The 57,671-nt window shown below is 69.3% G+C and carries 43 protein-coding genes (2 of these 43 running past the window's edge); 23 read left to right on the forward strand and 20 right to left on the reverse strand.

Going from position 1 to position 57,671, the window contains the following annotated elements:
* On the reverse strand, positions 1–784 hold the 5' portion of the coding sequence (locus AB0H32_RS01790; RefSeq protein ID WP_361112576.1) for a site-2 protease family protein. 17 nt of this gene lie to the left of the window's left edge; the window shows 784 of its 801 coding nt (coding positions 1–784); it begins with the start codon at positions 782–784; the stop codon falls past the left edge of the window.
* A 109-nt stretch (positions 785–893) separates the two neighbouring features.
* Between AB0H32_RS01790 and AB0H32_RS01795 the strand changes: the two genes are divergently transcribed.
* Both AB0H32_RS01795 and AB0H32_RS01800 read left to right on the forward strand, forming a co-directional pair.
* Positions 894–1,037 carry a hypothetical protein gene (locus AB0H32_RS01795; protein WP_361112579.1) on the forward strand — a complete coding sequence of 48 codons (144 nt, stop codon included), beginning with the start codon at positions 894–896 and terminating at the stop codon, positions 1,035–1,037.
* 14 nt (positions 1,038–1,051) lie between these two features.
* On the forward strand, positions 1,052–4,327 hold the full coding sequence (locus AB0H32_RS01800; protein ID WP_361112582.1) for a BTAD domain-containing putative transcriptional regulator: 3,276 nt from the start codon (positions 1,052–1,054) through the stop codon (positions 4,325–4,327).
* Between the two features lie 11 nt (positions 4,328–4,338).
* On the opposite strand, the gene AB0H32_RS01805 is transcribed toward AB0H32_RS01800, so the two are convergent.
* The 3 genes from AB0H32_RS01805 to panB all read right to left on the reverse strand — a co-directional run bounded on the left by AB0H32_RS01805 (position 4,339) and on the right by panB (position 7,261).
* On the reverse strand, positions 4,339–5,163 hold the full coding sequence (locus tag AB0H32_RS01805; protein ID WP_361112585.1) for an ABC transporter permease: 825 nt from the start codon (positions 5,161–5,163) through the stop codon (positions 4,339–4,341).
* On the reverse strand, positions 5,160–6,185 hold the full coding sequence (locus tag AB0H32_RS01810) for an ATP-binding cassette domain-containing protein (RefSeq protein WP_361112588.1): 1,026 nt from the start codon (positions 6,183–6,185) through the stop codon (positions 5,160–5,162). Before AB0H32_RS01810 ends, AB0H32_RS01805 begins: the two co-directional genes overlap by 4 nt.
* A gap of 209 nt (positions 6,186–6,394) precedes the next feature.
* Entirely contained in the window at positions 6,395–7,261 is an 867-nt protein-coding gene (gene panB, locus AB0H32_RS01815; protein ID WP_361112591.1) for a 3-methyl-2-oxobutanoate hydroxymethyltransferase, read from the reverse strand.
* A 196-nt stretch (positions 7,262–7,457) separates the two neighbouring features.
* Here panB and AB0H32_RS01820 point away from each other — a divergent pair, with 196 nt between their 5' ends.
* The 4 genes from AB0H32_RS01820 to AB0H32_RS01835 all read left to right on the forward strand — a co-directional run bounded on the left by AB0H32_RS01820 (position 7,458) and on the right by AB0H32_RS01835 (position 12,304).
* On the forward strand, positions 7,458–9,044 hold the full coding sequence (locus tag AB0H32_RS01820; RefSeq protein ID WP_361112594.1) for an MFS transporter: 1,587 nt from the start codon (positions 7,458–7,460) through the stop codon (positions 9,042–9,044).
* Positions 9,045–9,120: 76 nt separating this feature from the next.
* The gene (locus AB0H32_RS01825; protein WP_361112597.1) at positions 9,121–9,750 is read left to right on the forward strand and encodes a TetR/AcrR family transcriptional regulator; all 630 of its coding nucleotides are present in this window, start codon (positions 9,121–9,123) and stop codon (positions 9,748–9,750) included.
* Between the two features lie 187 nt (positions 9,751–9,937).
* Entirely contained in the window at positions 9,938–10,987 is a 1,050-nt protein-coding gene (locus AB0H32_RS01830) for an endonuclease/exonuclease/phosphatase family protein (RefSeq protein ID WP_361112600.1), read from the forward strand.
* A 96-nt stretch (positions 10,988–11,083) separates the two neighbouring features.
* On the forward strand, positions 11,084–12,304 hold the full coding sequence (locus AB0H32_RS01835; RefSeq protein ID WP_361112603.1) for an MFS transporter: 1,221 nt from the start codon (positions 11,084–11,086) through the stop codon (positions 12,302–12,304).
* A 199-nt stretch (positions 12,305–12,503) separates the two neighbouring features.
* Here the strand turns inward: AB0H32_RS01835 and AB0H32_RS01840 are convergent, their stop codons facing one another.
* Entirely contained in the window at positions 12,504–13,547 is a 1,044-nt protein-coding gene (locus tag AB0H32_RS01840; RefSeq protein ID WP_361112606.1) for an FAD-dependent monooxygenase, read from the reverse strand.
* 106 nt (positions 13,548–13,653) lie between these two features.
* A complete protein-coding gene (locus AB0H32_RS01845) occupies positions 13,654–14,097 on the reverse strand; it encodes an Rrf2 family transcriptional regulator (RefSeq protein WP_361112609.1) in 444 nt (147 codons plus the stop codon).
* A gap of 137 nt (positions 14,098–14,234) precedes the next feature.
* On the opposite strand from AB0H32_RS01845, the gene AB0H32_RS01850 reads away from it, so the two are divergent.
* From AB0H32_RS01850 to AB0H32_RS01860, 3 genes are all read left to right on the forward strand, one after another.
* Positions 14,235–14,912 carry a DUF3105 domain-containing protein gene (locus AB0H32_RS01850; RefSeq protein ID WP_361112612.1) on the forward strand — a complete coding sequence of 226 codons (678 nt, stop codon included), beginning with the start codon at positions 14,235–14,237 and terminating at the stop codon, positions 14,910–14,912.
* A gap of 20 nt (positions 14,913–14,932) precedes the next feature.
* On the forward strand, positions 14,933–15,541 hold the full coding sequence (locus tag AB0H32_RS01855; protein WP_361112730.1) for a DUF305 domain-containing protein: 609 nt from the start codon (positions 14,933–14,935) through the stop codon (positions 15,539–15,541).
* 210 nt (positions 15,542–15,751) lie between these two features.
* Positions 15,752–17,695, forward strand: coding sequence for a S53 family peptidase (locus tag AB0H32_RS01860; protein WP_361112615.1), 1,944 nt, complete (start codon positions 15,752–15,754; stop codon positions 17,693–17,695).
* 129 nt (positions 17,696–17,824) lie between these two features.
* On the opposite strand, the gene AB0H32_RS01865 is transcribed toward AB0H32_RS01860, so the two are convergent.
* Both AB0H32_RS01865 and AB0H32_RS01870 read right to left on the reverse strand, forming a co-directional pair.
* On the reverse strand, positions 17,825–18,628 hold the full coding sequence (locus tag AB0H32_RS01865) for a HEAT repeat domain-containing protein (RefSeq protein WP_361112618.1): 804 nt from the start codon (positions 18,626–18,628) through the stop codon (positions 17,825–17,827).
* A gap of 45 nt (positions 18,629–18,673) precedes the next feature.
* Positions 18,674–19,858, reverse strand: coding sequence for a globin domain-containing protein (locus AB0H32_RS01870; protein WP_361112621.1), 1,185 nt, complete (start codon positions 19,856–19,858; stop codon positions 18,674–18,676).
* Positions 19,859–20,164: 306 nt separating this feature from the next.
* Here AB0H32_RS01870 and AB0H32_RS01875 point away from each other — a divergent pair, with 306 nt between their 5' ends.
* From AB0H32_RS01875 to AB0H32_RS01885, 3 genes are all read left to right on the forward strand, one after another.
* Positions 20,165–21,526, forward strand: coding sequence for a glutamine synthetase family protein (locus tag AB0H32_RS01875; protein ID WP_361112624.1), 1,362 nt, complete (start codon positions 20,165–20,167; stop codon positions 21,524–21,526).
* A 1,378-nt stretch (positions 21,527–22,904) separates the two neighbouring features.
* Complete coding sequence (locus tag AB0H32_RS01880) at positions 22,905–23,120, forward strand: hypothetical protein (protein ID WP_361112627.1); 216 nt, start codon at positions 22,905–22,907, stop codon at positions 23,118–23,120.
* An 873-nt stretch (positions 23,121–23,993) separates the two neighbouring features.
* Positions 23,994–24,470, forward strand: a complete 477-nt coding sequence (locus AB0H32_RS01885) for a hypothetical protein (RefSeq protein ID WP_361112630.1) — start codon at positions 23,994–23,996, stop codon at positions 24,468–24,470.
* A 4-nt stretch (positions 24,471–24,474) separates the two neighbouring features.
* Here AB0H32_RS01885 and AB0H32_RS01890 read toward each other — a convergent pair whose 3' ends face one another.
* The 6 genes from AB0H32_RS01890 to AB0H32_RS01915 all read right to left on the reverse strand — a co-directional run bounded on the left by AB0H32_RS01890 (position 24,475) and on the right by AB0H32_RS01915 (position 31,780).
* Positions 24,475–26,358, reverse strand: a complete 1,884-nt coding sequence (locus AB0H32_RS01890; RefSeq protein ID WP_361112633.1) for an amidohydrolase — start codon at positions 26,356–26,358, stop codon at positions 24,475–24,477.
* Positions 26,359–26,731: 373 nt separating this feature from the next.
* Complete coding sequence (locus tag AB0H32_RS01895; RefSeq protein WP_361112636.1) at positions 26,732–27,142, reverse strand: hypothetical protein; 411 nt, start codon at positions 27,140–27,142, stop codon at positions 26,732–26,734.
* Between the two features lie 581 nt (positions 27,143–27,723).
* Entirely contained in the window at positions 27,724–27,933 is a 210-nt protein-coding gene (locus tag AB0H32_RS01900) for a hypothetical protein (RefSeq protein ID WP_361112639.1), read from the reverse strand.
* A gap of 371 nt (positions 27,934–28,304) precedes the next feature.
* Positions 28,305–28,640, reverse strand: a complete 336-nt coding sequence (locus AB0H32_RS01905; RefSeq protein ID WP_361112733.1) for a DUF2000 domain-containing protein — start codon at positions 28,638–28,640, stop codon at positions 28,305–28,307.
* 108 nt (positions 28,641–28,748) lie between these two features.
* On the reverse strand, positions 28,749–29,147 hold the full coding sequence (locus AB0H32_RS01910; protein ID WP_361112642.1) for a hypothetical protein: 399 nt from the start codon (positions 29,145–29,147) through the stop codon (positions 28,749–28,751).
* A gap of 380 nt (positions 29,148–29,527) precedes the next feature.
* Positions 29,528–31,780, reverse strand: a complete 2,253-nt coding sequence (locus AB0H32_RS01915; RefSeq protein ID WP_361112645.1) for a hypothetical protein — start codon at positions 31,778–31,780, stop codon at positions 29,528–29,530.
* A 365-nt stretch (positions 31,781–32,145) separates the two neighbouring features.
* Here AB0H32_RS01915 and AB0H32_RS01920 point away from each other — a divergent pair, with 365 nt between their 5' ends.
* Positions 32,146–32,250: a glutamine synthetase gene (locus AB0H32_RS01920; RefSeq protein WP_361112648.1), complete on the forward strand. Its 105-nt coding sequence runs from the start codon at positions 32,146–32,148 to the stop codon at positions 32,248–32,250.
* Between the two features lie 245 nt (positions 32,251–32,495).
* Here the strand turns inward: AB0H32_RS01920 and AB0H32_RS01925 are convergent, their stop codons facing one another.
* Complete coding sequence (locus AB0H32_RS01925) at positions 32,496–32,735, reverse strand: hypothetical protein (RefSeq protein WP_361112651.1); 240 nt, start codon at positions 32,733–32,735, stop codon at positions 32,496–32,498.
* Positions 32,736–33,243: 508 nt separating this feature from the next.
* On the opposite strand from AB0H32_RS01925, the gene AB0H32_RS01930 reads away from it, so the two are divergent.
* The 3 genes from AB0H32_RS01930 to AB0H32_RS01940 are packed head-to-tail and all read left to right on the forward strand — an operon-like array spanning position 33,244 to position 37,765.
* On the forward strand, positions 33,244–34,071 hold the full coding sequence (locus AB0H32_RS01930) for an FAD binding domain-containing protein (protein WP_361112736.1): 828 nt from the start codon (positions 33,244–33,246) through the stop codon (positions 34,069–34,071).
* Positions 34,068–36,785, forward strand: a complete 2,718-nt coding sequence (locus AB0H32_RS01935; protein ID WP_361112654.1) for a molybdopterin cofactor-binding domain-containing protein — start codon at positions 34,068–34,070, stop codon at positions 36,783–36,785. The genes AB0H32_RS01930 and AB0H32_RS01935 overlap by 4 nt, the downstream gene beginning before the upstream one ends.
* A gap of 5 nt (positions 36,786–36,790) precedes the next feature.
* Entirely contained in the window at positions 36,791–37,765 is a 975-nt protein-coding gene (locus AB0H32_RS01940) for an antibiotic biosynthesis monooxygenase (protein WP_361112657.1), read from the forward strand.
* 19 nt (positions 37,766–37,784) lie between these two features.
* Here the strand turns inward: AB0H32_RS01940 and AB0H32_RS01945 are convergent, their stop codons facing one another.
* From AB0H32_RS01945 to AB0H32_RS01955, 3 genes are read right to left on the reverse strand one after another with little or no spacing between them, the layout of a single operon-like run.
* Entirely contained in the window at positions 37,785–38,804 is a 1,020-nt protein-coding gene (locus tag AB0H32_RS01945; RefSeq protein ID WP_361112660.1) for a TolB-like translocation protein, read from the reverse strand.
* Positions 38,801–40,198 (reverse strand): MFS transporter, encoded by a 1,398-nt coding sequence (locus AB0H32_RS01950; protein WP_361112663.1) that lies wholly within the window; start codon positions 40,196–40,198, stop codon positions 38,801–38,803. Before AB0H32_RS01950 ends, AB0H32_RS01945 begins: the two co-directional genes overlap by 4 nt.
* Position 40,199: 1 nt before the next feature.
* On the reverse strand, positions 40,200–41,087 hold the full coding sequence (locus AB0H32_RS01955) for an alkaline phosphatase family protein (protein WP_361112666.1): 888 nt from the start codon (positions 41,085–41,087) through the stop codon (positions 40,200–40,202).
* 693 nt (positions 41,088–41,780) lie between these two features.
* On the opposite strand from AB0H32_RS01955, the gene AB0H32_RS01960 reads away from it, so the two are divergent.
* Positions 41,781–44,783 (forward strand): bifunctional [glutamine synthetase] adenylyltransferase/[glutamine synthetase]-adenylyl-L-tyrosine phosphorylase, encoded by a 3,003-nt coding sequence (locus tag AB0H32_RS01960; RefSeq protein WP_361112668.1) that lies wholly within the window; start codon positions 41,781–41,783, stop codon positions 44,781–44,783.
* Here AB0H32_RS01960 and AB0H32_RS01965 read toward each other — a convergent pair.
* Together AB0H32_RS01965 and AB0H32_RS01970 are read right to left on the reverse strand one after the other, a co-directional pair.
* A complete protein-coding gene (locus AB0H32_RS01965) occupies positions 44,765–45,637 on the reverse strand; it encodes a phosphatase PAP2 family protein (protein WP_361112671.1) in 873 nt (290 codons plus the stop codon). The two genes, AB0H32_RS01960 and AB0H32_RS01965, sit on opposite strands and share 19 nt — an antisense overlap.
* A 152-nt stretch (positions 45,638–45,789) precedes the next feature.
* On the reverse strand, positions 45,790–46,836 hold the full coding sequence (locus tag AB0H32_RS01970; RefSeq protein ID WP_361112674.1) for a LacI family DNA-binding transcriptional regulator: 1,047 nt from the start codon (positions 46,834–46,836) through the stop codon (positions 45,790–45,792).
* Between the two features lie 393 nt (positions 46,837–47,229).
* Here AB0H32_RS01970 and AB0H32_RS01975 point away from each other — a divergent pair, with 393 nt between their 5' ends.
* From AB0H32_RS01975 to pulA, 6 genes are all read left to right on the forward strand, one after another.
* On the forward strand, positions 47,230–48,501 hold the full coding sequence (locus tag AB0H32_RS01975) for an extracellular solute-binding protein (RefSeq protein WP_361112677.1): 1,272 nt from the start codon (positions 47,230–47,232) through the stop codon (positions 48,499–48,501).
* 99 nt (positions 48,502–48,600) lie between these two features.
* Positions 48,601–49,605, forward strand: coding sequence for a sugar ABC transporter permease (locus AB0H32_RS01980; protein WP_361112680.1), 1,005 nt, complete (start codon positions 48,601–48,603; stop codon positions 49,603–49,605).
* Positions 49,606–49,624: 19 nt separating this feature from the next.
* Entirely contained in the window at positions 49,625–50,530 is a 906-nt protein-coding gene (locus tag AB0H32_RS01985) for an ABC transporter permease subunit (RefSeq protein WP_361112683.1), read from the forward strand.
* A gap of 167 nt (positions 50,531–50,697) precedes the next feature.
* The gene (locus AB0H32_RS01990; protein WP_361112686.1) at positions 50,698–52,434 is read left to right on the forward strand and encodes a glycoside hydrolase family 13 protein; all 1,737 of its coding nucleotides are present in this window, start codon (positions 50,698–50,700) and stop codon (positions 52,432–52,434) included.
* 134 nt (positions 52,435–52,568) lie between these two features.
* Positions 52,569–53,945: an alpha-amylase family protein gene (locus AB0H32_RS01995; RefSeq protein WP_361112689.1), complete on the forward strand. Its 1,377-nt coding sequence runs from the start codon at positions 52,569–52,571 to the stop codon at positions 53,943–53,945.
* 529 nt (positions 53,946–54,474) lie between these two features.
* Positions 54,475–57,671: the 5' portion of a pullulanase-type alpha-1,6-glucosidase gene (pulA, locus tag AB0H32_RS02000; RefSeq protein WP_361112692.1), read on the forward strand. Its footprint extends 2,209 nt past the window's final position; the window shows 3,197 of its 5,406 coding nt (coding positions 1–3,197); it begins with the start codon at positions 54,475–54,477; the stop codon falls past the right edge of the window.

Below are 57,671 nucleotides of genomic sequence, written 5' to 3' on the forward strand. Positions count from 1 at the left end.
AGACCTCCGGGGTGCCGCGCCAGAAGCGGTACAGCTCGTAGCCGCAGGCCCGGGAGAAGTCGTCGACGCCCAGGCCGCGCAGGATCGCGTCGATCGCGTCGAAGAACACGTTGTTGACCGACGGCACCCACAGCAGCGCGAACACGAACAGCAGCCCGAACGGCGCGAACGGCTCGACCTGCCGCTTCACGTTGTACGACAGCCACGGCTCGATCACGCCGTAGCCGTCCAGGCCCGGCACCGGCAGGAAGTTCAGGATCGCCGCCGTCACCTGGAGCAGTGCGAGGAACGCCAGCGCATACCGGAAGTGGAGCGGCACGCCGTCCAGGGCGTGCAGCCAGAAGGGCGCGGTGCACACCGCCGCGAACAGCACGTTCGTCAGCGGGCCCGCCGCCGAGATCAGGCTGTGCCGCCAGCGGCCCCGGATGCGGCTGCGCTCGATGAACACCGCGCCGCCCGGCAGACCGATCCCGCCCATGATCACGAACAGCACCGGCAGCACGATGCTCAGCAGCGCGTGCGTGTACTTCAGCGGGTTGAGCGTGAGGTAGCCCTTCGCGCCGACCGTGATGTCGCCGCTGTGCAGGGCGGTGCGCGCGTGCGCGTACTCGTGCAGGCACAGGGAGACGACCCAGGCCGCCGTGACGAACAGGAACACCGCGATGCCGGGCTGCGCGGCGAACCCCGTCCAGGTGGCCCAGCCGGTCACCGCCGTCACGGCGAGGATCCCGGCGAAGACGGGACTGACCCGGCGTTCGCCGCGGCGGGTTGTGGCGGTGGTCATGGGGCGGGCTCCTGTGGGGCGTGGACGGCCGGGGAGCCCGACCGTACCCGGCGCGGGCCCGCCGGGAAAACGTCTCGCGGTCGGCGGGTGGTTCCCGGAAGCTGGGGGGATGCCGATGACGACGGTGTTCCACCAGAACCGGCGGACGGAGTGCTGCCGCAGGCCCGTCCCGGTGCACGACGAGGCCGGCGGTCCCCCGGCGGCCCCGCAGGTCCCCGGCGGCACACCGCGCGAACCCGGTGACCGGTCCTGACGGCTCCAGGGACAATGGACCCCGTGCGCTATCGCCTCCTCGGCCCCACCCAGGCGTTCCGCCCCGACGGCACGGCCGTTCCGGTCGGCGGAGCGCGGCTGCGTGCCCTGCTCACCGTCCTCGCACTGCGTGCCGGGCGGACCGTGCCCGCGGGCGTGCTGGTGGACGAGGTGTGGGGCGCCGACCCGCCCGCCGACGCGGCCGGTGCCCTGCAGGCACTGGTCGGCCGGCTGCGCCGGGCCCTCGGCGCCGACACCGTCGCCTCCGCCGAGGGCGGCTACCGGCTCACGGCCACCTCGGACGACATCGACGTGCACCGGTTCGACCGGCTGACCGGCGGGGGCCTGAGCGCCCTGCGCGACGGTGACCCGGACAAGGCGGCCGCCGTCCTGGACGACGCGCTCGCGCTGTGGCACGGACCCGCCCTCGCCGATCTGCCCGACCGCACCGCCGAGGTGGCCCGCTGGGAGACCCGCCGGCTGGACGCGCTGCGCGCCCGGCACACCGCCGCCCTCGCCCTCGGCCACGCCGAGCAGTCCCTGCCCGAGCTGACCGCCCTGTGCGACGGCCACCCCCTGGACGAACCGCTCCAGGCCCTGCGGCTGCGGGCCCTGCGCGACGCCGGCCGGCCCGCCGAGGCGCTGGCCGCCTACGAGGACGTACGACAGCTCCTCGCGGACCGGCTCGGCTCCGACCCGGGACCCGAACTGCGCGCGCTGCACACCGGGTTGCTGACCGATACCGCCGGGCCGCCGGCACCCGCCGCCCCGGCGGTGCCCGGCAACCTGCCCGCCCGGCTCACCTCCTTCGTCGGCCGTGAGGCCGACATCACGGCCATCGGTGCCGACCTCGCGGCGGCCCGGCTCGTCACCCTGCTCGGGCCCGGCGGAGCCGGCAAGACCCGGCTGTCCCAGGAGGCCGCCGAGGCCGTACGGCACACCGTCCGGGACGGGGTGTGGCTGGCGGAGCTGGCCCCCGTGGACGACCCGGACGCCGTACCGCAGGCCGTGCTGACCGCCATCGGCGCCCGCGAGACCGTGCTGCACGGTGCCGGCGTCGAGACCATCCGCGCCGCCGCCGACCGCGTCGGAGACCCGGTCGAGCGGCTCGTGGAGCACTGCGGCCGGCGCCGGATGCTGATCGTCCTCGACAACTGCGAGCACGTCGTCGAGGCCGCCGCCCGGCTGGCACAGCGCCTGCTGGCCCGCTGCCCGGAGCTGACCGTGCTGGCCACCAGCCGCGAACCCCTCGGGGTGCCCGGAGAACTGGTGCGGCCCGTGGATCCGCTGCCCGAGCCGGTCGCGCTGCGGCTGCTCACCGACCGCGGCGCCGCGGCCCGCCCCGGATTCCGGGTCGCGGACGACCCCGAGGCGTGTGCCGAGATCTGCCGCCGGCTCGACGGACTGCCCCTCGCGATCGAGCTGGCGGCCGCCCGGCTGCGTGTGCTCACGCCCCGCCAGATAGCCGACCGGCTCGACGACCGCTTCCGGCTGCTGCGGGGCGGCAGCCGCACCGTGCTGCCCCGCCAGCAGACCCTGCGCGCCGTCGTGGACTGGTCCTGGGACCTGCTGGACGAGGAGGAACGGGAGGTCCTCTCACGCCTGTCGGTCTTCGCGGGCGGCTGCGACCTGGCCGCCGCCGAGGCCGTGTGCGGCCCGGCCGCCCTGGACGCGCTCGCCTCCCTGGTCGACAAGTCCCTGGTCGTGGCCGCGCCGCCACCAGGCACAGGGGCCGAGGGCGGCATGCGCTACCGGCTGCTGGAGACCGTCGCCGAGTACGCGGCCGAACGGCTGGCCGAGACCGGGCGCCGGGCCGACGCCGAGCGCGCCCACCTGACGTACTACCGCGAACTCGCGCGCACCACGGACCCGTTGCTGCGCGGCCAGGCACAGCGCACCGCCATCGACCGGCTTCAGCTGGAGTACGAGAACCTGCGCACCGCCTTCCGGCATGCCGTGGCCGTCGGCGACGAGCAGGAGGGGCTCAGCCTGGTGCTGTCCCTGATCTGGTTCTGGCAGATGCGCGACCAGCGCATCGAGGCCCGTACCTGGTGCCAGGAGGTCATGGCGCTCGGCCCCGACCCGTTCACCGAGCCGGTGCGCCACGCCCGCCCGGTGTGGCAGCGCTGCACCGACGTCCCGCCCCCGTTCACCGGCGAATTCCTCGCCGAGGCCCGGCGCGGTGTCCACCTCGCCCATCTCGCCTGCATGGACACCGAGATGGAGGCCTGGCAGACCCCCGAGGCGCAGGCCAAGCTACGGGTCGTCACCCAGGTCTACGAGCCCGGCATGCCGCAGACCTGCCGGGCCCCGGGCATGCTCTGGTTCTACGCCGAGATGCTGACCGGCGGTGTGGAGCGCCTGAACTCGGTCGTCGACGCCACCGTCCGGACCTGCCGGGACACCCCCGGCTACGACTGGGAGCTGGCCGGCGCCCTGCAGACGCGCGCCAACCTCCTCGCCAACCGCACCGTCTGGGCGGGGGACGCCGTCCGCGACGCCGAGGAGGCGCTGGAGATCTACCGCCGTCTCGGTGACGAGTGGGGCATCGCCGAGGCGCTGTCCGCCCGCGGTGAGGCCCACGAACGCAAGGGCGCCTACGAGCAGGCCGCCACCGACTACTCGGCGGCCGTCGAGCACGCCGAACGGCTCGGGGCCCGCGCCCAGACGGCCGTGCTCAACGCCCGGCTGGGCAGCGTGCTCATGGAGGCGGGCGACATGGAACGCGGCGAGCGGCTGCTGCGCGACGTCATCGCGGGCCAGGACGGCTCCCACAACGAGGCGATGCCCGCCGCCCGGCTCTTCCTCGCCTGCTGGCTCGGCCTGACCGACCGCATCGCCGAGGCGCGCGACCAGCTCCGGCTGCTGCGCGAGGAGTTCAGGATCGCGCATTTCGTCGTCTTCGACGCCATGATCCTCGGCCAGGAGGCCTGGCTGGACGCTCTCGACCGCCGTGGCGAGGAGGCCCTGGCCGCCGTCCGGCGGGCCCTGCGGCTCGCCGCCGACCCGCTGTCCAGGGTCATCACCCCGCATCTGCACTCCATCTGCCTCACCGTGGCGGCGATGGCCCTGGCCGGCCGCGACGGCGAGACCGGCGCCGCGGACGCCGCCCGCTGTCTGGCCGCGGCCGACGCCCTGCTGCCGGCCGGGCACGTCTCCTCCAGCGTCGAGCGGCGGGTGCACGACCTGACCGAGGCCCGGATCCGGGAGACGCTCGACGGACCCGCGTACGAGGCCGCGTACGCCGAGGGCGGTGGCCTCTCCCTCGAGGAGGCCACCGCCCTGGTCTGAGCCGCCGGACCTCAGGCCTTGGTGCGGAACTTGTGGATCGCGACCGGTGCCATCACCGCGGTGATCGCGACCGACCAGCCCGCCGTCACCCACAGGTCGTGTGCGACCGGGCCGCCGGTCATCAGGCCGCGCGCCGCGTCCGCGAGCGTGGACAGCGGGTTGTAGTCGGTGAAGTGCTGCAGCCAGTGCGGCATCGACTTGGTCGGGGCGAAGATCGACGAGCCGAACTGGAGCGGGAACAGCACCAGGAAGCCCATCGCCTGCACCGACTGGGCGTTCTTCAGGACGACGCCCAGGGTGAGGAACACCCACATGATCGACGAGGCGAACAGCGTGGACAGGCCCACGGCCGCGAGCAGGCCGGGCCAGCTGGTGATGTGGAAACCGACCAGGACGGCGACGACCATCAGGATGGCCGTGGCGAACAGCATCCGGGCCAGCTCCACCGCGATCTTCGCGAACAGCACCGAGCCGCGCCCGATCGGCAGGGACCGGAAGCGGTCCATGACACCGCTGTTGAAGTCCTGGCTGAAGCCGGTGCCGACGCCCTGCGACATCGTCATGCTCATCATCGCCAGCATGCCGGGGATGACGTACTGCACGTACCGGTCCTGACCGCCGCCCAGGGCCTGCCCGATCGAGCCGCCGAAGACGTACACGAACAGCAGCGTGAAGACGACCGGCATCAGCAGGGCGTCGAACATCGACTCGGGGTCCTGGCGGATCCACAGCAGGTTGCGGCGGATGAGCGCGCCGGTGTGCCGCAGATGCCCGCGCAGCGGGATGCGGACGTCGGCGGCGCCGGCGGTGGGGGCAGTGGCGGTGGCGACGCTCATGCGGCGACCTCCTCGCGGGACTCGACGGGCGTGGTGTCCTGTCCGGCACTGGCGCGGTGGCCGGTGAGGGACAGGAACACCTCGTCCAGGCTGGGCAGTTCGGTGGTGATGGAGGAGATCGTGATGCCACGCGCGGTGACGGCGCCGACCACGGCGGTCAGCTGCTCGTCGCTGAGGATCGGCACCAGCAGGGTGCCGCTCTCGCGGTCGACCGTGGTGGTCGCGAGCCCGGTGATGCCCAGCTCGTCGAGCATCTGGGCGAGCGGGGACAGCTGGAGCGCATCCACCGGACGGACCCGCAGCGTGCGCCCGCCGACCTTGGCCTTCAGCTCCTCGATGGCGCCGTTCGCGATGACCTTGCCGCGGTCCACGACGGTCAGCTCGGAGGCGAGCTGCTCGGCCTCCTCCATGTACTGGGTGGTGAGCAGCACGGTGACCCCCTCGCCGACCATCGTCTTGACCTCGTCCCACACCTCGTTGCGGGTGCGCGGGTCGAGTCCGGTGGTCGGCTCGTCGAGGTACAGGACCGCCGGGCGGCCGATCATCGAGGCGGCGAGGTCGAGGCGGCGCCGCATACCGCCGGAGTAGGTGCTCGCCGGGCGCCGGGCGGCCTCCGTCAGCGAGAACCGCTCCAGCAGTTCGTCGGCGCGGGTGCGGGCGTCCTTGCGGGACAGGTCCAGCAGCCGCCCGATCATGTACAGGTTCTCCCAGCCGGGCAGCTTCTCGTCCACCGAGGCGTACTGCCCGGTGAGGCCTATCACCCGGCGCAGCTGCCGGGGCTGGCGCACCACGTCGTATCCGGCCACGGTGGCCTGCCCGGCGTCCGGAGTGATCAAGGTGGACAGGATCCGTACGAGAGTGGTCTTTCCGGCGCCGTTGGGCCCGAGCACCCCCATCACGGTGCCCTCCCGCACGTCGAGGTCGACACCGTCCAGCGCCTTGGTCTCGCCGTAGTGCTTGACCAGTCCCCGTACCGTCACGGCGTGGCTTCCGCCGACGGGGTCGTGTTCGATTCGCGTCATGCGGAAGACAGTGTCAGGGCCCACCGACAAACCACCGACAGGGCGCCTACAGCCACCGACAACTTGCCGACGGCCACCGCAACCGTCGACCGGGCAACCACGACGGCGAGCAATCACCTCCGCGAGAGCGGCGCCGGTGCAGGCGCAGAAAGGGGACAGCCCGCCGATGGGGGACGATCGGCGGGCTGCCCGGGTGTTGCCGCTGTGGACTAGTGGACGGAGTGCTCCTCCAGCGGGAACGTCCCGCCGACGACGTCCTCCGCGAACTCCCTCACCGCGTTCCCCATGACCTCACGCAGGTTCGCGTACTTCTTGACGAACTTCGGCACCCGGCCGGAGGTCAGCCCCAGCATGTCCGTCCAGACCAGGACCTGCGCGTCGGTCTCCGGCCCCGCGCCGATACCGACGGTGGGGATGTGCAGCACGCGCGTCACCTCGGCCGCCAGCTCCGCAGGGACCAGCTCCAGGACGACCGCGAACGCGCCCGCGTCCTGCACCGCCTTCGCGTCCCGCAGCAGCTGCTGCGCCGCCTCCTCGCCGCGCCCCTGCACGCGGTAGCCCATCGCGTTGACGGACTGCGGGGTCAGCCCGATGTGGGCCATGACCGGGATGCCGGACTCCACCAGCAGCCGGATCTGCTCGTGCGACCGCTCGCCGCCCTCCAGCTTGACCGCGCCGACCCCGGCCTCCTTCACCAGCCGGGTCGCCGAGCGCAGCGCCTGCACCGGACCCTCCTGGTAGGAGCCGAAGGGCAGGTCGCCGACGATCAGGGAGCGCTGCGTGCCGCGTACGACCGCCGCGGACAGCATGGTCATCTCGTCGAGGGTGACGGGCACGGTCGTCTCGTACCCGAGGTGGCAGTTGCCCGCCGAGTCGCCGACCAGGATGACCGGGATCCCGGCCTCGTCGAAGACGGACGCGGTCATCGCGTCGTAGGCGGTGAGCATGGGCCACTTCTCGCCCCGCTCCTTGGCGAGGGCGATCTCGCGGACGGTGATGCGGCGGGTGCCCTTCCCCCCGTACAGCGCCTTGCTGCCGTCGGAAGGCTTGTTCTGGGCAGCCGAAAGCTGCGTCATGGCAACGGCTCCTTCAGTCATCTCGAGGCGCCCTGACGGCGTCCCCGGATCGTCTCCATGGTGGCACCTCGTGCCAGTCAGGGCCAGGGGACCCTCATGTGATCCCCGCGGTGCTGTCGGCCCGCTGTGTAAGGCCTCGGTAAAGGAATTCAGATACGAGACGGTGCCGTATTGGAATGACCGTAGGCTCGGACGCATGACAACATCCGTCCCTGCCTCCCGGATACCCGAGGCGGTGCACCGCCGCCGCTGGGCGATCCTCGGCGTGCTGATGCTCAGCCTGATCATCGTCGTGCTCGACAACTCGATCCTGAACGTTGCCATCAAGACCATCTCGAGCCCGGCGCCCACCGGCCTCGGCGCCACCCAGAGCCAGATCGAGTGGGCGATCAACGCCTACACCCTCGTCTTCGCCGGCCTGCTGTTCACCGCGGGTCTGGTGGGCGACCGCCTGGGCCGCAAGAAGGTGCTGCTCGGCGGCATCGTCGTGTTCGGCATCGGCTCGGCCCTGGCCGCCGAGTCCGGCACGCCGGACCAGCTGATCGCCTACCGCGCCCTGATGGCCCTCGGTGCCGCGTTCGTGATGCCCGCCACGCTCGCCGTGCTGATGAACGTCTTCGAGCGCAAGGAGCAGCCCAAGGCCATCGGCATCTGGGCCGGCGGCGTCGGCCTCGCCATCGCGATCGGCCCGATCACCGGCGGTGCGCTCCTGGACCACTTCTGGTGGGGCTCGGTCTTCCTCATCAACGTACCGATCGTGATCATCGCGCTTGCCCTGATGCTGTGGCTGGTGCCCGACTCGCGCGACCCCAGGCCGGGACGCCTCGACCCCGTCGGCGTCGTCCTGTCGGTCGTCGGTCTGGTCCTGCTGGTCTACGGCATCATCAAGGGCGGTGAGCTGGCCGACTTCACCGACGCCAAGGTGCTGGCGACCATCGCCGCCGGTCTGGTCGTCCTGGCCGGCTTCGTCGTCTTCGAGAAGCGCAGCAACCACCCGTCCCTGGACGTGACCTACTTCAAGAACAAGGTGTTCTCGGCCGCCATGGCCGCCATCGCGCTGGTCTTCTTCGCGCTGATGGGTGTCACCTTCTTCTCGGTCTTCTACACGCAGAGCGTGCGCGGTTACTCCCCGCTGCAGTCCGGTCTGCTGATGCTGCCGCTGGCCGCCGCGCAGATGTTCTTCGCGCCGCGCGCCCGCCTGGTGGTGGAGCGGTTCGGCAACAAGGCCACGACCACCGCCGGCCTGGTGCTGATCGCGGCGACGCTGGCCGCGTTCGCCACCCTGAAGGCCGACACGCCGATCTGGCTGCTGGAGACCATCTTCTTCTTCATGGGCGTCGGCATGGCCCACATCATGACGCCGGCCTCGGTCGTGATCATGCAGGCCCTGCCGCGCGAGAAGGCCGGTTCGGCCTCGGCGCTCAGCAACACCTTCCGCCAGGTCGGCGGCGCCCTCGGTATCGCCGTCCTCGGATCGGTGCTCTCCACCTCGTACCGCAACGGCATCGAGGGCAAGCTCGGCCTGCTGCCGCCCGGCCTCAGGGAGACGGCCGGCGAGTCCATCGAGGCCACCCTCGGTGTCGCCGGCAGGCTCGGGGCGCAGGGCAAGGCCCTCGTCGGCCCCGCCAACGACGCCTTCCTGCACGCCATGCACGTCACCGCCCTGTGCGGTGCGGGTGTCGCGGTGATCGGCGCCGTGGTGACGGCCCTGTTCCTGCCGGGCAGGCAGCCGGCCGACCAGGAGGACAAGAAGGAACCGGAGTTGGTCGCGGCCGGCGACTGACAAAGCGTTCGGCGAATCCACGGGGGAAGGAGGCTGCTGCGGGAGAATTCCCGCAGCACAGTGAAAGGACGGACGAGTGAGCCTTGCCGAGAGCCGGCCGCGGCCGGACGGTCCCGTCAGGGGGCGCCCGCGCAGCGAGGCAGTGGAACGCGCCATCCTGGAGGGGGTGATGAAGCTCCTGGAGGAAGGCGTACCCCTTGCCGAACTCTCCATCGAGCGCGTCGCACGCACGGCCGGGGTCGGCAAGGCCACCATCTACCGCCGCTGGAGCGGCAAGGAGGAGCTGTTCGTCGACGTCATGCGCGCCGCCGAGCCTCCCGACCCCGAACTCCCCGGCACCTCCATGCGCGACGACCTCGTCGTCCTGCTCGAGGCCCTGCGCCAGCGGGGCCTGCTCAGCCGTTCCTCGGCGATCCTGCACAACGTGTACGCCCAGATGAAGAGCAGCCCCAAGATCTGGACGGCGTACCACGCCAACGTCATACAGCCCCGGCGCGACCTCGGCCTCGAAGTGCTCCGCCGAGGACAGTTGAACGGCGAACTGCGGGCCGACATCGATCTGGCGCTGGCCAACGACATGTTCGTCGGCCCCATGCTCGTCCGGTCCGTCATGCGTCCCGAGGCCGATCTGCCCGAGGGGCTGGCCGAGGAGATCGTCGACACGGTCCTGAAAGGCCTACGACCCGTCAGCTCAACATCCTCGTAGCACTCATGTGCACGTTTCGTCACAGAACGGGCCCGTCCGGGGGTTACCGGAACCCCCGGCCCCGCCCCGTTCGTCCTCGTCTTCCGTACGGCCGTCATGGGACGGCAGGAACGGACCCGATCATCCCCTAGGGTCGGTAGAGCGCGGGGGAACGACGGTGGGCACGGCAGGCAGTGAGGCAGACGGTATGGCGCAGCAGGCGTACATGACGGAGACGGACAACGGCGGCTCGGGGCCCGAGCGACCGGGAACCCGGCTCCGGCGCCTGATGCACCGCCTGCTCCACGGCTGGCGCGGCGATCCACGCATCTGGCGCCGGGGCATCGTCCTCGCCGTCCTCGCGCTGCTGCTCGCCCTGGTGATGCTGATCCACTCGCGCATGCCCAACACGATCGGCAACCTCGGCTCCCTCACCGAGACGTTTCTGCCCTGGCTGGGCCTGCTCATCCCGGTGCTGGTGGTCCTCGGCGTGATCCGCAAGTCGGCCACCGCCCTGATCGCCGTGCTCCTTCCGGCCATCGTGTGGCTGAACCTCTTCGGCGGGCTTCTCACCGACAAGACGGGCCCCGGCGGTGACCTCATGGTGGCCACCCACAACGTCAACGCCGACAACCCCGCCCCGGCCGCGACCGCCCGCGACGTCGCCTCCTCCGGCGCGGACGTGCTGGCCCTGGAGGAGCTGCCCGCCTCCGCCGTGCCGGTGTACGAGAAGGCGCTCGCCCCGACGTACCCGCACCACGCGGTCGTCGGCACGGTCGGCCTCTGGAGCAAGTACCCGATGACCGACGTCAGGGCCGTCGACATCAAGCTCGGCTGGGAGCGCGCGATGCGGGCGACCGTGGCCACCTCCAAGGGCCCGCTCGCGGTCTACGTCGCCCACATGCCCTCGGTGCGGGTGAAGGTGGAGGCAGGGTTCACCGCCCGGCAGCGGGACAAGAGCGCCGACGCCCTCGGCGAGGCGATCGCCGACGAGACGCTGAAGCGGGTCGTGCTGCTCGGCGACCTGAACGGCACGATGAACGACCGTTCGCTCAACGCCGTCACCTCGCAGATGCGTTCCACGCAGGGCGCGGCGGGCAGCGGCTTCGGGTTCAGCTGGCCGGCGTCGTTCCCGATGGCGCGGATCGACCAGATCATGGTGAAGGGTGTCGAGCCGGAGAGCTCCTGGACCCTGCCGCGCACCAACAGCGACCATCTGCCGGTGGCCGCCCGTGTGAAGCTGGACACGCCCTCGTAACCGGCCGGAATACTGGGCCCGGGAGACTTTGTTCCGCAGCTGAACATAAACTGGACGGAACACGGATCCCTCTCCCCTGAAAGGCACAGGCCCTTCATGCCCCTGGCCCTGCTCGCCCTGGCCGTCGGCGCTTTCGGTATCGGTACGACCGAGTTCGTGATGATGGGCCTGCTGCCCGACGTCGCGGACGACCTGCACGTCTCCATCCCCACCGCCGGGCACCTGGTGTCGGCGTACGCGCTGGGCGTCGTCATCGGCGCCCCGCTGCTGGCCGCCGTCACCGCGCGGATGTCCCGCCGCACGGTCCTGATCGGCCTGATGGCCCTGTTCGTGGTGGGCAACGCGCTCTCCGCGCTCGCCCCGGGCTACGACTGGCTGCTGGCCGCCCGCTTCCTCAGCGGTCTGCCGCACGGCGCCTTCTTCGGCGTCGGCGCGGTCGTCGCCACGAACATGGTCGCGCCGGAGCGCAAGGCCCGCTCCGTGTCCCTGATGTTCCTCGGCCTGACCGTCGCCAACATCGCAGGGGTCCCGGTCGCCACGCTGATCGGCCAGCACCTCGGCTGGCGCGCCACCTTCCTCGGCGTCAGCGCGATCGGCCTCGCCGCGATAGCCTCCCTCGTCCTCCTGATCCCGCACGACCACTCCCACGCCCCCGCGACCGGCCTGCGCGGCGAACTGGCCGCCCTGCGGTCCCTGCCGGTCTGGCTGGCGCTGGGCACGACGGTGGCGGGTTTCGGTGCCCTCTTCGCCGCCTACAGCTACGTCACCCCGATGCTGACGGACTCCGCGGGCTTCGCCGAGTCCAGCGTGACCCTGCTGCTCGCCCTGTTCGGCGTCGGCGCGACGGCGGGGAACCTGCTGGGCGGACGGCTGGCCGACCACTCCATGCGGGGCACCCTCTTCGGCGGCCTGGCCTCGCTGGGGGTCGTCCTGCTGCTCTTCCCCCTCCTGATGCGGGCCGAGTGGAGCGCGGCCCTGGCGGTGGCCCTGCTCGGCATGGCGGCGTTCGTCACCGGCTCCCCGCTCCAGCTGATGGTCATGGAGAAGGCCTCCGCGGGCCCCTCCCTGGCCTCCTCGGCCAACCAGGCGGCGTTCAACCTGGCGAACGCCGGCGGCGCCTGGATCGGCGGCCTGGCCCTGGCCGCGGGCTTCGGCGTGACGTCGCCCGCGGTGGCCGGAGCGGCGCTGGCCGTGCTGGGCCTCGGGGTGGCGGGCGTGGCGTACGGGGTGGACCGGCGGCGGGAGGCTCCGGTGGCGGGCCGGGAGCGCATCGTCGCCACGCACGTGCCCGAGCAGTCCGGGGCGCTGCACCGCTGACCCAGGGGGCTCCGCCCCCTGGACCCCCGCTCGCCCACCCACCCGACTCGCTCGGCTTCGACGTGCACCCGGCTCCGTACGAGCCCGGCATGACCGGCACCGGCCTCCTGGATTCCGACGGCAACCGCGTCGGCGAGCGGCCGAGCCCCCCGCCGGCGAGCCGGAGAAGAGGTGAGGGCGACCGGTCGCGGTGGGGTGCTCACGCGCCGAAGCGGCGTGCTCCCTCGCGGCCGATCCGCTGGTTCTCGCTCACGTACGGGCGCAGTTCCTGCTCGTAGGCCGCGAAGGCCTTGCCGTGGTCGTCGCCGCAGGCGGCGAGGTGGCGGGCGAGGGTGTGGGCGCCGACCAGGGCCTGGGAGGTGCCCATGCCGGAGGTCGGGGCGGCGCACTGGCCGGCGTCGCCCAGCAGGACCACACGGCCCTCGGACCAGCGGTCCAGGTGCACCTGGCAGGCTGAGGAGAAGTAGAAGTCGGTAGCGGCGGACATGTCCTCCAGGAGACGGGGTACGAGCCAGCCGGCCCCGGCCAGCCGCTCGCGGGTCACGCGCTCCTGTTCCGCCCGGTCCAGCAGGTCGAGCGCGGGGGAGTCGCTGGCGAAGGACAGGCTGACGGACGCCCGCTCCGGGTCCGCCGCGCTGAACATGTAGACCGCCCGTCCGGGGGTCTGCCACAGCGCTCCCCGGTGGTCCAGGCCGAGACGGTTGGCCGTGCTGAAGCCGGCGCCCGACAGGCCGAGGTGCCGGATCACCTCGGAGTGCGGGGCGAAGACCAGGCGGCGTACCACGGAGTAGATGCCGTCGGCGCCGACCACCAGGTCGTAGGTGTCCGGCTCGGTCCGCTCGAAGCCGACCCGGACGCCGTTCGCGTCCTGGTCGATGCGGTCGATGGAGTCGTCGAAGACGTAGCGCACCGTCTGTGCCGTGCGCTCGTGGAGGATGCGGGTCAGCTCGCGCTTGGGCACCTCCAGCTCGCCGCCGAACACCTCGGCCGGCAGCTCGCCGGTGCGGTTGCCGTAGGGGTCCAGGAGATCGGTGCCGGTCGTCCCGGTCGCGTGCGCGCGGACCCGGGCGAGGATGCCCAGTTCCCGAAGCACATCGAGGGCCGGTCCCCGGAAGTCGATGGCGTAGCCGCTGTCGCGCAGGGCCGGGGCGCGTTCGACGACGGTCACCTCATGGCCGTCGCGGTGCAGGAACCATGCCAGGGCGGGCCCCGCGACGCTCGCGCCGGAGATCAGGATCTTCATGCGTACCCCCTTGTCGAGCCGGACGGAGGTCTTCCACCCTTCAGCAGGCCGCCGACGTCGATCAAGGACCTTTTGGGACAGCCGGCCGTGCGCCGGGAACGGGCCCTCAGCCGTCCTGCGGTCCCCTGGAGATGCCCAGCAGCAGGGGGCCCGTCGGATCCGCCACGATCTCCCGCACCGTCACCGGGTCCAGCGTCGCGAAGAACGCCTCCTGGGCCCGGCGCAGAGCGCCCCGCAGGCGGCAGGCCGAGACGAGGGGGCAGGGGGTCGTGCCCTCGCAGTCGACCACGTCGCCCTCGCCCTCGAAGGTGCGGACGATCGCACCCACGGACGCGCCACGGCCCTGTTCGGTGAGGGTGAGTCCGCCGCCCCGGCCGCGGCGGGCGTCGACCAGACCGAGGTGCTGGAGTTCCGCCACGACCTTCGCGGCGTGCGTGTAGGGCACGTCCATGTCCTGGGCGACCTGGCGCGTCGTGGGGCTGGCGGAGCCGGCGACGGCGAGCCGCATCAGGACCCGCAGGGCCAGGTCGGTGGAGCGCAGCAGCCGCATACCGCGAGGGTAAGTAATGCGCATCCGGGGTTCAAATTTGTCCCGGCTGCCCTGCCCTCCCTACGGCACGGGGCGGCGCGCCCACTACGATCAGCGAGCCCCACCCTCACGTCCCTTTCCCCAGAAGGACTGTCCTCATGGGTTCCGCGAAGAACAGCAGCAGCGCCGCGCGCAAGGCGCGCATAGAAGAGATGCGGCGCACCGAGCGTGCCCGCGAGCGCCGCAACCGGGTGCTCGTCGTCGCGGCCAGCGTCGTGGTCGTCGCCGGTCTCGTCGTCGGCGGCGTGGTCCTGGTGAACTCCCAGTCGGGCAAGAAGGACTCGACCGTGAGCGGCGACGCCAAGGACTCCGGGGACTCCGGGCACTTCACGACCGGCAAGGACGGGGTGAAGACCTGGTCCGGCAAGCTGTCGCGGACCCATGTGACGACCAGGGTGTCGTACCCGATGCACCCGCCGGTCGGCGGCAACCACAACCCGGTGTGGCTCAACTGCAACGGCGACGTCTACACCAAGCCGGTGCAGGACGAGAACGCCGTGCACGCGCTGGAGCACGGCGCGGTCTGGGTGACCTACACGAGCAAGGCGGCCAAGACGGACGTCGACGCACTCGCGGCCAAGGTGAAGAAGACGCCGTACTCGCTGATGAGCCCGTACGAGAACCAGGCCGCCCCGCTGATCCTGTCGGCGTGGGGCCACCAGGTGACCGTGAAGAGCGCGAACGACCCCGAGGTGGACAAGTTCTTCGCCGCCTATGTGCAGGGCCAGCAGACGCCCGAGCCGGGCGCCTCGTGCACCGGCGGGGTCATGAAGTGAGGCGGCAGCACATCGGCTGGATGACGGGCGCCGCGGCGGCGGCGCTCGTCGCGGCCGGGGCGATCACGTACGCGGTCGCCGAGGACGGCGGCGGATCGGGCCCGAAGACGCCCACGGCCGAGTCCGCCGACGCCGGGTTCGCGCGGGACATGGCCGTCCACCACCAGCAGGCCGTCGAGATGTCGTACATCGTGCGGGACCGCACGAAGAACGAGGAGGTCCGGCGCCTCGCCTACGACATCGCGCAGACGCAGGCCAACCAGCGCGGGATGCTGCTCGGCTGGCTGGATCTGTGGGAGCTGCCGAAGGTGTCGGCCGAGCCGCCGATGACCTGGATGGGCATGGGCGACATGGCCTCCGGCAAGGACGGCGCGCTGATGCCGGGCATGGCGACCAACACCGAGATGAAGAAGCTCCAGTCGCTGAGCGGGAAGCAGGCGGAGATCTTCTATCTGCAGCTGATGACGGACCATCACAAGGGCGGCATCCACATGGCCGAGGGATGTGCCGCCAAGTGCAGCGTCGGCGTGGAGAAGAGACTCGCGCAGGGCATGGTCGACGCGCAGCAGTCGGAGATCGAGCTGATGGCGGGCATGCTCAAAGAACGCGGCGCGCAAGCCCGTTCGTAACACCTCCGTCAGGACGAAAGCGTCAAATCGCCCCACCTGAATGTTCCTTGGGTTTCTCTTGACCTTTGCGTTCCCCTGGCATGAACGGTTCATCGAGAGAGTGGCCCCCATCGTGTGATCCATTCGCGGGTCGACGCCGCCGCGGGCCCGCGCCCGGATCCACGACGTTCCGACCACTACATGCATGCGAATCGCATCGCAGGGGGTTCTATGAGATCCAACCGTGCCAAGGCGCGCGCCGGTGTGAGCATGGCAGCGACACTGCCCATGATCGCCGGTGCTCTGGCGCTCGGCATACCCGCGGCGCACGCCACGGACACCCCGTCCCGTGACGCGCTCGCGGGCACCAAGCCCGCGTGGGCCACGGCCAAGGCGGACAAGGGCTCCACCGCCGACAGTGCCCAGGTCAAGGCCCGGGTCTACCTGGCCGGCCAGGACCGGGCCGGACTCGCCGCCTACGCCAAGGCCGTGTCCGACCCCAGCTCGCCGCTGTACCGCAAGTACCTGAGCCCCAAGAAGGCGCAGGCCCGCTTCGGGGCCACCAAGGCCCAGGTGGCCGCCGTCAAGTCCTGGCTGAAGTCGGCCGGACTGCAGGTCACCGAGGTCACCGCGCACTACGTCGCCGTCTCCGGTGACGTCTCCGCGGCGGAGAAGGCGTTCGGCACCCAGCTGCACAACTTCACCAAGGGCGGGAAGACCTACCGCGCTCCCGCGAAGTCCGCGTCCGTGCCGGCCGGTCTGAAGGGTGCCGTCCTCACCGTCACCGGCCTGGACACCGCGCCGCACAAGTCGAACCACGACGACCAGCTGCCGCCCCCGGACGCCGTGTTCAAGAACTCCGGGCCGTTCTCCTCGTACTACGGCTCGAAGATCGCCACCAGCCTCCCGGACGCCTACGGCCAGAAGATCCCGTACGCGATCAAGGGCTACACCGGCAAGCAGCTGCGCTCCGTCTACGGCGCCGGCGACTACACCGGCAAGCACGTGCGCGTCGCCATCACGGACGCGTACGCCTCGCCCACCATCGCCTTCGACGCGGGCACGTACGCGCTGAAGAACGGTGACGCGGCCTGGAAGACCGGCCAGCTGCACCAGGTGCTGCCGAAGAACTACACGAAGACCAAGGAGTGCGGCGCGGCCGGCTGGTACGGCGAGGAGACCCTCGACGTCGAGGCCGTGCACGCCGTCGCGCCGGACGCCGACGTCACCTACGTGGGCGCCGCGTCCTGCTACGACGACGATCTGCTCGACTCGCTCAGCAAGGTCGTCGACAACCACCTGGCCGACATCGTCTCCAACTCCTGGGGCGACATCGAGGCCACCCAGACGCCGGACCTCGCGGCCGCCTACGACCAGGTCTTCCAGCTGGGCGCGGTCCAGGGCATCGGCTTCTACTTCTCCTCCGGTGACGACGGCGACCAGGCCGCCAAGTCCGGTACGAAGCAGGTCGACACCCCCGCCAACTCGGCCTGGGTGACCGCGGTCGGCGGCACCTCGCTGGCCGTCGGCAAGGGCGACACGTACCAGTGGGAGACCGGCTGGGGCACCGAGAAGGCGACCCTGTCGGCCGACGGCAAGAGCTGGACGAACTTCCCCGGCGCCTTCACCTCGGGCGCGGGCGGCGGCACCAGCAAGACCGTCCCGCAGCCGTACTACCAGAAGGGCGTCGTGCCGAAGGCGCTGGCCACGGCCAACAACGCCGCCGGCAACCGCGTCGTCCCGGACATCGCGGCCATCGCCGACCCGAACACCGGCTTCCTGGTCGGCCAGACCCAGACCTTCCCGGACGGCTCCGAGCAGTACAGCGAGTACCGCATCGGCGGCACCTCGCTGGCCGCCCCGGTGATCGCCGCGGTCCAGGCGCTGGCCCAGGAGGCGGGCGGCGGCAAGGCGCTCGGCTTCGCCAACCCGGCGATCTACGCCAAGTACGGCAAGAAGGGCGTGTTCCACGACGTCACGGACAACCCGACCGGCTCCGGCCTGGCGGTGGCCCGTATCGACTTCGTGAACGGCCTGGACGCCTCCGGTGGCCTCGCGACCTCGGTCCGCAGCCTCGGCAAGGACAGCTCGCTGTCCGCGGTGAAGGGCTACGACGACGTCACCGGCGTGGGCTCGCCCGCGAACGGCTACGTCCAGTCGTACCGCAGCCACTGATCACAGCAGGTGGCTGAGGGGGCGTGGGGTGTGCACCACCCCGCGCCCCCGTTTGCGTCGCTGCGGCGGTTCGACCGGCCCGGCGGCCGGGCGAGCTGACGGTTGGACCGGCCCGGCGGGCGAGCGGAGTCAGGAGTCGCCGCGGATCGTCTCCACCGCCTCCCGGACGTCCGGGTGCGGGTCGTCGGCGAGGCTCTCCAGCAGTTCGGCGACCCCGGGGGTGGACCAGCGGCCGACGGCCCACACCAGGTCCTCCCGCACCCCGGGGTCGGGATGGGCGGCGAGGTGGGCCAGCCGGGGGAGCGGGCCGCGGCGCCGCGTGCCGAACCAGTGCAGTGCCGCCCGCAGCGCGGCGGAATCACCCGGATCCCCGGCCGCCGCGACCCGCGCGAGCAGCACCCGCGCCGGTGGTGGCGGACCGTCCAGAGGATGCGGCATCCGCTCCCGCAGGCGCCGCGACCCGTACTCGCCGCGCACCCGGCAACCCAGGCAGGTGCAGGGTGACACGCCGTGCGCGTCCGGCCAGTACCGCCATCCCGCCACCTGCGGCGCGGTGCGGATCCGGTGCACCTCGCGCGGCCCGATCGCCCGGGGCACGAAGACCTCCCAGCCGCGCGGATCCTCCAGCGCCCCGATCCGGCGCACCGCCTCGGCCGCGGGGACGGCCGCCTGGGCGCCCCGCGCCCGGTCCGGGTAGCGCCCGACCAGCACGTCCTGGCCGTCGTCCAGCCGCACATGGACCGCCACGAGCCCTCCCCGGCTGCCGGAACGCGCCAGTTCACGCAGCCACTGGTGGGTGAGGGTGTACGAGGGCAGCACCGGGAAGCAGAACACCCCGCGCGCCCCGCCCTGTCCGTGGCTGACGGCACGGATTCCGGACCGCCGGATACGGGGCGCGTTCGCCGCCGAGGTCAGGTGCACGAACATTGCCATGGGCGGCATGTTAGGTGCCCGCGAGCGGCTCGCGCGGCCCTCCGCTCAGTCCTGCGCCAGCCAGAGGTCGGGTCCGAAGACCTCGTAGTGGATGTCGGCCGGAGCCACGCCCTTTCCGATCAGCTGGGTGCGCACCGCGCGCATGAAGGGCAGCGGGCCGCACAGGTACGCGCGCGTGCCGGGGCGTACGGCGATGCCGGTGAGGTCGACCAGGCCGGTGCGGGTGCCGGGCTCCGCCTCGCGCTCGTAGAAGAAGTGCACCGAGGCGTCCGGGAGTTTGGCGGCGCAGGCCTCGTGGTCGGTGCGCAGGGCGTGCTCGGCGGGGGAGCGGTCGCCGTGGACGACCGTGACGGGCGCGCGGTGGCCGTCGGCCGCGAGTGCGGAGAGCATCGCGACCATCGGGGTCACGCCGATGCCCGCGGAGGCGAGCAGGAGGGGCGTGTCGCCGGTGTCGCCGAGCACCAGGTCGCCGTACGGCTCGGACAGGTCGAGGACGTCGCCCTCGCGCACGCGCGCGTGGAGGTGGTTCGAGACCTCGCCGTCGGGCTCCGCACCGCCGTGCACGCGCTTGACGCTGATCTGCCGGTGCGCGGGGTCCGGGGCCCCGGAGAGGCTGTACTGCCGTATCTGGCGGGCCCCGTCGGGCAGGGCGGCGGCGACGGACACGTACTGGCCGGCGCGGAAGCCGGCCACCGGGCCCCCGTCTGCCGGCCGCAGCCGGAAGGTGACGACGTCCGCGGTCTCGGCGATGCGCTCGACGACCTCCCACGGCCGCAGGCCACGGCTGCCGCTCTCCTCGTACAGCCGCTTCTCGACGGCGATCAGCGCGTTCGCCATCAGCCAGTACACCTCGTCCCAGGCGGCCGCCACCTCGGGCGTGACGGCCTCGCCGAGGACCTCGGCGATCGCGGCGAAGAGGTGCTCGTGGACCACCGGGTACTGCTCGGGCGCCACCCCGAGGGAGGCGTGCTTGTGCGCGATCCGGCCGAGCATCGCGTCGGGCCGCCGGTCCGGGTGCTCCAGCAGCTGGGTGGCGAAGGCGGCGATGGAACCGGCGAGGGCCTGCTTCTGGGCGCCGGAGGCCTGGTTGCCGCGGTTGAAGAGGTCGCGCAGCAGTTCGGGGTGGGCGGCGAAGAGGCGGGCGTAGAAGCGCTCGGTGATCCCGCCGATCGCGGCGCCGACGGCGGGAAGCGTGGCGCGGACGGTGACTGCGGACTGCTCGGACAGCATCGGGGCTCCTCGTGGCTCGACTGATCGGCACCGTATGAAAACTTGCATCTGAGATGCAAATTAAATCGACGTGGCCTCGCTCACGCAGGAAGCGGACCGGCCATTACGGATGTCGCTGCGAGCAGGCAAGATGGGCTGCAGAGCAGTACACCTGTGGGACGCAAGGCGTTCAGGTCGAGGTCGGCCGGGCGATCAAGGTCCGCAACGCGCCCGAAACGGTGTTGTGGTGTGATGCTCAGGTGCCCGACCGCCTCCGGGGACACCCGGGGAAAGGCGGCCTGACCAGCAAGGATGGGGAAGCTGAAGATGGACAAGCAGCAGGAGTTCGTGCTCCGCACCCTGGAGGAGCGCGACATCCGGTTCGTACGCCTCTGGTTCACGGACGTGCTGGGCTTCCTCAAGTCCGTCGCCGTGGCCCCCGCCGAACTGGAGCAGGCCTTCGACGAGGGCATCGGCTTCGACGGCTCCGCCATCGAGGGCTTCGCCCGCGTATACGAGTCCGACATGATCGCCAAGCCGGACCCGTCCACCTTCCAGGTCCTGCCGTGGCGCGCGGAGACCCCCGGCACGGCCCGCATGTTCTGCGACATCCTCATGCCGGACGGCTCCCCGTCCTTCGCGGACCCGCGCTACGTCCTCAAGCGCGCCCTGGCCCGCACCTCCGACCTGGGCTTCACCTTCTACACCCACCCCGAGATCGAGTTCTTCCTGCTGAAGGACCGCCCGCTGGACGGCACCCGCCCCACCCCGGCCGACAACTCGGGCTACTTCGACCACACCCCGACCAACGTCGGCATGGACTTCCGCCGCCAGGCGATCACCATGCTGGAGTCGATGGGCATCTCGGTCGAGTTCTCCCACCACGAGGGCGCCCCCGGCCAGCAGGAGATCGACCTGCGCTACGCCGACGCGCTCTCCACCGCGGACAACATCATGACCTTCCGCCTGGTCATGAAGCAGGTGGCGCTGGAGCAGGGCGTGCACGCGACCTTCATGCCGAAGCCTTTCTCCGAGCACCCGGGCTCCGGCATGCACACCCACCTCTCCCTCTTCGAGGGCGACCGCAACGCCTTCTACGAGTCCGGCGCGGAGTACCAGCTCTCCAAGGTCGGCCGCTCCTTCATCGCGGGCCTGCTCAAGCACGCGGCGGAGATCTCCGCGGTCACCAACCAGTGGGTGAACTCCTACAAGCGGATCTGGGGCGGCTCCGAGCGCACCGCCGGCGCCGGCGGCGAGGCCCCCTCCTACATCTGCTGGGGCCACAACAACCGCTCGGCCCTCGTCCGGGTCCCCATGTACAAGCCCGGCAAGACCGGCTCCGCGCGCGTGGAGGTCCGCTCCCTGGACTCCGGCGCGAACCCGTACCTGGCCTACGCCCTCCTCCTCGCCGCGGGCCTCAAGGGCATCGAGGAGGGCTACGAGCTTCCGCCGGGCGCCGAGGACGACGTCTGGGCCCTCTCGGACGCCGAGCGCCGCGCGATGGGCATCGAGCCCCTGCCGCAGAACCTCGGCGAGGCCCTGACCCTCATGGAACGCAGCGACCTGGTCGCCGAGACCCTCGGCGAGCACGTCTTCGACTTCTTCCTGCGCAACAAGCGGGCCGAGTGGCACGAGTACCGCTCCGAGGTCACCGCGTTCGAGCTGCGGAAGAACCTGCCGGTGCTGTAGGGGCAGGTCAGAGCCGGTTTCCGGCGAAACGACCCCGTGGGGCCGTCGGTCGTGGACCGGCGGCCTCACGGCGTCGCACAGCCTCTGGGCCGTCTCTGGGCCGTCAGAGTAAATCTCCGACGCCTACAGCCATCCTTGGAGCTCGGGCCATGTGTTGCTCCAAGGCGTCCCCGGAATCCAGCTCGCGCTGCTCAGCAGCGAGCTGTTCCAACTTTCGCTTCATCGATCAAGCCGGCTGCGCTCCGCTCCGCCGGGCGCGCTCCCGGCTCCGCTGCGCGCTGCGCTCCTGCCTTCGGCCCGCTCTGCGCGCGCTGCGCCGACGCGCGCCCACGTGGCCAGAGCTGGGACATGAGTTGATCACCGTAGAGAGCGAGCCACGGTCAGAGCCAGCCTCCGGCGGGGGCGCTCAGGCTCCGAGATGGCGGGGGCGCCGTTCGCGGGTGCCGGTCGACTAGTGGCGTGCGTGGGGTGCTCCCATCCCGTCTGCCATCGGCCCACACACCGTGGAGCAGACGCGGCCCAGGGCGTCCAGGTCGTTCGTACAGTGGCGCGCTCCACCTGGACGCCCTGAACCACGCCCGCTCCACGGTGTGTGGGCCGACGGCAGACGGGATGGGAGCTGGGGAGGGTGGTGGGTTGAGAGATCTGCCGAGCACACCAGAGGCCTGCAGGTCAGTGCCCATCGCCCCCGCCAGGCGGCCGACGGTCCTTCAGCATTCCCACGACGAATGTCGCGACCCCCGTTCCAGCCATAATCAGCGCTGCAACCGCAGTCATGACTGCGGGGGCGTCTCCCACCTTGGCTGGAGAGGTGTCGTCAGCGTGCCCCGGCGGGACCGTCCTAGTGACCGTCGCGGTCACGGTCGGCGTAGGTGATGGCGACTCTGAGCTAGGGCTCTCGCCGCCACTAGCGCTGGGTGGAGTAGCTTCTGTGCCGGGGGCGCTGGGTGGAGTAGCTTCTCCGCCGGTCGACGTAGCAGAAGGCGACGTCGAACCGCCCAGCCCTTGACTATTCCGGGTGATGAAGAAGACCGCAGCGAGCAAAGCCACACTCGCACACAGCAGGACAGCGCCAGTCAACACGAGTCGTGATCGTCTGGCCATACCACGCCTCCCGGGTTCCCACGATGGCCAGCGCCTGGCTTCGCGGCGCGTCACAACACCAGGTTGCTATGTGATCGCCGACCACGCGACATGAGCACGACCGGACCATGGGAGGGCGTGAATGGCAGTTCAAGCTCCGACTAGGCTTCTTGCGGCCCCCCGATGCCTCACAGCGCTGCGCGGGCGGGAGAAGGCCACGCGTGCCCCCCACGTGCCCGATCAGGCAGTGCGCGGCGGGGAACAACGGGGAAGGCCGGAGGTCACACCCCCGCTGATGGCCGGGATGTACGCCCTGGCCGGCAACCCCGCCGCGGGCACCTTCCCCAACTCCTACCCCTACGCCCACCCGCAGGACTTCTTCGACATCACCACCGGCACTGCGGGTACCTTCTCCGCGGTGCCGGGATACGACGCTCCCACTGGCATCGGCACTCCCGACGGCGTTGCCGGACTGCGTGACCCCTCGGGCGAGGGGTACGGCGCCGCCTGATCGAGACATCCAGCCAGGAAAGACGCCCATGGTGAGCGGGGCCGGGTACTCGCTTCCCCGCTCACCGACCGCTATGAGGCGGGCAGCAGGTCTCAGGCCCGACGCCTGCAAGTGGAAAACCACGGCGACGAGCAGGCACCGCGCAGCAAAACGGCCCCCGACCGTCTCACCTGGTCAGGGGCCTTATAACGCGGCATGTTTGGCATGTATCGACGCCCTGGCAGCCGACGCGTACGGTGCCGCGTGCATCCAACTCAGGCAAACACGTTCCGGGGTCTTCCCAGGCTCTTCTCTCTACCCGGCTGAGTGCGGCCTCCACGATCACTGAACGCGGCGCCAGATGTTCTCTTTACGGCCGCACCACAACCGCACCAGATCGAGCGGGGAACAGCGGGGAATCACGGTGAAAGCAGCCCAGCACCATGAGAGCACGGCACAACCGTTCGCACAGGTCCGGGCACCGAGGGGCCCCAAGGAGCCGCAGCTTCCCAAGCTGAGGGCCCCAGCACCGTGGTCACGGGCTGGCCGTCGTAGCTTGCTCTCGTCGATTCGCCGACGGCTACTGACCTTGATTGGGCAATGTCGAGTGATTGCCTGACAGTTGAGGGGGTTCGGTAGGTCTGTGCGGGTGAACGCCCTGCGAGAACGACGAGATCACCTCCGTCGCCGAGAGGCTGAACCCGAGTTTACGCCGCGGCAGCAAGGGTTCCAGGCGGTCGCAGAACCCATCTGACGCGAATCCGTGGCCCGAGGTGCTCCTGCATTGTTTGATACAGGAGTGAATTGACCTGCCCGCGCCGATGGCACAAACGGGGATTAAAGTCCACAGATCAGGGAAGGTCCCACAGGGGTTTCGTGTCACGAGGGGGAGCCTTGAGTACTCTGATCTTTGGCATCATAGCTTCTGCAGCGGCAGTATTCTCGATTCTGTTTTCTGCCTGGCAAATTCGCCAACTGACGCGGCAAACGGTTATCACCAACGGAATCGCAGCTGCATCAGCCATCTATAATAGTGTTGAAAGGCTCCACAACGTCGGTACGCTCATCTTCCAGCACCCCCAGCTGAATCAGTACTTCTTTCATGGTGCTGCTGTGCCGGAGCCTGGGGATGAGAGGGAACAGGTCCTGACTCTAGCTCACATGTTCGCCGACGCTCTCGACTATGGCCTCATGATTAAATCACTGGCTCCGGGGGCAAGTGAGTATGATTGCTGGGATTATTATGTAGCCGGAATGTTCGTAACTTCTCCTGCCATACGACAGGTTGTGCTCGATCACCCGTCCTGGTGGCCGACGTTGACGCCACATCTTTCGGAGCCGCCTCCGCCAGCCACTATGCCGCGGGTTTGATTCGCTAGCTTTCGGCATCGTAGACCACTGCGCCGCCAGCCACTGTGAGTTGCACACGTGCATCTGAAATGGGTGCCGCATGGTCCGTGACGAACCCTGGGGCGAAAATATCGGTGTCCAGTAGAACAAGGTCGGCGCGGCTTCCCACCGCAATGCGGCCGCCCTGGTCGTCGTGATTGACGTACGCAGAACCAGCAGTGAATGCGTCTAGGGCATCATCTAGGCTTATGCGTTGTTCAGGTAAAAATGGGGAGTGGTCACGGTCCTGGGGTGAGGTTCTGGTGACAGCCACCTCAAGTTGCTCGAGAGGGTCAGCTGTGGTCACTGCCCAGTCGCTCCCCATGGCCAGTCGAGTTCCTGACGCAAGCAACGCAGCAAACGGAAATTGCAGCCTAGCCCGCTCCGCTCCAAGAAAGGGGATTGTTAGATCATCTCTTTCGCTCGCGCTCTGCGCCCAGAACGTTTGACAATTGGCCACAACTTCCAATTCTTTGAAGCGTACGATATCGCCTGGCTGGACGACTTGTACGTGGGCGATGTGGTGACGTCGATCATTCCTGCCGTTGGAGGAGCGAGCGCGGGAAATCGCATCGAGACTTTCTCGTACGGCGCGATCTCCAATCGCGTGAAAATGGACCTGAAACCCTTGAGTATCGAGCTCAGTGACGGCATGAGTCAATAGGTCTCGGTCTAGATACGTGACGCCCCGTCGGCCACTATCACCACCACACCCGTCACAGTACGGCTCCAACAAAGCTCCAGTGAAGTTCTCTAGCACTCCATCCGTCATAATCTTCACTGACGTGGGGAAAAATCCCGAGCCCAAGTGCGCCATGGGCGAAGTCACGGCGAGCCCATGTTCCCTGCGCTCCAACAGTTCAGGGAGTTGTTCCATTTCCCGGTTCCTGTCCCACCATAGTGCGCCGACGACTCGGGCTGTCAATCGCCCTTGCATAGCGAGTGACTCGTAGGCGGTTTGGGTAGCGGGAGTAACCCAGGCGTCCTGCCAACCTGTGACACCGAGAGAGTGCAGGTAACGCTGAGCATTCAGAATTGCTGCTTCCCACTCCTCTTGTTGTGGCTGTGGAACAAAGTAGTCGTTGACCCAGTATGCTGCGCCTTCCTGCAAGGTCCCCAATGGATCTCCGGTAACAGGGTCACGTTCGATGCGACCGTCGACAGGGTCCGGGGTGTTCTTCGTGATGCCGGCCACCTCAAGCGCCCGAGAGTTTAGCCATGCTCCGTGCAAATCTCCGTTGAATAGAAACACTGGCCGGTCAGGCACGACGATGTCCAAGTCCTCCTTCCGTGGACAACCATTGGGGAAGTGTTCTGCCACCCAACCACCGCCAACGATCCACGAATTTGTACGATGACGCTGGGCGTAGGTGGCGATCGCCTCAAGGTAGTCGGATCGCCCCTTCATGCCATGAAGAGAGAGACGTCGTCTATCAAGACCCGCGAAGGGTGCGTGCACGTGACTGTCTTGGAAGCCCGGGACAACCAGCCCTCCAGCTGACTCAATTACCCGCGTATGAGGTCCGATCAGGTCACGGATGCTGGAAAAATCGCGTCCAATTGCGGCAATTCTTCCTCCGCGGACAGCTACTGCTCTAGCCCAGTGTCCCCGACCTAGGCGGACGCGAGCTCCAGTCAGAACACAATCTGCGGTCGCCCTGCGCATGCGCCCTCCAAGAGCGTTGGGTCCCTTATCGTGGCGTGTATAAGACCAATGGCACTCGCAGTGAAGCTTGACGCTCCCTCCGCCCTCTGTGTTGCAAAAAGCCTCTCCCCTGCCGTACATGTACGTCGATCGACTGGCAACGTCAAGCCAATTAAAGGTGGTGTAGGCGCCCCTTGCGTCCGATTGCACCTGACCTGTCGTCATCCGCTTGAACGATGGCTTCAGCTGTCGCGGCCCGGTCGTGACCTGCTGCGTCACCCGCAAGTTGGAGATGACCGTCGACTACCCGTCGGGCGCGGCGCGGGGCTTCTACCCGGGGACGCTTCTGGCACGAGCGAAGACGTGCGAATCCCAGCTGCTGCGAGCAATCCCGGTAACCACAGCGTACGAACCACGGTAGTCACCTGTCACAGGTGTGCCGACAGGCGCAGCAGCCCTGAGTGTTTAACTGCGTGACAACGCTGGCGGACGGCGGCGGACACCCGCGCACACCTACGGACCATCGCAGCAGGTGAGAGACACACCGGCCCAAGGTCGAGCACCTACCCAAGTTGCTTCGGGACGAAGAGGTCGTGAGCTATAGGCCGTCGCGCTCGATCAGTGAGCCATCAGGGCCCAGTGTGTAGAAGCGTGGCGGATCTATCGCTTCCACGGCCCTGCGCAGCTCCGCTTCCTTCTCCGCAGGATCAGGCCTGTGTGGCTCCCGCACATGGAATCCGTACAGCCCGATGGCGTCCGCGTCGACGTCATCGAGCTCGGGACGGCCCTCCTGGATGAAGCCGCAGAGCGCCCGCAGCGCGTCTTCGCCCAGATCCAACGGGTGAAAGGGCAGGGCGTAAGGCTCCTCCTCGCCAGGCCACGGGACGGTGTCGGCCGGGCGCTCTCCGGCCCAGTAGGGCAGCTCAAAGGGGAGTGGTTCGCCGATGTTCTCGATGATGCCGCTGTCCGGGGACAGGCCAGGGAGCGGACGAGGCGCCCGTCCTCCCATACGGCGAACGCCAGCCAGTCCACGACGCTGTGCATGGCATGCAGGACAAGCCGTCGGCCGGCACTCGCCACGACGAGGTGCTCCGGGAGCTGGGAGGGGGCGTCGATCATCACCCTCTGATCACCGATGACCTCCACGCCCGGCCAGCTGGCTGCGTACGCTGTTCCCTTCGGCGGGTAGACGCCGTCCCAGAGATTCGAGCCCTCGCACTCCTCGATCTCCCGGCCCGGGTAGAGCTGCCGCATCATGCTGGTCGTCCGAGCAAGGTCTGCCGCGTCCACATGGCGCAGCAGCTCCGGCACGTCGCCGTCGGCGTACACCAGCAGTCCTGTCTTGGCTCCCAAAGCCCATCCCCAGCGCGTTGCCCTTGATGGCGGACGCGCCATAGCCGCACGCACTGACAAAAGGAAGCGCCATGCCTTGCTGCCAAGTCGGGCCGCCTCTGGGACCTTTAACGATCAAGCCCCCTACCAGTGGAGACCCGCGGGTAGGGGGCTTGTTGCTGTGGTCGCCGATCGGCGGTCAGGCTGCCGGTCAGGCCATCAGCGATCACGCGATGAGGAAATCCCGCGATCTGGCGATCAGAAGGAGACAGTGACGCCTGCCTGGTGGTACTGGCCGATGGTGTCCTGGACCTCGTCCTTGACCGCGCCGAACTGAGCCACGAGGTCCGAGCTGCTGATCGCCGTGGGGCCGGCAGCGATGCCGGCCTGCGGGCTCAGGCCGCCGGAGACGTTGTCGAGCTCGGCGTCGGAGATTTCAAGGGTCTGAACCTGGGGAGCGGAGTTCATGATGAAACTGCCCTTCGTATGGATGTTCCACAAGGGGGAGCGGCCAAGCAGGGGACAGACGGTGGGCCGCGACCGCAGCCCACGCCATCCGTTTCCGGACACCTTGGCGCGATCCCGGCGGCGCGAAGGATCAAATCACGGAGCGTGCCCGGCATCCAGTCGGTCGCTGCTCCCAGCAAGGCAGTTGAAACACTCGGCTACTCATCCGTGCATGCATGCACACCAATTGAGGGCAGCTTCTCTACATGTAGCGCCGCACAGGAACCCGACAGCTATTGCCACGGCTGCTCCCACAGGGAAAATTCCGCATCAACAGATCGCACCTGTGACGCAGTTGCACCTTCGCTGTGCAGATTCAGTTGCAGATTCAGTCATGTATGCCTCCGTGCGATCTTCAGCACCTTGTCCACCGCGCTCCGCGGCCTGCAAACCGACAGCCCCACCAGGTCCCGTTCCTCCGTCGGCACGGCCCGGACGGCGGCGCGGCTTTCGCGGTCGTTGCCGGTAGCGAAGAAGTCTGAGGTGAAGACGGCACGAGGCAGGGCGCGGGCCAGGACCCGGCCGCGGGCCGCGGTGAGGGTCTCCTTGGTGCCCTCGAAGACGAGGACCGGCTGCCGGAACATCGGGAGGCACGGCACGCCGTCGGCGTCCGCGTACGGCTCGCCGATCACCTCGGCCGACCGCCTGGAACTGGCAGCACTCTTCAGAGAGGCGGCGCAGAACGAGACACGACTCGACAGGCGGGCTTCCACGATGGACCTGCCGGACAGCTTCGGCCTCGAAGAAGAGAGACCAGACCTAGAGGACGGTCCGTCTCAGTCTCCAGGGCTGTCGGATTCGTCTGCGGCACGCATCGCGCGCTCGGCAGCGAGCCATGAGATGTCCGATTCACCGATCTTCGCGAGCGTTGTTGCTGCGAGGTGGTGGGCACGGGCCGTTACTGCCCGGCAATCGCTACGATCCTCGAAGCGCCGTGCGGCTCGCTCCTCCAGCTCTTGCGCGGTCTGCAGGAGCGCGGGAAGCGCGGCGATGACGCTGCCGAGCCGCCCCCTCTGGTAGTCGTTCCATGCCTGCTCCACACGAACGGCCACGGGCACGGGTGTGGGAAGCTGCACCTCCGCCTCGGGACCGAAGGGCAGGCGAGACAGCCGGCGTGGGCTCATGAGCGCGTCGCGCACGGCCGGAACGTCGTCCTGCTGCTTCTCGTCCTTCATTAGCACGGTCTGACCGAGCAGGTCTCCGAGAGGCACACGCAGGATGCGCGACAGCTCCGCCTGACGACCAGCCAGGGGCGGGCCCGGACACTCTGTCCGGGGCACTGCTTGTTTCTAGGTTGATGCCGAAGGATCAGCAGACCGTTCCACGTCAACACGCAGTGCCACCTCTGTCCTGTCAACGGTTTCATTCTTCCTGTGCGTTTCGCGGCCGAACGGCACGGGCGGATATGTAGGAACTAGCGGACCCACCAGCCGTCCTATCGTGGGCAGCAGGTACACGATTACGGGGTACTCTTCCCGGCCATGACTCCAGGATCATAGGGCTCATCGCGCCTGAATCCGGGCCTGGAATTTAAGAACTCCCAAGCAGTGTCACTTCACACCGGGGTCGGGACTGGATAGGGCTTGACTGCAAGGCCGTGTGATGTCCTGAAGTCTGAAATTGTCACCCAGGCCAGCCTGGGATTGACGGAAAATTCGGAGCGGACCTGGGCCAGCCGGGAGAGACAGCCGTCGCCGGATCCGTCGGAAAGGTGCTCGAGTGCCTCCCGCTCCAGGGATCTGTTGAATATCCCGACCAGTGTGGAGCAGAAGTACATGTAGGCGGCTGTCTCCAAGCGGAGGCGGTTCAGTTCTTCGTGGGCGGACCGCGCGAAATCAGGATCACCTGCTGATGAGGTGATTCCTCCGGTAAGGCGGTCCATGTCGCGTAGCAAGGACTCTTTTGTTAGTGTTGGCGAATCGTGTAGAACCTCGTGGAGGTTGCAGATGAACACCCCTACGTCCGGCTCATAGTCGATTCGCTGCGCGGCGACTTCCACCGCGTGGATCTTCCGCTTCAGGTCTGTCTTCACCATGGCCCGGGTGAGCGCCTCTAGGGTGCGACTGGAGTTCTGCTCTCCTCTCGCAAGTGAGACTAGTTCACGCGCCGCCCGGATGAGATCTCGTGGCAGCCCTCCGGATATAACGTGGCAGAGGTAAAGGAAAGCCTCAGGCATACCGATGACGCGGCGGCGCATTAGAGTTCGCGACATGGACAACTCGGCCGGATGTAGGTCCACCACCGTATCCAAGGAAGAGTCAAACGCATCACGAACGGGCAGCCCACGCCGTTCGAAGGAGCTCATTGCGTTGTTCGAGATGGATATCAGATAGAAGCAGTCTTCGCGCCCAAAGATTCCCTTAATATCATTGATGAACTGATATACCTGATCATCCGAGTCGATCTTGTCGAGTTCATCGATCCCGATAAATATTTTCCTGCTCGTTGCCAATTTTCTAAGGAAATCATTCAACCGCGCCACGATTTCCGGATACCCCATGGGTTTCTCAGTCATCGTCGTATTTGCTGAAATGCCTGCCTCTAGTCCCACTGGGATTTTTACTCCCGCAGACCAGGAACGTGAGACCGACTGCTGGTAGGCCAGCCCACGTAGGAGAGCAGAAGCCTCAGCTGCGTCTTTACCATAGGTCGTCTCGATTTCAGTGAACTCACCCGGTCCGCGCCGATACTTGCTGCGATAAGTCACCCAAAAAAGCGAACCGACGCAGGAGGCAAATATCAAAATTATCGCCGGAGCGAAGTTGGCCCTCAGTTTCCATCCGCTCAGAGTGCTGATCAACAGGAAGATTCCCCAGACACATGCGAACGAGAGGACTGTCAGGATGGCAAGATCGAGGAGTTTGTATCTCGGATTATCCTCATCCTCGTCGCGATGACCAGTCACCGAAAGGACTTCATCGGGCGCGATCGCGCTACATACTCTGGAAAACAGCAACAGCACAAATTCCCGGGCGTCATATTTGACCGGAGCCGGGATGAGAATGCGAACCGACGCCTGCTCGGCTATGCTCTCCGAGGGCGGAGCGTGTTCCTTTGAGCAGAAGTGCCGCAGCAGCGTAGTCTTCCCAACACCGCGTGGGCCCGATATTCCAATACTCCCGCCAGGCATCGTAGAGATCAACTGATCGATCTCCTCAGCGGCTGGCATGGCGATGAGGAACTGTGGGTCTTCGAGTTCAGCCAGGCCTTTGGGATTGCTGATGTCGAGAGTCAGTGAATATGACGGCTTCCGACGGTTGATCTCCTCACGAACAAGTCCGGCAACTGCCCGCCCCCGGAGTGCTGATCGCCATTCTGACCATGCGGCGTCTAGATTACCCTGGAGTACCGATTGCTCGGGGGTCGGCATGTTCTCGCGCTTCCGGCGGCGGAGCTTATTGCGAATGGATGGTATTACGCCGGCGATCGCGGCAACGAAGATTATAACCGCAAAGATTTTCCCGACAACTCCCCCCTGGGTTCCAATAGCGAGAGAGAGTGCGGTTACAGAGAATGCGGCCATGACGGACCAAGCAACGACTCCAGAGATCTTTACCAGCTTCTTCCACCTGACATCCTTGACGGATCTTTGGCGCATGTGCTCGAGGCGTTGGTCGATCTCCTTCAGGCGGCTGAACTCGGCAGAGTAAGCCGCTTCCAGATCTCCCTTTCGCTTCCCTATTTCCCTTTTCAGTTCTTCGGCCGAAACTCCGGCCTCGCTCATCCCTGATCGAATTTCTGACTCAGTAAGGACATCGGAGATCGCCTTTTCGATCTCGTCCTGCTGAACTCTTTCCCAATCCATCACGCCTCACCCGTGACCTGACGGCGGCACTCTACGGATACTTCCAGCCTGGCCCCGATCAGGAAGTCCCGCCACTGCACCACTGGTAGTAGTGCTAATAGAAGGAGCTGAGCTGTCGGAGGTGATGAGGCAGTAGGCGAGTTTGAGGAACGCTTCGTGGATGTCGGCCCAACGCTCCCGGCCTACACGCAGCCGTCGGAGCTGTGGAGCCATGCGGAGAGCCCCGACTTCCTGTCGCAGGGACGTTCCTGGGGCCAGGGCTGGGCCGTCTGTGGGCCGTCTGAGGGCGGCCTGAGGTGACCAACGACGACCAACGACGACCGCTTGGCCGCTGGCCAACGCCGCGTCGACATCGATCGTGTGAGGTCGTGTCTGGGCCGCACCACTTCCTGCGCAACAAGCGCGCCGAGTGGCACGAGTACCGCTCCGAGGTCACCGCGTTCGAGCTGCGGAAGAACCTGCCGGTGCTGTAGGGGCAGGCCGGGCCGGGGCGGGCTGTTCGCCCTGGCCACGACAAGGCGGCCCGCTCCTCGGGGCGAGCCGCCGGGCCGGGCCGCACTCCGTGTGGAGATCCTGAAGGGGGCCGCCGCTCTCGCCTGGACGCCTCGCCCGTGCGCATCCTCTCGCCCGTGCGCATCCCGAGGTCCCGAGCACCCCGGCGGCAGCGGCCTCGCCGAGGACGGCAGAGCGCGTCGGCCGACGGAACCGCCGAACCGTCCTAGCCGCGTGCGTGGTGCACGTGGGGGCGGTTGTCGCAGGCGTCGTCCACCGAGCTGCCGGTCCACGGCGCGGCCAGTGGGACGACCGCGAGCGCCTCCTTGCAGAGGTAGGCGCCGGTGAGGTGCCGGCCGGCGACGTTGACGTGGCCGACCGGGTCGCCGCCGCTGCCGGCGTGGGCCGGGGTGGCGAGCGCGAGACCGGTCAGGGTGAGCGCGGCGAGTGCGCTGATCTTCTTCATAGCCGGGTCAACGAGGCCGGATCGGCCCAGGTCACGCCACTGCATCCGACACAGGGCCGACGACCGTGCACCCTCGGCCCCCTCAGCGGGCCGGCTCGCCGACGCACGTCGGGTTGCCCTCGCTGTCCCCGGATCCGGGCGGCGCGTCGCCACGGGCGGCCTTGCTCGCACAGTTCCCGTCGGTCTCCGCACCGGTCCCCGCTGTGCCCCCTCCATCCCTCCGCTCGGCGCAGATCCCCGGGCGGCATCGCCGCCGCGCCGGTGCCGGTGCCGGGCCGGTGTCGCGGCCCCGGCACGCGTTCCCCTCAGGCCGTCCTCGGCGTGCTGCGATACGCTTGACAAGAATGTTTCGAGCCCGCCGGTCCTTCCTCGAACGGTCCGACCGCAGCGGCCGGAATCCCGTCGGCATTCGGTAGTCGCGCCGGGTATGCCGGGCCGAATGCCCGCGAGCAAAAATGCACGTGCCCGGTGCCACGCGCTGGTTGAGCGGGTTCGGGGGTCGGTTCCCATGGACCTCAACACGATTGCCGAAGTCGTCCGGCTGCCGTCCGATCAGCCGGGAGCGGACTGGCACGAAGGCGATGCCTGGCTCGCGGGCGGGACTTGGCTGTTCTCCACGGAGCAGCCCGATCTGCGTCGGCTGATCGACCTGACAGGCTTGCGCTGGAATTCTCTCGCCGTGAGGGACGACGGCCTCGAAATCGGCGCCACCTGCACGGTCCGCGAGCTGTACGCCTTTGCACCGCCGACCGAATGGGTCGCGGGAATCCTCTTCCGCAAGAGCTGCGAGGCGTTCCTGTCCTCGTTCAAGGTGTGGAACGCGGCGACCGTGGGCGGAAACATCTGTATGTCCCTGCCTGCCGGCCCGATGATCACGCTGACGGTCGCACTGGAGGCGCAGTACGAACTGTGGGCCTCCGACGGCTCCGTGCGCAGGGTCGACGCCCTCGACTTCGTGACGGGCGACCACCGGAACATCCTCGCGCCCGGAGAGATTCTGCGGCGCATCACCGTTCCGGCCCGCGCGCTGAGGAAACGTACCGCGCACCGCCGGTTCACGCTGACCCGTCTCGGCCGTTCGACGGTGTTCCTCGTCGGTACCCAAAGGCCGGGAAGGAACGACCTGCTGCTCACCCTCACCGCCGGCACCACCCGGCCGGTGCGCCTCGCCTTCGACTCCATGCCCGAGGCCCGGACGCTGCGGCAGAGCATCGACGCCATGCCCGCCGACATCTGGTTCGCCGACCCCAACGGAACCCCCGGCCACCGTCGCCACCTGACGCAGCATTTCGCCGAAGAGATTCGTCGCGAACTATTGGCTGGGGACCCGGCATGACCTATCTCGTGAACGGCAGGACATTCACCGAAGAACCGCGCCCCGGCCAGTGCCTGCGCACCTTCCTGCGCGAGCTCGGCCATTTCGGCGTCAAGAAAGGGTGCGACGCGGGCGATTGCGGCGCCTGCACGGTGTGGCTGGACGGCGAGCCGGTGCACAGCTGCATCACGCCCGCGTTCCGCGCGGACGGGCACGAGGTGACCACGATCGAGGGCCTCGGGGCACCGGGCGACCTGCATCCCGTGCAGCGGCAGTTCCGCGATGCCCCCGGGTTCCAGTGCGGGTTCTGCACCGCAGGGATGATCATGACGTCGGCGACGCTCACCGAGGAGCAGAAGGCCGACCTGCCAAGGGCGTTGAAGGGGAACCTCTGCCGCTGCACCGGCTACCGGGCCGTCGAGGACGCCGTGCACGGCGTCACCGGCGTGGAGACGGCCGCACCGGGAAAGGCGGTCGGGACGAGCGTCGGCGCGCCGGCAGCCGAGGACGTGGTCACCGGCCGGGCCGAGTTCACGATGGACACCCGTGTCGACGGCATGCTGCACCTCAAGGTGCTGCACTCACCCCACGCGCACGCCCGGATCGTCTCGATCGACAGGAGCGCCGCCCTCGAGGTGCCCGGCGTGCACCGCGTCTACACCTGGGAGGACGTGCCGAACAAGCGCTTCACCACCGCGATCCACACCGATCACCTGGTCGATCCGGACGACACCTTCGTCCTCGACCGCACGGTCCGCTTCGTCGGCCAGCGCGTCGCCGCGGTACTGGCCGACACGGTCGGGGCGGCGGAGGAGGGCTGCCGGAGGCTCGCCGTCGTGTACGAGACGATGCCCGCGGTGTTCGACCCCGAGGAGGCCATGGCCGAGGGGGCACCACAACTGCACGGCTCGGACGATCCGTTCGTCCGCGATCCCGTCCGCAACGTCCTGCTGGAGATCCATTCGCACATCGGCGACGTGGACGCCGGATTCGCCGCGGCCGACGTGATCCACGAAGGGACGTACTTCTCCCCACGCGTGCAGCACGCGCACCTGGAGACCCATGGCGCGATCGCCTGGATGCAGGACGGCCGGCTGAACGTCCGCACCAGTTCGCAGTCGCCGTCGATCGCGAAGGTCAAACTCGAGTACCTCTTCGCGCTGCGCCCGGACCAGGTCCGCGTGTTCTGCAAGCGCGTCGGCGGCGGTTTCGGCGGCAAACAGGAGGTGATCGCCGAGGATCTGGTGGCGCTCGCCACCCTGGACACCGGCCGGCCCGTCTGCTTCGAGTACACCCGCGAGGAGGAGTTCACCACGGCGTCCCCGCGGCATCCGATGAAGCTGACGGTCAGGCTCGGCGCGAAGTCGGACGGAACCCTCACCGCCTTCCACGTCCGCAATGTGTCGAACACCGGCGCCTACGGCAACCACGGCGGCGAAACGCTGTACGCGGGCGGCGCCGCCGTCATGATCTACCGCTGCCCCAACAAGAAGTACGACGCGTACTCCGTCTACACGAACACCGTTCCCAGCGGGGCGCTGCGCGGCTACGGGATGACGCAGCCGGCCTTCGCCGTGGAGTCGGCGATGGACGAGCTGGCCCGCGCCCTGCACATCGACCCGCTCGAACTGCGCCGGCGCAACATCGTGCGGCCGGGCGATCCACTGGTCGCCCTGCACGACGGCCCCGACGACGTGATCTTCAGCGAGGACGGGCTCGGCACGTGCATCGACCTGGTGGGCGCCGCCCTGGCCCGTAGGGCCGATCAGCCGCCTCCCGGCCCCGGGTGGCTGGTCGGGACCGGCGTCGCGAGTTCCCTGCACGAGACCGCGCCCCCGACCGAGCACATCTCGGAGGCCTGGGTCACCCTCGGCGACGACCTCGTCTACGAGCTGGCCGTCGGAACGGTGGAGTTCGGGGAAGGCACCTCGACCGCCCACGTCCAGATCGCGGCCAACCAGCTGGGCACCACGCCGACGCGGATCCGCCTGGTGCAGTCCGACACCGACCGCACGGGGTTCGACACCGGCGCCTTCGCCAGCGCGGGTCTCTTCGTGGCGGGCAACGCGGTACTGCGGGCCGCCAATGCCGTGCGCGACCGCATTCTGGAATTCGCCGCCGCGTACACCGGCGTCCATCTCGTGATGTGCTCGATGGACGACGACGGTGTCGTCTGCGGGGACCGGCGCGTGTCGCTGGCCGAGCTGGTGGCACTGGCCCGGGCGCGCGGAATCCGGTTCACCGCCGCCCGCAAGGCCTACGGATCGCCCCGCAGCGTCGTCTCCAACACGCAGGGCTTCCGCATCGCCGTCCACCGGATGACGGGTGAGATACGCATTCTCCACAGCGTCCAGGCGACCGATGCGGCGGTGGTCATCAATCCCGCGCAGGTCCGGGGACAGGTGGAAGGCGGTGTGGCCCAGGGAATCGGTTTCGCGCTGACGGAGCACCATCATGTCGACGAGAACGGCGTCATGACCAACCCCAACTTCCGCAACTACCGCATCCCCACCTACGCCGACGTCCCCCGTACCGAGCTGCTCCTGGTGGAATCGGGGGATTCGGTGGGGCCCATGCGGGCGAAGGGGATGGCGGAATGCTGCATCAACCCGGTCGCCCCCGCCCTGGCGAACGCACTCCACGACGCGACGGGCGTCCGCTGCCGTGCGCTGCCGCTGACTCCGGAGAGAATTTACAGCCGGATCCACGAGAAGCAGTCGGTGTCGGCGGGCTGAGCGACATGAACACCGGGAACCCCGTAGCCGCCGCGGCAACGGCGATCATCGGCCAGCAGGTCCGGCCAGGGCTGGAGCGGGAGTACGAGAGGTGGCAGGAGGACCTCAACACCGCCGCCGCGTACTACCCCGGGTTCCTCGGCGCGGAGACGTCCCCGCCGACGCCTTTGCAGGACGACTGGGTCGTCATCTACCGCTTCGACTCCGTTGCGCATCTGCAGGCGTGGATCAACAGCGCGACCAGGCAGACCTTTCTCGACACCGGCAGCAAGTACTTCGCGGGTCCGGCGACCCAGCAGGTGGTCAGCAGCGGCACACAGGCCCTGGATCCGCTGGTGACCGTCGTGGTCACCCATCGCGTCCCCCCGAACCAGGTCGACGACTTCCTCGACTGGCAGCACCGCATGAGCGAGGAGGAGAGCAAGTTCGAAGGATTTCGCGGAACGGAGCTCTTCCGCCCCATCGAGGGCCTTCAGGAGGAATGGACCACGCTGTACCGGTACGACAACGCCGAGCATCTCGATGCCTGGCTGACGTCGTCCCGGCGGCAGCAGGTTCTCGCCGAGGGCGAGAAGTTCAACGAATTCAGACTGCGCACGATCGACAACTCGTTCGGCAGCTGGTTCGCCTTCGAAGGCAACGGCAGGGAGGTGCCCCCGCCGCCCTCCGAGACCAGGACGGCCGTCGCCGTGTGGGTCGGCCTGTACCCGACCGTCGTGCTGCTGTCGCTCGCCCTGTCGCCGCTCAGGATGCCGATCTGGATCGGACTGCTCGTGGGCAACCTGCTGTCCAGTTTCCTCATGAGCTTTCTCACGATGCCGTACTACGTGAACCCGCTGCTCAGAAAGTGGTTGCGGCCGTCGGCCCACGAACCGGCGGCACGTACCAACCTCGTCGGCCTCGGCATCGTCGCCCTGGTGATGGTGTTCTGGGCCGCCGTGTTCTACCTCGTCACGGTCCGGATCTGGACGCTGCCCTGATCCGGGGCCGGGTCGTACGTCAGCCGAGGAACGCGGCGGACACCGCGGCCGGCAGGAGACGGTGCGGCGCGCCGGACCCGTTTGCCGGAACCGTGTACAGGTCGGCCCCGTAGTCGCCCGGCAGGGCGTAGACCAGCGTGCGGTCGTCGCGCCACACCACCTGGTCGTCGACACTCCGGGATTCGGCGAGCGGGGTCTCGCGCATCGTGCGCAGGTCGAGGACGTACAGGTGCCACGGGGCGTCCCTGGGCAGCCCAGCGACCCGCTTCTTGTAGCCGATGCGGGTGCCGTCGGGGGACAGGGAGGGGCACTCGACGTTCGTGTGCAGCGTGGTGACGGTGCGGGCGCGCAGGTCGCCCCGGACCAGGTAGGTCTTTCCCCCGGTCGCCAGCGTCGCGTAGAACGTGCGGTCGTCCGCGGCGAACGTCACGCCCCAGAAGTTGGTGTCCGCCGCCCGGTACGGGTGGCCGTCCCTGATGATCCGGAAGACCTCCAGGGACGGGATCAGCCCACCCGTGCGGGTGTCCACGATCGCCGTGCGCGTGGAGAAGTTCGTGCCTGCGTACGAGTCACCGCCCACGAACGCCGTCCAGGCGGCGAAGTGCCCGGTGGGGGAGACCCGGGCGCGGGAGGGGATGCCCGGGACGTCGTAACGGTCCCGGGTGCGCAGGAGGGCGTCGAGGATCAGGGCGCGGTAGGTGTCCGAGACCGGGCCGTGCACGGCCTGCAGGCACACCCCGGTGCCCGAGGCGGCGTAGAAGCGCAGGCACTTGACGCCCGAGGCGGTGCGCGGGCCGGCCGGACGGGACTCCGGGACCGTCGTCAGCTCGTCGCGGTGCGGGCCCCACGCCATGTTGCGGAACACCATGCGCCCGTGCCCGGTCAGCAGCACCGTGCCGGACGTGACCGCCGGACCGCCCGCCTGCACGTGATTGCGGCGCTCCGCCCGCACCGACGCGTGCAGCACGGACGCCACCCCGACGCCCGCCAGCGCGGCGACGGCCGAGAGCAGGATGAGGATGCGGGTGCGTACGGTCATGCGGGTACGGCACCTTTCGGGCGGACGACGACGGAGAAGAGCGCACAGACGACCAGTGCCCCCGCCGCCCCCGCCAGCGCCGCCCGGTCGCCCCACACCGTCCAGGCCGCGCCGAACAGCAGCGAGCAGGCGAAGCGGGCCAGCGCCTGCCCGGTCTGCACGACCGCCAGGCCGGACGAGCGCAGCGCCTCCGGCACACCCTGGGAGGCCGCCGCCATCAGCACGCCGTCGGTGGCCGCGTAGAAGCCGCCGTGCAGGGCCAGTACGAGGTACGGCAGGGCCGTGCCGTACCAGGAGGTGAGCAGGAGCGCGTAGGCGAGCAGCAGGGCGCCGTGACCGGCCAGGAAGACCGCCCACCGGCCCACCCGGTCCGCCAGCCGGCCGAGCGGCACCGCGAGCAGCAGGAAGGCGGCCGCCGTGCCGAGCGGCAGCAGCGCGAACCAGCGGCCGGGGACGCCCAGGCGGCGCTGCAGCAGCAGGTAGACGAAGGAGTCGCTGACCGTGGCCAGCCCCAGCAGCAGGGCACAGAGGGTGATGCGGCGCAGGTCGCGACGGCGAAGCAGCCCCACGGCGGCCCGCAGGGTGGGCCGCGCACCGCCGTCCTCGGCACCGCGCTGCGGGCTCCCGGGAACCTGCGGGCTCCCGGGAACCTGTGGGCTCCCGGGAACCTGTGGGCTCCCGGGAACCTGCGGGCTCCCGGGAACCTGTGGGCTCCCCGGAACCTGCGGGCCCCTCGCGACCTGTCGGCCCCCCGGTACGAAGAGCAGCAGCACCAGCACGCCGAGCACCGCCACGCAGAAGCTGACGATGAACACCGCGTCGTAGCCGTCCACGGTGGCCCGCAGGATCAGGAAGGCCGCCAGCGGCCCGAGCAGGGCGCCCGCGGTGTCCATCGCCCGGTGCACCCCGAAGGCGCGCCCCCGCATCTCGGGCGTGCTGGACAGCGAGATCAGCGCATCACGGGGAGCCGTACGCAGCCCCTTGCCGGTGCGGTCGGCCGCCAGGATCAGCCCGATCGGCGTCAGCGTCCGTGCCACCAGCAGCAGCGGCCTGCACAGCGCGGAGATGCCGTAGCCGAGCCCGGCCACCCACTTGTGCCGCCCGCCGCCCCGGTCGGCGAGATGCCCGCCGACCAGCCGTACGAGGGCCGAGAAACCGTTGTGGATCCCGTCGAGCAGCCCGAAGCCCAGCGGCGACAGACCGAGCCCCGTCACCAGGTACAGCGGCAGCACCGCCGTCACCATCTCCGACGACACGTCGGTGACCAGGCTGACCGTGCCGAGGGCGAGCACGGTGGGGGCGACCGCCGTCAGGCGCCGCCCGGCCACAGCAGGCCGGGCGGCGCCTTCCGCGGACACCGGCGCCTTGTTCGCGCGGCTGTCCGCTACGTACACGTCAGGACGCCCAGATTCCGCTGATGTCCGAGGCGGAGGCCGCGTTGCCCGCGTGCGTGGTCAGGCCCTGGGTGTCCTCCAGGGTGCGCAGCAGGTCGTAGTGGTTGTAGGTGGTGGTGCTGGACGATCCGGCCGTGACCGGCTGGCCGTACAGGACCGTCGGGATGCGGTTGCCGCTGAGCCGGTTGTCCTCGTCGAAGGTGAGGACGAGCAGGCTGTTGTGGGTCTTGGCCCAGGTGGCGTAGGCACCGAGGTTGTTCTGCAGCCAGGTGTCACCGGTGGACACCGAGCAGTCGTGCATGTCGCTGCACAGGTTCGGGACCACGAACGACAGCTGCGGCAGCGTCGAGTAGTCCGTCGGGAACTGGGCGAACGTCTTCGCGCTGGACGTGGGCACGTTGCTGAACCCGAACCACGGGTTGTGCTTGCGGGCGTACCTGCCGCTGCTGCACGTGGTGGAGCCCTGGCTGGGCAGGGTCTCGTTGTAGCTGGCCCAGCTGCGCCCGGCGGCGATCATCTCGGAGGCGAGATTCGGCGCGGACGAGAATCCGGGGGTGTAGCAGCTGTCGTCCGTGACGCCCTGGGTGGAGCCGGAGAAGAGGGCGAAGTAGTTCGGCTGGCTGGGGTGGGTGATGGCGAAGGACCGGGTGGGGCCGGCGCCGCCGGACTTGAGCGAGTTGATGTACGGGGCGCCGGAGGAGCCGATGACCTGGCTGTAGGCGTGGTTCTCGAAGACCACGACCACCACGTGGTCCGGGCTGGGGACGGCGCCCGCAGCGTGCGCGGACTCATCACCGAGCCCGGTCCACACGCCGAACGCGGCCGCCGCGAAGGCCGCGGCGGACGCCACGGCGGTGCGGGCACGGCTGTACACGGAACTGCCGGACACATCAACCTCCGAGTGGGGAAGAACGGGGCTGGCGGTGCGGACAGGGCATGCACATGCCAGCATTCCCGCGCCCCGCGTGGCTCAACCGGACGGATGAAGACCGGATGAACCACATCTGCCGCTGGGCCAGTTCACAGGCCGCCGCACGGAGCTTGTCCATGGCCCAGTCGCTGCAGCAGGGCGTTCCCGCGCCCGGCCGTCGCGGACGCGGCGGGACTCATGGCCGTGGTCGCGTACGGCGGGAAGGGGACGTGGCGGGTGGTGTCCGCCCGCAGCGGCCGGCGAAAACCGGGCGCCGCTCGACAGACAGCCCGCCGGACCGAGGACGGACACCACCATGCACGGCGCCGACCCACGGCGAGCCTTGGGCGCGACCCGCACCACGAAGCACCCCCACAGGCATTCCGTCCACGTACCGGCCCGTCCACGTACCGGCCCGTCCACGTACCGGCCCGTCCACGTACCGGCCCGTCCACGTACCGGCCCGTCCACGTACCGGCCCGTCCACGTACCGGCCCGACCACGCACCGGCCCGACCACGCACCCGTCGGCCACGCACCCCGTCGGCCACGTACCGGTCGGCCACGCACCCGCGCAGGCCCGGCGCCCGCACGCACCACCACGCCGGAGCCGCGGACGCCCGCTCCGGCTAGGCTCTGGCCAGGACGACCGAGACCGCAGGGGAGGCCGCGGATGACGCCGGGGCGCAGAAGCAGTACGTTCACGCGCCTGCTGCGGCACGGCTTCACCGCCCCGGCCGCGGCCGAGCGCCTCCTGGACAGCCCCGAGCTGTCCCCGGTCCGCGACGACCCGGTCCTCCTGGAGGCCCTGGGTGCCACCGCCGACCCCGACCTGGCCCTGCACGGCCTGGTCCGCCTCCTGGAGGCCCAGCCCGGCCCGACCGCCCACCGCGAGCTGCTGGACACCCTGACGGCCGCCAAGCCCCTGCGCGACCGTCTCCTCGGCGTCCTCGGCGCCTCCGCCGCCCTCGCCGACCACCTCGCCCGCCACCCGAGCGACTGGCAGGCCCTGGTCACCTACGAGCCCAGGGACCTCCACCCCGGTGTGGAGGAGTTCGAGGGGGGCCTGGCCGCGGCCACCGACCCCATCTCCCTGCGGGTGGCCTACCGCCGCTGCCTGCTGTCGATAGCGGCGCGTGACGTGTGCGGCACCACGGACGTCGCCGAGACCGCCGCCGAACTGGCCGACCTCGCCACCGCCACCCTGCGCGCCGCCCTCGCCCTCGCCGGCGCCGCGGCCCCCGGGGACGCCGCCGCCTGCCGCCTCGCGGTGATCGCGATGGGCAAGTGCGGCGGCCACGAGCTGAACTACGTCTCCGACGTGGACGTGATCTTCGTGGCGGAGGCGGCCGAGGACGCCGACGAGGCCAAGGCCCTCAGGTCCGCCACCAGGCTCGCCTCGCACATGATGCGGATCTGCTCGGAGACGACGGTCGAGGGCTCGATCTGGCCGGTCGACGCCAACCTGCGCCCCGAGGGCCGCAACGGCCCCCTGGTCCGCACCCTGAGCAGCCATGTCGCCTACTACCAGCGCTGGGCCAAGACCTGGGAGTTCCAGGCCCTGCTCAAGGCCCGCCCGGTCGCCGGCGACGCCGCGCTGGGCAGGGCCTACGTCGACGCGCTCGAACCCCTCGTGTGGAAGGCGGCCGAGCGCGAGAACTTCGTCGCCGACGTGCAGAAGATGCGCCGCAGGGTCGTGGAGAACATCCCCGCGGCCGAGGTCGAGCGCGAACTCAAACTGGGCCCGGGCGGCCTCAGGGACGTGGAGTTCGCCGTCCAGCTCCTGCAGCTGGTGCACGGCCGCACCGACCCCGCCCTGCGCAGCGGCACCACCCTCGACGCCCTCCAGGCGCTCGCCGCCGGCGGCTACGTGGGCCGCGAGGACGCCGCCCGCCTCGACGAGGCCTACCGCTTCCTGCGCTCGATGGAGCACCGCATCCAGCTCTACCGGCTGCGCCGCACCCATCTCGTCCCCGAGCCGGAGGCCGACCTCAGGCGCCTGGGCCGGTCCCTGGGCCTGCGCACCGACCCCGTGGCCGAGCTGCAGCGCGAGTGGAAGCGGCACACCGGTGTCGTACGCCGCCTGCACGAGAAGCTCTTCTACCGCCCGCTGCTCGACGCGGTCGCCCAGCTCGCCCCCGGCGAAGCGCGGCTGAGCGCCGAGGCGGCCCGGGAACGCCTGGTCGCCCTCGGCTACGCCGACCCGGCCGCGGCCCTGCGCCACCTGGAGGCCCTGGCCTCCGGCGTCACCCGCAAGGCGGCCATCCAGCGCACGCTCCTGCCCGTGCTGCTCGGCTGGTTCGCGGACTCCGCCGACCCGGACGCGGGCCTGCTCAACTTCCGCAAGGTCTCCGACGCGCTCGGCAAGACCCCCTGGTATCTCCGGCTGCTCAGGGACGAGGGCGCGGCGGCCGAGAACCTGGCCCGGGTCCTGTCGGCGGGCCGTCTCGCCCCGGACCTGCTCATGCGCGCCCCCGAGGCGGTGGCCCTGCTCGGCGACGGCGACGGAGGCGGCGGTCTCGGACTGCGCGAGCGCGCCCCGCTGGAGCAGGAGATCCTGGCCGCCGTGGGCCGCGCCGAGAACGCCGAGCAGGGCGTCACCGCGGCCCGTGGCGTGCGCCGCCGCGAGCTGTTCCGCACGGCCGCCACGGACATCGTCTCGTCCTACGGCACCGAGACCAGTGACGCCGAGCCCGACCAGGGCGCCCTGGTGGACCGGGTCGGCGCCGCGGTGTCAGACCTGACGGCCGCGACCCTGGCGGGCACCCTGCGGGCCGTCGTACGGGAGGGCTGGGGCGACACCCTGCCCACCCGGTTCACGATCATCGGGATGGGCCGCTTCGGCGGCCACGAGCTGGGCTACGGCTCCGACGCCGACGTGCTGTTCGTGCACGAGCCCCAGGACGGCGTGGACGAGCAGGAGGCGGCGGCAGCAGCGAACAAGGTCGTCGCCGAGATGCGCCGCCTGCTGCAGCTGCCCAGTGCCGACCCGCCGCTGCTCATCGACGCCGACCTGCGCCCCGAGGGCAAGTCGGGACCGTTGGTGCGCACCCTGAAGTCCTACGAGGCCTACTACCGCCGCTGGTCCCTGGTCTGGGAGTCGCAGGCGCTGTTGCGGGCCGAGCCGGTGGCCGGGGACGAGGACCTGGCCCGCCGCTTCACCGAGCTGATCGACCCGCTGCGCTACCCGGAGCACGGCCTCACCGACGAGGCGGCCCGGGAGATCCGCCGGCTCAAGGCCCGGATGGAGTCCGAGCGCCTGCCGCGCGGCGCCGACCCCAGGCTGCACACCAAGCTCGGCCCCGGCGGCCTGTCCGACGTCGAGTGGACCGTCCAGCTGCTCCAGCTGCGCCACGGCTGGCGCGAACCCGGCCTGCGCACCACCCGCACCCGTGCGGCCCTGGCCGCCGCGCACGCGGCCGGGCTGCTGTCCGGCGAGGAGACGGAGGTGCTGGACGAGGCCTGGGTGCTGGCCACCCGGGTGCGCAACGCGGTCATGCTGGTGCGCGGCCGGGCCGGGGACACCTTCCCCACCGAGCCGCGCGAGCTGGCAGCCGTCGGCCGCTATCTGGGCTACGGCGCCGGACACGCCGGGGACATGCTGGACGCCTACCGCCGTACGACACGCAGAGCCCGCACGGTCGTGGAGGAGCTGTTCTACGCGGCCGGGACCTGAGCCGCCGCGGCGGCCAGGGCCGAGGCCGGCGCGCGCGGCAGGGCGTGCGGCAGGCTGCCGTACCAGAGCCGGGCCACCGAGAAGCCGAAGCTCAGGCACAGGATGCCGCCGACCGCGTCCAGCCAGAAGTGGTTGGCCGTGGCAACGATCACCAGGAGGGTCGCCACCGGGTAGAGCAGCCCCAGCACCCGCACCCACGGCACCGACGCCAGCGCGAAGATCGTCAGCCCGCACCACAGCGACCAGCCGATGTGCATCGACGGCATCGCCGCGTACTGGTTGGACATGTGCTTCAGATCGCCAGAGGCCATCGAGCCCCAGGTGTGGTGCACCATGACCGTGTCCACGAAATGCCGGCCGTTCATCAGCCGGGGTGGTGCGAGCGGGAACAGGTAGTAACCGACCAGGGCCACGCCCGTGGTCGCGAACAGCACCAGCCGGGTTGCCGCATAGCGGCCGGGATGCCAGTGGTACAGCCACACCAGCACACCCAGTGTGATGATGAAGTGCAGGGTGGCGTAGTAGTAGTTCATCCCGACGATCAGCCAAGCAACCGAGTTCACGGCATGGTTGACCGACTCCTCGACCGCGACGCCCAGATGGTGCTCGAACCGCCAGACCCGGTCGGCGTTGCGCAGCGCCTCGGCCTTCTGCTCCGGTACGGCGTTGCGGATCAGCGAGTAGGTCCAGTAACTCACCGCGATCAGCAGGATCTCGAACCACAGCCGCGGCCTGCGCGGCCGCCGCAATCGGCCCAGGGAACGCCGGAAACCCTTTCTGTCCTCGCCCGTGACGGCCCGCGGAACGGCCACCTCCTCGCGACCTTCCGGATCTGTCACGGTCGAGTCACTCATAGGCACAGAGTCTGCCAGAAAAGGCTTCCTCGCCAGATCATCCCAAGGTTGGGTCCGCCCCGCACGTCCTACGACGTACGGAGGACGTTTACCCCCGAAGGCCCCCGATCGCCCGCAATTCCGGGCACTGCGGTCACCTGCTGCCGCTCAGGTCACCTGCCGCCACTGCGGTCACCCCGGTCGACCGGTGCCGAAGCGGTCGAACCGCGCACCACCAGCTCCGGCATGAACACGAATTCGCTGTGCGGTGCGGGCGTCCCGCCGATCTCCTCCAGCAACGTGCGCACCGCGGCCTGCCCCATCGCCGGGACCGGCTTGCGGACGGTGGTCAGCGGCGGATCGGTGAAGGCGATCAGCGGGGAGTCGTCGAAGCCCACCACCGACACGTCCCGGGGCACCTCCAGGCCCAGCTGGCGGGCCGCCCGTATGGCACCGAGCGCCATCATGTCGCTCGCGCACACCACGGCCGTGCACTTCCGGTCGATCAGCGCGGTCGCGGCCGCCTGACCGCCCTCCAGGGTGTACAGCGAGTGCTGGATCAGTTCCGTCTCGACCGTCTCGGCGTTCAGCCCCAGCTGGTCCTGCACCGCGCGCACGAAGCCCTCGATCTTGCGCTGCACCGGCACGAACCGCTTCGGGCCGAGCGCCAGCCCGATCCGGGTGTGGCCCAGCGACGCCAGGTGCGTGACCGCCAGCGTCATCGCGGCCCGGTCGTCGGGGGAGATGAACGGTGCCTGCACCTTCGGCGAGAACCCGTCCACCAGGACGAACGGCACGCCCTGCGCCCGCAGCCGCTCGTAGCGCTCCATGTCGGCGGTGGTGTCGGCGTGCAGCCCGGAGACGTAGATGATCCCCGCCACTCCGCGGTCCACCAGCATCTCGGTCAGCTCGTCCTCCGTCGACCCGCCCGGGGTCTGGGTGGCGAGCACCGGCGTGTAGCCCTGCCGGGTCAGCGCCTGGCCGATGACCTGGGCCAGCGCCGGGAATATCGGGTTCTCCAGCTCCGGGGTGATCAGGCCCACCAGGCCCTCGCTGCGCTGCCGCAGCCGTACCGGACGCTCGTAGCCGAGCACGTCCAGGGCGGCAAGCACGGACTGGCGGGTGGTGGCGGCGACGCCCGGCTTCCCATTGAGGACGCGGCTGACGGTCGCTTCGCTCACCCCCGCCTGCGCAGCGATGTCCGCAAGCCGTGTGGTCACGGCACTGGACTGTACCGGCCGCGCCCCGCCTTGCACACCGACGGGACGCCGTGCGCGGGCGACCGGACGGCCTACCGCGGATTGCTGCCTCATCGCGCTCCTCGTCCTTCTGTGGGGGGCCTTGCACGGCAAGAACTTGCAGAGTCTTGCACAAGTCGCCCGCCCCCCGCCTGATCGGCGCCTTAACTGGCCAATAGGCGCTTTGCCCACAGGTCACGGCGGGGTAACCATCGTGTTCCCTTGCACTTTTTTTCTGCAAGGTCTTTCGCAACGCTTACATCGCTGTTACGTTCCCACTCGCCCGGCGGCCGCAACGGCGCAGTCGGCAAGACCGCAGGACGGCGGACGGGACCGCTCCTGCACAACACGGGCTTTAACCCTCAAGGAGAACTCATGCGGCGTGGCATAGCGGCCTCCGCGCTGGTGGCGTCCTTCGCCCTGGCGGCGACGGCGTGCGGCGGGAGCGACAGCGACAGCAAGTCGGGCGGCCCGGTCACCATCACCTGGTGGGACACCTCCAACGCCACCAATGAGGCACCGACGTACAAGGCCCTGGTCTCGCAGTTCGAGGCCGCCAACAAGAACATCAAGGTCAAGTACGTCAACGTCCCCTTCGACCAGGCGCAGAACAAGTTCGACACCGCCGCCGGCTCCAAGGGCGCCCCGGACGTGCTGCGCTCCGAGGTCGGCTGGACCCCGGCCTTCGCGAAGAAGAGCTACTTCCTGCCGCTGGACGGCACCGACGCCCTCACCGACCAGGCCAAGTTCCAGCCGAACCTGATCAAGCAGGCCCAGTACGAGGGCAAGACCTACGGCGTGCCGTTCGTCACCGACACCCTCGCCCTGGTCTACAACAAGGCCCTGTTCAAGAAGGCCGGCATCACCGAGGCCCCCAAGACCTGGGACGAGCTGAAGTCCGACGCCGCCAAGGTCAAGGGCAAGACCGGTGTGGACGGCTACTGGGGCTCCACCCAGGCCTACTACGCCCAGTCCTTCCTCTACGGCGAGGGCACCGACACCGTCGACGCCACCGCCAAGAAGATCACCGTGGACTCGGCCGCCGCCAAGAAGGCCTACGGCACCTGGCTCGGCCTGTTCTCCGGCAAGGGCCTGCACAAGGCCGACACCACCGCCGACGCCTACGCCCACATCCAGGACGCGTTCGTCAACGGCAAGGTCGGCGCGATCGTCCAGGGCCCCTGGGAGATCACCAACTTCTACAAGGGCAGCGCCTTCAAGGACAAGGCCAACCTCGGCATCGCCACCGTCCCGGCCGGCTCCAGCGGCAAGGCGGGCGCCCCGACCGGCGGCCACAACCTCTCGGTCTACGCCGGCTCCGACAAGGCCCACCAGGCCGCGGCCCTGAAGTTCGTGCAGTTCATGACCTCGGCGAAGTCCCAGGAGACCATCGCCCTGAAGAACTCCACGCTGCCCACCCGCTCCGACGCCTACACCGCGCAGGTCAAGGCCGACCCCGGCATCGCCGGCTACCAGGGCGTCCTCGCCGCCGCCCAGCCCCGCCCGGCGCTGCCCGAGTACAGCTCCCTGTGGGGACCGCTGGACATCGAGCTGCCCAAGATCGCCGGCGGCAAGGAGTCCCTCGACAAGGGCCTGAGCAACGCCGAGGCGGCCATCACCAAGCTGGTGCCCGACTTCAGCAAGTGACGCCCGCGTGGCCGTCGGATTCTCCCTGAAAAGGGGGAGGATCCGACGGCCACCGGCCTGTGCCCAGGCCCGCCCCCTGATCTCCCGAAGGTGTCGAACATGACAGTCGCCATCGACCGCGCCACCGGCAGCCGCCGCGGTGACCGCGCGCCGCGGCCCGGCCTGGGCCAGCGCATCAAGAACGGATTCCAGAAGCACTGGTACGCCTACGCGATGATCGCGCCGGTCGTCATCGTGCTCGGCGTCATCGTGGGTTACCCGCTGCTGCGCGGTGTCTACCTGACCCTGACCGACGCCAACAGCCTCAACTCGGCGCGCACGATCGGCGTCAACCACATCGACGCCACGTACAAGTTCATCGGGATCGACAACTACAAGGACATCCTGTTCGGCCCGCTGTCCTACGACCGGTTCTGGTCGCACTTCCTGTGGACCATCTTCTGGACCGTCGCCTGCGTGGCCCTGCACTACACCATCGGCCTGGGTCTCGCGCTCATGCTCAACCAGAAGCTGCGCGGCCGCACCTTCTACCGCCTGCTGCTGGTCCTGCCCTGGGCGGTGCCGACCTTCGTCACCGTCTTCTCCTGGCGGATCATGCTCTCCGACTCCGGCGTGCTCAACCAGGTCCTGCACACGCTCCACCTGCCCGAGCCGCAGTGGCTGGAGGACACCTTCTGGCAGCGGTTCGCCGCGATCATGGTCAACACCTGGTGCGGTGTGCCGTTCATGATGCTCTCCCTGCTCGGCGGCCTGCAGTCCATCGACTCCACGCTCTACGAGGCCGCGGAGATGGACGGCGCCAGCGCCTGGCAGCAGTTCCGGCACGTCACCCTGCCCGGCCTGCGCTCGGTCAGCTCCACCGTGGTGCTGCTCGGCGTCATCTGGACCTTCAACCAGTTCGCCATCATCTTCCTGCTGTTCGGCCCCACCGGTGCGCCCGACGCACAGATCCTCGTCACCTGGGCCTACTACCTGGGCTTCGGACAGCAGCCGCGCGACTTCGCCCAGTCCGCCGCGTACGGCGTCCTGCTGCTGTCGGTCCTGACCGTCTTCACCTCCTTCTACTTCCGCTGGCTGAAGCGCAATGACCAGCTCGCCGTCTGACGCCGCAGGAGCCGCCGCCATGAGCACCACGACCCTCGAAAAGACCGAGGCCGGGCCCGCCCCCACCGCACAGCCCCCGCGCCGCACCCGCCGGCGCGGCGAGCGCGGCCCGCTCGGCGCCGCCCTCCTGCACGGCGGCCTCGTCCTCGCGAGCCTGATCGCCCTGGCCCCGGTGGCCTGGCTGGTCTTCCTCTCCCTCGGCCCGGACAAGGACGACTACCTGCACCCGGGCAAGATCCTGGGCAAGCTCACCTTCTCCAACTACAGCTTCGTGGTGCACCACACGGCCTTCTTCGACTGGTTCAAGTCGACGATGATCGTGGCCGGCGGCACGACCCTGATCGGCGTCTTCGTCGCCGCCACGACGGGCTACGCGGTCTCGCGCATGCGCTTTCCCGGCTACAAGTCGCTGATGTGGGTGCTGCTGCTGACCCAGGCCTTCCCGATCGCCATCCTGATCGTGCCGATGTACGAGATCTTCAGCGAGCTCGACCTCATCGACACCTACTGGTCGCTGATCATCATCAACTGCACCACGGCCGTGCCGTACAGCGCCTGGCTGCTCAAGGGATACTTCGACACCATCCCCTTCGAGATCGACGAGGCCGGGCGCGTGGACGGACTCACCCCCTTCGGCACCTTCTTCCGGCTGATCCTGCCGCTGGCCCGCCCCGGGCTGGCCGTGGCCGCCTTCTACAACTTCATCACCGCCGTCGGCGAGGTGGCCTTCGCGACCACCTTCATGCTGGACGACTCGAAGTACACCTTCGCCGTGGGTCTGCAGACCTTCGTCAGCGAGCACGACGCGCAGTGGAACTACATGGCCGCCACCGCGGTCCTGATCGCGATACCCGTGTCCGTGTTCTTCTACCTCGTGCAGAAGAACCTCGTCACCGGCCTCACCGCAGGCGGCACCAAGGGCTGAGTCCCCTTTCCGCACCATGGCTCCCGCGCGGCTGTCCGCGCGGGTAGGCGGCCGCGGTGTCCATCCGACCCCGCTGACACCGCGGCCGCCTTGCACACCCCCGGCCCTCGGCCCGAGCCGCCGTACCCACGCCTATGACCCGAACTCCCTTACGCATCAAGGAAGCCATGAGCCAGCAGCACCCTGCAGCCCCGGCCGACGACTCCGCCGTCGCCACCGTCGCCGAGCGTCGCGACTGGTGGCGGGACGCGGTCATCTACCAGGTCTATCCGCGCAGCTTCGCCGACAGCAACGGCGACGGCATGGGTGACCTGGAAGGCGTACGCTCCAGACTCCCGTACCTGCGTGACCTCGGCGTGGACGCCGTGTGGCTCAGCCCCTTCTACGCCTCCCCGCAGGCCGACGCCGGCTACGACGTCGCCGACTACCGCGCCGTCGACCCCATGTTCGGCAACCTGCTCGACGCCGACGCGCTGATCCGCGACGCCCATGGGCTGGGCCTGCGCATCATCGTCGACCTGGTCCCCAACCACTCCTCCGACCAGCACGAGTGGTTCAAGCGCGCCCTCGCCGAGGGTCCCGGCTCGCCGCTGCGCGAGCGCTACCACTTCCGCCCCGGCAAGGGGAAGAACGGCGAACTCCCGCCCAACGACTGGGAGTCCATCTTCGGTGGCCCGGCCTGGACCCGGGTCACGGAACCCGACGGGTCGGCCGGCGAGTGGTACCTGCACCTCTTCGCCCCCGAGCAGCCCGACTTCAACTGGGAGCACCCGGCGGTCGGCGACGAGTTCCGCTCGATCCTGCGCTTCTGGCTGGACATGGGCGTCGACGGCTTCCGCATCGACGTCGCCCACGGGCTGGTGAAGGCCCAGGGTCTGCCGGACCTCGGCTCCCACGACCAGCTGAAACTGCTGGGCAACGATGTCATGCCGTTCTTCGACCAGGACGGCGTGCACGCCATCTACCGGCAGTGGCGCACGATCCTGGACGAGTACGCGGGAAGCAAAGAGGGGCCCGAAGGGCCTTCCGCAGAAGGGCGGCGGTCGGAGACGGGCGGGCGCATTTTCGTCGCGGAGGCCTGGACCCCGACCGTCGAGCGCACCGCGAACTACGTCCGCCCCGACGAACTCCACCAGGCCTTCAACTTCCAGTACCTGGGCACGGAGTGGGACGCGGACGAGCTGCGCACGGTCATCGACCGCACCCTGGAGGCGATGCGCCCGGTCGGCGCCCCCGCCACCTGGGTCCTCTCCAACCACGACGTGACCCGGCACGCCACCCGCTTCGCCAACCCGCCCGGTCTCGGCACCCAGATCCGCACGGCCGGCGACCGCGAACTGGGCCTGCGCCGCGCCCGCGCCGCCACCCTCCTCATGCTCGCCCTCCCCGGCTCGGCCTACGTCTACCAGGGCGAGGAACTGGGCCTGCCGGACGTCGTGGACCTGCCCGACGAGGTGCGCCAGGACCCCGCGTTCTTCCGGGGCGCGGGCCAGGACGGCTTCCGCGACGGCTGCCGGGTGCCGATCCCGTGGACCCGGGCCGGCTCGTCGTACGGCTTCGGCAGCGGCGGCAGCTGGCTGCCGCAGCCGGAGAGCTGGGCCGGGCTGAGCGTCGAGGCGCAGACGGGCGTATCGGGCTCGACGCTGGAGCTGTACCGCGAGGCGCTGCACGTCCGCCGCTCGCAGCCCGACCTGGGCGCGGGCGACGCGGTGGAGTGGCTGCGGGCGCCGGAGGGCGTCCTGGCCTTCCGGCGCGGCGAGTTCGTGTGTGTCACGAACACGACCGGCGAGTCCGTGACGACCCCGTCCTACGGCCGCGCCCTGCTCGCCAGCGGTGAGGTGGCCGAGGCCGACGGCGAGACGAAGGTACCGGCCGACACCACGGTGTGGTGGGCCACGGCCTGACGGCTCGTCTGAAAGTTCTTGCATCAACTTCACAACGGCCCGCTGCCTTTCAGGCAGCGGGCCTTTAACATCTGCGTCACCGCAAGTTTGCTGAAATGTTTCAGCAAGCGCCTTCAAGGACGAAGGACCCCCACATGGCACGCAGAACCCTCACCGCGGCGGTCGCCCTCACGGCCGCCGTTACGGTTGGCATGTACCCGACTACAGCACAGGCCTCCCCGCCCGGCACCAAGGACGTCACCGCCGTCCTCTTCGAGTGGAACTACGCCTCGGTGGCCCGCGAGTGCACCACCACCCTCGGCCCCGCCGGCTACGGATACGTCCAGGTCTCCCCGCCCGCCGAGCACATACAGGGCCCGCAGTGGTGGACGTCGTACCAACCGGTGTCGTACAAGATCGCGGGCCGCCTGGGCGACCGCACGTCGTTCCAGAACATGGTCGGCACCTGCCACGCGGCCGGCGTGAAGGTCGTGGTCGACACCGTCATCAACCACATGTCGGCCGGCTCGGGCACCGGCACCGGCGGCTCGTCGTACACGAAGTACAACTACCCCGGTCTGTACTCGTCCTACGACCTCGACGACTGCACGGCCCAGGTCGCCAACTACCAGGACCGCTGGAACGTCCAGCACTGCGAACTCGTCGGCCTGGCCGACCTGGACACGGGCGAGGAGTACGTCCGCAAGACGATCGCGGGCTACATGAACGACCTGCTCTCCCTCGGCGTGGACGGCTTCCGCATCGACGCGGCCAAGCACATCCCCGCCGACGACCTGGCCAACATCAAGAGCCGCCTCACCAACCCCTCCGTCTACTGGAAGCAGGAGGTCATCTACGGCGCCAACGAGGCCGTCCAGCCCTCCGAGTACACCGGCAACGGAGACGTCCAGGAGTTCCGCTACGCCTACGACCTCAAGCGTGTCTTCAACAACGAGAAGCTCGCGTACCTCAGCAACTACGGCGAGGGCTGGGGCTACCTGAACAACTCGGTGGCGGGCGTCTTCGTCGACAACCACGACACCGAACGCAACGGCAGCACCCTGAACTACAAGGACGGCGCGAACTACACCCTGGCGAACGTCTTCATGCTCGCCTACCCCTACGGCGCCCCGGACATCAACTCCGGCTACGAGTGGTCGGACGCGGACGCCGGACCGCCCAACGGCGGTCAGGTCAACGCCTGCTGGCAGGACGGCTGGAAGTGCCAGCACGCCTGGCCGGAGATCAAGTCCATGGTCGCGTTCCGCAACGCGACGCGGGGCCAGGCAGTCTCGAACTGGTGGGACAACGGCAACAACGCGATCGCCTTCGGCCGGGGCGGCAAGGGATACGTGGCGATCAACCACGAGTCCTCGTCCCTGACCCGCACCTACCAGACGTCGCTGCCCGCAGGCACCTACTGCAACGTCCAGAACAACACGACGGTGACGGTGAACTCCAGCGGGCAGTTCACGGCGACGCTCGGGTCCAACACGGCTCTGGCGATCTATACGGGCAAGTCGGGCTGCTGAACGTCGGGGGCGTTGACGGCGGCGACGTCCGCCGGCGCCCCCGGCCGGCCGTCGGCAGCCTGTCGTCGCAGCCTCCGGCGACGGCAGGCGCCGGGGCCGCACGGAGCCAACCGGAGCAACTGCGTGCCGGCGCGGAGGGGACAGCAGCACCTGGCCCGACCGGTCCGGGAGAAGGCGCGCGACCGGCGTCCTCATGCTGCTGGGACTGGCCGCGTCCGCGGTCCTCGACCGGTTGCTCCCGTTCGGCGCATCACGCAACGGGAACCCGGGCGCCGGCGGGGCCCTCGGCGTGCCCGTCCGAGCCGTTCCGGGGTTCCGGCACACCGCCACGCATCCCCAGGGTGCTGGGAGCCCTACGCTCTGACCCCTTCGCAGGCAACGGAGTTGGTGAAAGTTCTTGCCATCACTTTCAAGCCTCTTGCTGTAAGCCTTTCGTCAGCGATACGGTCGCGCGGGCGCCCGGCATCGGAGCCGAGCCGCGGCGCGGGGTCGGACCCAACAGAGCCGTAATCGCAAGGAGTTCCCGCCTGTGATACCGAGATGGCCGGCGCCGCCGACGCGCCGTACCGCCCATGCCGGACGGGTCGCGGCCGTCGCCGTCGCCGCGCTCGCAGCCGCCCTCGTGCAGCCGCTCGCGGCCCGGGCGGCCACCCCGCCCGCGCCCCCTTCGGACGCGAAACTCGCGGCCCAGCCCGCCCGGCACGACGACACCCGCGACCAGTTCTACTTCGTCATGCCGGATCGTTTCGCCAACGGGGACACGTCCAACGACCGGGGCGGTCTGACCGGTTCCCGGCTCAGCACCGGCTACGACCCCACCGACAAGGGCTTCTACCAGGGCGGTGACCTCAAGGGCCTGACCAAACGGCTCGACTACATCAAGGGCCTCGGCACCACCGCCATCTGGATGGCGCCGATCTTCAAGAACCGCCCGGTGCAGGGCACGGGCAGCAACGCCTCGGCCGGCTACCACGGCTACTGGATCACCGACTTCACCCAGGTCGACCCGCACTTCGGGACGAACAAGGACCTCGAGACCCTCATCTCCAAGGCGCACGCCAAGGGCATGAAGGTCTTCTTCGACGTCATCACCAACCACACCGCCGACGTCGTGGACTACAAGGAGAAGTCGTACGACTACCTGTCCAAGGGGGCCTTCCCGTACCTGACCAAGGACGGGCAGCCCTTCGACGACGCCGCCTACGCGGACGGCAGCCGGAAGTTCCCGGCCGTGGACGCCGGCTCCTTCCCGCGCACGCCGGAGGTCACGAGCGACAGCAAGGTCCCGGCCTGGCTCAACGACCCGACGATGTACCACAACCGGGGCGACTCGACGTACGCCGGCGAGTCCACGACCTACGGAGACTTCTCCGGCCTGGACGACCTGTGGACCGAGCGTCCCGAGGTCGTCCGGGGTATGGAGAAGATCTACGAGCGGTGGGTCAGGGACTTCGGCGTCGACGGGTTCCGGATCGACACCGTCAAGCACGTCGACATGGAGTTCTGGACCCAGTGGGCCACCGCGCTGGACACGTACGCGGCCGCGCACGGGCGGAAGAACTTCTTCATGTTCGGCGAGGTCTACTCCGCCGACACCTCGATCACGTCCCCGTACGTCACCCAGGGCCGCCTGGACGCCACCCTAGACTTCCCCTTCCAGGACGCGGCCCGCGCCTACGCCTCCCAGGGCGGCAGCGCGCAGCGGCTGGCGAGTGTCTTCGCTGACGACTACAAGTACACGACGGACAAGGCCAACGCGTACGAGCAGGTCACCTTCCTCGGCAACCACGACATGGGCCGCATCGGGTACTTCCTGAAGCAGGACAACCCGAAGGCGACGGACGCCGGGATCCTGAAGAAGGACCGGCTCGCCAACGAGCTGATGTTCCTCAGCCGCGGCAACCCCGTCGTCTACTACGGCGACGAGCAGGGCTTCACCGGCTCCGGCGGCGACAAGGACGCCCGCCAGACGATGTTCGCCTCCAAGGTCGCCGACTACCTGGACGACGACGAGATCGGCACCGACCGCACCCACGCGAGCGACTCGTACGACACGAACGCGCCGCTCTACAAGGAGATCGCCTCCCTCTCCCGGCTCCGCAAGGCCAACCCGGCCCTGACGGACGGCGTCCAGACGGAGCGGTACGCGGCCGACGGCGCGGGCGTCTACGCCTTCACCCGGACGGACGCGAGGACGGGCGCCGAGTACGTCGTCGCCCTCAACAACGCCGACAGCGAGAAGTCCGCGACCTTCGCCACCGGCTCGGCAGGCATGACCTACCGGGGCATCTACGGGACCTCCGACGCAGTGACGTCCGACGCCGACCGCAAGGTCACCGTCACCGTCCCGGCCGGCTCCACCGTCGTCCTCAAGGCCACCGGCGCCCTCACGAAGCCCGCCACCCGTCCGACGATCACCCTGAAGGCCCCGGCCGCCGGGGCCACCGGAACCGTGGATCTCACGGCCGGCGTCGACGGGGGACAGCTGGACCGCGTGGTCTTCGCCGCCCAGGTCGGCAACGGCCCGTGGCAGACCCTCGGCTCCGCCGACCACGCCCCCTACAAGGTCACCCAGACCCTCGGCAAGTCCGTACCCGCCGGGACCGCCCTGCGCTACAAGGCGGTCGTGATCGACACGGCCGGGCGCACCGCGAGCGCCCTGGCGAGCAGCACCACCGGCACCCCGCCCGCGCCCGAGGTCCCCACGGCCTCCTCCCGGGACTACGCGGTCGTCCACTACAAGCGCGCCGACGGCGACTACGCCGACTGGGGCCTGTACGCCTGGGGCGACATCGCCGACGGCGAGTCCACCACCTGGCCCGCCGGCCACCCGTTCGTCGGCCGCGACGCCTACGGCGCCTTCGCCTACGTCAAGCTCAAGCCGGGAGCCTCGAACGTCGGCTTCCTGGTCGTCGACAAGGACGGCAACAAGGATGTCGCCGCCGACCGGTCCATCGACGTCACCAGGACGGGTGAGGTCTGGGTCGAGCAGGGCAAGCCGGACGTACTGACGAAAGAGCCCGACCATCCCGCGCAGGACACGACCAAGGCGGTCATCCACTACCACCGTGCCGACGGGAACTACGACGGCTGGGGCCTGCACGTCTGGACGGGTGCCGCGCACCCCACCGACTGGTCGGACCCCCTGAAGCCGGTGAAGACTGATGCCTATGGCGCGGTCTTCGAGGTGCCGCTCACCGAGGGTGCCACCAGCCTCAGCTACATCATCCACAAGGGCGACGACAAGGATCTCCCCGCCGACCAGTCGCTCGACCTCAAGTCCAACGGCTACGAGGTGTGGCTGTTGAACGGCCAGGAGAAGTACCTCCTGCCGCAGCCCGCAGGCAGCGCGGCCGCGCTCGACCTGACCGCCTCCAAGGCGATCTGGATCGACCGGAACACCCTCGCCTGGAACGGTGCCGACGGCGCCGCCTCCACCCAGCTGCTCTACTCCCACGACGGCTCGATCGCCGTCAAGGACGGGACGCTGACCAGCGACGACGAGCGCTGGCTGCGGCTGACGAAGACCACGCTCACCGACGCCCAGAAGGCGAAGTTCCCGCACCTGAAGGACTACACCGCCTGGTCGGTGGACCCGCGCGACCGGGACCGGGTGCGCGAGGCGCTGAACGGCCAGATCGTGGCCTCGCAGCGCGCGGTGAACGGTGCCGTGCTGGCCGCGACGGGCGTGCAGATCGCCGGTGTGCTGGACGACCTGTACACCGG

Source organism: Streptomyces sp. NPDC020362, from assembly GCF_040642095.1.
Lineage (GTDB): Bacteria > Actinomycetota > Actinomycetes > Streptomycetales > Streptomycetaceae > Streptomyces.

Coding starts and splice junctions, on each gene's coding strand:
- AB0H32_RS01860 (WP_361112615.1), top strand. CDS start 15,752: ATGAGATCCAACCGTGCCAAGGCGCGCGCCGGTGTGAGCATGGCAGCG.
- AB0H32_RS01975 (WP_361112677.1), top strand. CDS start 47,230: ATGCGGCGTGGCATAGCGGCCTCCGCGCTGGTGGCGTCCTTCGCCCTG.
- AB0H32_RS01805 (WP_361112585.1), bottom strand. CDS start 5,163: ATGAGCGTCGCCACCGCCACTGCCCCCACCGCCGGCGCCGCCGACGTC.
- AB0H32_RS01795 (WP_361112579.1), top strand. CDS start 894: ATGCCGATGACGACGGTGTTCCACCAGAACCGGCGGACGGAGTGCTGC.
- AB0H32_RS01865 (WP_361112618.1), bottom strand. CDS start 18,628: ATGGCAATGTTCGTGCACCTGACCTCGGCGGCGAACGCGCCCCGTATC.
- panB (WP_361112591.1), bottom strand. CDS start 7,261: ATGACGCAGCTTTCGGCTGCCCAGAACAAGCCTTCCGACGGCAGCAAG.
- AB0H32_RS01820 (WP_361112594.1), top strand. CDS start 7,458: ATGACAACATCCGTCCCTGCCTCCCGGATACCCGAGGCGGTGCACCGC.
- AB0H32_RS01980 (WP_361112680.1), top strand. CDS start 48,601: ATGACAGTCGCCATCGACCGCGCCACCGGCAGCCGCCGCGGTGACCGC.
- AB0H32_RS01960 (WP_361112668.1), top strand. CDS start 41,781: ATGACGCCGGGGCGCAGAAGCAGTACGTTCACGCGCCTGCTGCGGCAC.
- AB0H32_RS01845 (WP_361112609.1), bottom strand. CDS start 14,097: ATGCGGCTGCTGCGCTCCACCGACCTGGCCCTGCGGGTCCTGATGCGG.
- AB0H32_RS01835 (WP_361112603.1), top strand. CDS start 11,084: ATGCCCCTGGCCCTGCTCGCCCTGGCCGTCGGCGCTTTCGGTATCGGT.
- AB0H32_RS01965 (WP_361112671.1), bottom strand. CDS start 45,637: ATGAGTGACTCGACCGTGACAGATCCGGAAGGTCGCGAGGAGGTGGCC.
- AB0H32_RS01880 (WP_361112627.1), top strand. CDS start 22,905: ATGGCCGGGATGTACGCCCTGGCCGGCAACCCCGCCGCGGGCACCTTC.
- AB0H32_RS01875 (WP_361112624.1), top strand. CDS start 20,165: ATGGACAAGCAGCAGGAGTTCGTGCTCCGCACCCTGGAGGAGCGCGAC.
- AB0H32_RS01935 (WP_361112654.1), top strand. CDS start 34,068: ATGACCTATCTCGTGAACGGCAGGACATTCACCGAAGAACCGCGCCCC.
- AB0H32_RS01895 (WP_361112636.1), bottom strand. CDS start 27,142: ATGGGAGGACGGGCGCCTCGTCCGCTCCCTGGCCTGTCCCCGGACAGC.
- AB0H32_RS01855 (WP_361112730.1), top strand. CDS start 14,933: ATGACGGGCGCCGCGGCGGCGGCGCTCGTCGCGGCCGGGGCGATCACG.
- AB0H32_RS01830 (WP_361112600.1), top strand. CDS start 9,938: ATGGCGCAGCAGGCGTACATGACGGAGACGGACAACGGCGGCTCGGGG.
- AB0H32_RS01870 (WP_361112621.1), bottom strand. CDS start 19,858: ATGCTGTCCGAGCAGTCCGCAGTCACCGTCCGCGCCACGCTTCCCGCC.
- AB0H32_RS01810 (WP_361112588.1), bottom strand. CDS start 6,185: ATGACGCGAATCGAACACGACCCCGTCGGCGGAAGCCACGCCGTGACG.
- AB0H32_RS01910 (WP_361112642.1), bottom strand. CDS start 29,147: ATGAAGGACGAGAAGCAGCAGGACGACGTTCCGGCCGTGCGCGACGCG.
- AB0H32_RS01925 (WP_361112651.1), bottom strand. CDS start 32,735: ATGAAGAAGATCAGCGCACTCGCCGCGCTCACCCTGACCGGTCTCGCG.
- AB0H32_RS01800 (WP_361112582.1), top strand. CDS start 1,052: ATGGACCCCGTGCGCTATCGCCTCCTCGGCCCCACCCAGGCGTTCCGC.
- AB0H32_RS01990 (WP_361112686.1), top strand. CDS start 50,698: ATGAGCCAGCAGCACCCTGCAGCCCCGGCCGACGACTCCGCCGTCGCC.
- AB0H32_RS01930 (WP_361112736.1), top strand. CDS start 33,244: ATGGACCTCAACACGATTGCCGAAGTCGTCCGGCTGCCGTCCGATCAG.
- AB0H32_RS01850 (WP_361112612.1), top strand. CDS start 14,235: ATGGGTTCCGCGAAGAACAGCAGCAGCGCCGCGCGCAAGGCGCGCATA.
- AB0H32_RS01945 (WP_361112660.1), bottom strand. CDS start 38,804: ATGACCGTACGCACCCGCATCCTCATCCTGCTCTCGGCCGTCGCCGCG.
- AB0H32_RS01890 (WP_361112633.1), bottom strand. CDS start 26,358: ATGACGACAGGTCAGGTGCAATCGGACGCAAGGGGCGCCTACACCACC.
- AB0H32_RS01995 (WP_361112689.1), top strand. CDS start 52,569: ATGGCACGCAGAACCCTCACCGCGGCGGTCGCCCTCACGGCCGCCGTT.
- AB0H32_RS01840 (WP_361112606.1), bottom strand. CDS start 13,547: ATGAAGATCCTGATCTCCGGCGCGAGCGTCGCGGGGCCCGCCCTGGCA.
- AB0H32_RS01985 (WP_361112683.1), top strand. CDS start 49,625: ATGAGCACCACGACCCTCGAAAAGACCGAGGCCGGGCCCGCCCCCACC.
- AB0H32_RS01900 (WP_361112639.1), bottom strand. CDS start 27,933: ATGAACTCCGCTCCCCAGGTTCAGACCCTTGAAATCTCCGACGCCGAG.
- AB0H32_RS01940 (WP_361112657.1), top strand. CDS start 36,791: ATGAACACCGGGAACCCCGTAGCCGCCGCGGCAACGGCGATCATCGGC.